General features: G+C 57.5%; 52 protein-coding genes and 1 pseudogene (2 of these 53 only partly in view). 31 read left to right on the top strand and 22 right to left on the bottom strand.

Annotation, left to right across the window (positions count from 1 at the left end; genetic code table 11):
* The 10 genes from murB to GOW92_RS05210 form a co-directional block, all read left to right on the top strand.
* On the top strand, positions 1-798 hold the 3' portion of the coding sequence (gene murB / locus GOW92_RS05255) for a UDP-N-acetylmuramate dehydrogenase (RefSeq protein WP_170558585.1). It extends 132 nt beyond the left edge of the window; only the last 798 of its 930 coding nucleotides appear in the window; its start codon lies beyond the left edge, outside the window; the stop codon is at positions 796-798.
* Positions 799-906: 108 nt separating this feature from the next.
* Positions 907-1,824, top strand: a complete 918-nt coding sequence (locus tag GOW92_RS05250; RefSeq protein ID WP_170558584.1) for a D-alanine--D-alanine ligase — start codon at positions 907-909, stop codon at positions 1,822-1,824.
* Positions 1,812-2,807, top strand: coding sequence for a cell division protein FtsQ/DivIB (locus GOW92_RS05245; protein ID WP_170558583.1), 996 nt, complete (start codon positions 1,812-1,814; stop codon positions 2,805-2,807). Before GOW92_RS05250 ends, GOW92_RS05245 begins: the two co-directional genes overlap by 13 nt.
* A gap of 7 nt (positions 2,808-2,814) precedes the next feature.
* Entirely contained in the window at positions 2,815-4,149 is a 1,335-nt protein-coding gene (gene ftsA / locus GOW92_RS05240; RefSeq protein WP_058279582.1) for a cell division protein FtsA, read from the top strand.
* Positions 4,136-4,561, top strand: coding sequence for a hypothetical protein (locus GOW92_RS05235; RefSeq protein WP_368040250.1), 426 nt, complete (start codon positions 4,136-4,138; stop codon positions 4,559-4,561). Before ftsA ends, GOW92_RS05235 begins: the two co-directional genes overlap by 14 nt.
* Before the next feature lie 348 nt (positions 4,562-4,909).
* Positions 4,910-6,529 (top strand): cell division protein FtsZ, encoded by a 1,620-nt coding sequence (gene ftsZ / locus GOW92_RS05230; protein WP_170558582.1) that lies wholly within the window; start codon positions 4,910-4,912, stop codon positions 6,527-6,529.
* 213 nt (positions 6,530-6,742) lie between these two features.
* Entirely contained in the window at positions 6,743-7,663 is a 921-nt protein-coding gene (lpxC, locus tag GOW92_RS05225) for a UDP-3-O-acyl-N-acetylglucosamine deacetylase (RefSeq protein ID WP_170558581.1), read from the top strand.
* Positions 7,664-7,790: 127 nt separating this feature from the next.
* On the top strand, positions 7,791-8,633 hold the full coding sequence (locus GOW92_RS05220) for an outer membrane protein assembly factor BamD (RefSeq protein WP_170558579.1): 843 nt from the start codon (positions 7,791-7,793) through the stop codon (positions 8,631-8,633).
* Positions 8,634-8,668: 35 nt separating this feature from the next.
* Positions 8,669-10,318, top strand: a complete 1,650-nt coding sequence (gene recN, locus GOW92_RS05215) for a DNA repair protein RecN (RefSeq protein ID WP_170558577.1) — start codon at positions 8,669-8,671, stop codon at positions 10,316-10,318.
* Between the two features lie 100 nt (positions 10,319-10,418).
* Entirely contained in the window at positions 10,419-12,104 is a 1,686-nt protein-coding gene (locus GOW92_RS05210; protein WP_170558575.1) for a chloride channel protein, read from the top strand.
* Here GOW92_RS05210 and GOW92_RS05205 read toward each other — a convergent pair.
* Positions 12,101-13,435 (bottom strand): DUF3179 domain-containing protein, encoded by a 1,335-nt coding sequence (locus tag GOW92_RS05205; protein WP_254452899.1) that lies wholly within the window; start codon positions 13,433-13,435, stop codon positions 12,101-12,103. The genes GOW92_RS05210 and GOW92_RS05205 overlap by 4 nt on opposite strands.
* A 785-nt stretch (positions 13,436-14,220) precedes the next feature.
* Between GOW92_RS05205 and GOW92_RS05200 the strand changes: the two genes are divergently transcribed.
* Positions 14,221-15,546, top strand: a complete 1,326-nt coding sequence (locus GOW92_RS05200; RefSeq protein WP_170558571.1) for a hypothetical protein — start codon at positions 14,221-14,223, stop codon at positions 15,544-15,546.
* A 5-nt stretch (positions 15,547-15,551) separates the two neighbouring features.
* Here the strand turns inward: GOW92_RS05200 and GOW92_RS05195 are convergent, their stop codons facing one another.
* The 4 genes from GOW92_RS05195 to cobS form a co-directional block, all read right to left on the bottom strand.
* Entirely contained in the window at positions 15,552-15,893 is a 342-nt protein-coding gene (locus GOW92_RS05195; protein WP_170558569.1) for a DUF427 domain-containing protein, read from the bottom strand.
* Between the two features lie 65 nt (positions 15,894-15,958).
* A complete protein-coding gene (locus tag GOW92_RS05190; protein WP_170558567.1) occupies positions 15,959-17,749 on the bottom strand; it encodes an aminopeptidase P family protein in 1,791 nt (596 codons plus the stop codon).
* A 75-nt stretch (positions 17,750-17,824) separates the two neighbouring features.
* Positions 17,825-19,702, bottom strand: a complete 1,878-nt coding sequence (gene cobT, locus GOW92_RS05185) for a cobaltochelatase subunit CobT (protein ID WP_170558565.1) — start codon at positions 19,700-19,702, stop codon at positions 17,825-17,827.
* A gap of 180 nt (positions 19,703-19,882) precedes the next feature.
* On the bottom strand, positions 19,883-20,869 hold the full coding sequence (gene cobS, locus GOW92_RS05180; protein WP_170409349.1) for a cobaltochelatase subunit CobS: 987 nt from the start codon (positions 20,867-20,869) through the stop codon (positions 19,883-19,885).
* A 319-nt stretch (positions 20,870-21,188) separates the two neighbouring features.
* Here cobS and GOW92_RS05175 point away from each other — a divergent pair, with 319 nt between their 5' ends.
* Positions 21,189-22,094: a Hint domain-containing protein gene (locus GOW92_RS05175; protein WP_170558562.1), complete on the top strand. Its 906-nt coding sequence runs from the start codon at positions 21,189-21,191 to the stop codon at positions 22,092-22,094.
* Between the two features lie 5 nt (positions 22,095-22,099).
* Here GOW92_RS05175 and GOW92_RS05170 read toward each other — a convergent pair.
* Positions 22,100-22,243, bottom strand: a pseudogene (locus GOW92_RS05170) (molecular chaperone DnaJ); the annotation flags it as partial.
* Between the two features lie 213 nt (positions 22,244-22,456).
* Here GOW92_RS05170 and GOW92_RS05165 point away from each other — a divergent pair.
* Entirely contained in the window at positions 22,457-23,110 is a 654-nt protein-coding gene (locus GOW92_RS05165) for a class I SAM-dependent methyltransferase (protein ID WP_170558560.1), read from the top strand.
* Entirely contained in the window at positions 23,107-24,024 is a 918-nt protein-coding gene (locus tag GOW92_RS05160) for a hypothetical protein (RefSeq protein WP_170558558.1), read from the top strand. Before GOW92_RS05165 ends, GOW92_RS05160 begins: the two co-directional genes overlap by 4 nt.
* Before the next feature lie 204 nt (positions 24,025-24,228).
* Here the strand turns inward: GOW92_RS05160 and GOW92_RS05155 are convergent, their stop codons facing one another.
* Entirely contained in the window at positions 24,229-24,855 is a 627-nt protein-coding gene (locus GOW92_RS05155) for a J domain-containing protein (RefSeq protein ID WP_170558556.1), read from the bottom strand.
* 108 nt (positions 24,856-24,963) lie between these two features.
* Here GOW92_RS05155 and GOW92_RS05150 point away from each other — a divergent pair, with 108 nt between their 5' ends.
* Entirely contained in the window at positions 24,964-25,218 is a 255-nt protein-coding gene (locus tag GOW92_RS05150) for a BolA family protein (protein WP_170558554.1), read from the top strand.
* Positions 25,219-25,240: 22 nt separating this feature from the next.
* Here GOW92_RS05150 and GOW92_RS05145 read toward each other — a convergent pair whose 3' ends face one another.
* Positions 25,241-25,777 carry a winged helix-turn-helix transcriptional regulator gene (locus tag GOW92_RS05145; protein ID WP_170558552.1) on the bottom strand — a complete coding sequence of 179 codons (537 nt, stop codon included), beginning with the start codon at positions 25,775-25,777 and terminating at the stop codon, positions 25,241-25,243.
* 40 nt (positions 25,778-25,817) lie between these two features.
* Here GOW92_RS05145 and GOW92_RS05140 point away from each other — a divergent pair, with 40 nt between their 5' ends.
* Entirely contained in the window at positions 25,818-26,207 is a 390-nt protein-coding gene (locus GOW92_RS05140; RefSeq protein ID WP_170558550.1) for a VOC family protein, read from the top strand.
* A gap of 38 nt (positions 26,208-26,245) precedes the next feature.
* On the opposite strand, the gene GOW92_RS05135 is transcribed toward GOW92_RS05140, so the two are convergent.
* From GOW92_RS05135 to pepN, 5 genes are all read right to left on the bottom strand, one after another.
* Positions 26,246-26,656 carry a DUF4177 domain-containing protein gene (locus tag GOW92_RS05135; RefSeq protein WP_170558548.1) on the bottom strand — a complete coding sequence of 137 codons (411 nt, stop codon included), beginning with the start codon at positions 26,654-26,656 and terminating at the stop codon, positions 26,246-26,248.
* Between the two features lie 173 nt (positions 26,657-26,829).
* Positions 26,830-28,341 (bottom strand): Asp-tRNA(Asn)/Glu-tRNA(Gln) amidotransferase subunit GatB, encoded by a 1,512-nt coding sequence (gene gatB / locus GOW92_RS05130; RefSeq protein WP_170558547.1) that lies wholly within the window; start codon positions 28,339-28,341, stop codon positions 26,830-26,832.
* A 70-nt stretch (positions 28,342-28,411) separates the two neighbouring features.
* Positions 28,412-29,674, bottom strand: a complete 1,263-nt coding sequence (locus tag GOW92_RS05125) for a hypothetical protein (RefSeq protein ID WP_170558546.1) — start codon at positions 29,672-29,674, stop codon at positions 28,412-28,414.
* 130 nt (positions 29,675-29,804) lie between these two features.
* On the bottom strand, positions 29,805-30,233 hold the full coding sequence (locus GOW92_RS05120) for a hypothetical protein (protein WP_170558545.1): 429 nt from the start codon (positions 30,231-30,233) through the stop codon (positions 29,805-29,807).
* A complete protein-coding gene (gene pepN / locus GOW92_RS05115; protein WP_170558544.1) occupies positions 30,230-32,782 on the bottom strand; it encodes an aminopeptidase N in 2,553 nt (850 codons plus the stop codon). Before pepN ends, GOW92_RS05120 begins: the two co-directional genes overlap by 4 nt.
* A 12-nt stretch (positions 32,783-32,794) precedes the next feature.
* Here pepN and GOW92_RS05110 point away from each other — a divergent pair, with 12 nt between their 5' ends.
* From GOW92_RS05110 to GOW92_RS05095, 4 genes are all read left to right on the top strand, one after another.
* A complete protein-coding gene (locus GOW92_RS05110) occupies positions 32,795-32,944 on the top strand; it encodes a hypothetical protein (protein WP_170558543.1) in 150 nt (49 codons plus the stop codon).
* Positions 32,945-32,987: 43 nt separating this feature from the next.
* Positions 32,988-35,120: a malate synthase G gene (locus tag GOW92_RS05105; RefSeq protein ID WP_170558542.1), complete on the top strand. Its 2,133-nt coding sequence runs from the start codon at positions 32,988-32,990 to the stop codon at positions 35,118-35,120.
* Between the two features lie 25 nt (positions 35,121-35,145).
* Positions 35,146-35,571 (top strand): GlcG/HbpS family heme-binding protein, encoded by a 426-nt coding sequence (locus GOW92_RS05100; RefSeq protein ID WP_170558541.1) that lies wholly within the window; start codon positions 35,146-35,148, stop codon positions 35,569-35,571.
* Positions 35,572-35,794: 223 nt separating this feature from the next.
* Entirely contained in the window at positions 35,795-36,574 is a 780-nt protein-coding gene (locus GOW92_RS05095; RefSeq protein WP_170558539.1) for a gamma-glutamyl-gamma-aminobutyrate hydrolase family protein, read from the top strand.
* A 46-nt stretch (positions 36,575-36,620) separates the two neighbouring features.
* Here the strand turns inward: GOW92_RS05095 and GOW92_RS05090 are convergent, their stop codons facing one another.
* A complete protein-coding gene (locus tag GOW92_RS05090; RefSeq protein WP_170558537.1) occupies positions 36,621-38,861 on the bottom strand; it encodes a xanthine dehydrogenase family protein molybdopterin-binding subunit in 2,241 nt (746 codons plus the stop codon).
* Positions 38,862-38,864: 3 nt separating this feature from the next.
* Positions 38,865-39,329 carry a (2Fe-2S)-binding protein gene (locus GOW92_RS05085; protein ID WP_170558535.1) on the bottom strand — a complete coding sequence of 155 codons (465 nt, stop codon included), beginning with the start codon at positions 39,327-39,329 and terminating at the stop codon, positions 38,865-38,867.
* A 99-nt stretch (positions 39,330-39,428) separates the two neighbouring features.
* Here GOW92_RS05085 and GOW92_RS05080 point away from each other — a divergent pair, with 99 nt between their 5' ends.
* Positions 39,429-40,007 carry a TetR/AcrR family transcriptional regulator gene (locus tag GOW92_RS05080; protein WP_170558533.1) on the top strand — a complete coding sequence of 193 codons (579 nt, stop codon included), beginning with the start codon at positions 39,429-39,431 and terminating at the stop codon, positions 40,005-40,007.
* On the opposite strand, the gene kynU is transcribed toward GOW92_RS05080, so the two are convergent.
* Positions 40,000-41,193, bottom strand: a complete 1,194-nt coding sequence (kynU, locus tag GOW92_RS05075; RefSeq protein WP_170558531.1) for a kynureninase — start codon at positions 41,191-41,193, stop codon at positions 40,000-40,002. The genes GOW92_RS05080 and kynU overlap by 8 nt on opposite strands.
* 218 nt (positions 41,194-41,411) lie before the next feature.
* Between kynU and GOW92_RS05070 the strand changes: the two genes are divergently transcribed.
* The 7 genes from GOW92_RS05070 to GOW92_RS05040 all read left to right on the top strand — a co-directional run bounded on the left by GOW92_RS05070 (position 41,412) and on the right by GOW92_RS05040 (position 49,350).
* Complete coding sequence (locus GOW92_RS05070) at positions 41,412-41,861, top strand: methyltransferase family protein (RefSeq protein ID WP_170558529.1); 450 nt, start codon at positions 41,412-41,414, stop codon at positions 41,859-41,861.
* A 127-nt stretch (positions 41,862-41,988) separates the two neighbouring features.
* The gene (locus tag GOW92_RS05065; RefSeq protein ID WP_170558528.1) at positions 41,989-43,560 is read left to right on the top strand and encodes a Re/Si-specific NAD(P)(+) transhydrogenase subunit alpha; all 1,572 of its coding nucleotides are present in this window, start codon (positions 41,989-41,991) and stop codon (positions 43,558-43,560) included.
* 13 nt (positions 43,561-43,573) lie between these two features.
* Positions 43,574-45,028 carry an NAD(P)(+) transhydrogenase (Re/Si-specific) subunit beta gene (locus GOW92_RS05060; protein ID WP_170558527.1) on the top strand — a complete coding sequence of 485 codons (1,455 nt, stop codon included), beginning with the start codon at positions 43,574-43,576 and terminating at the stop codon, positions 45,026-45,028.
* A gap of 155 nt (positions 45,029-45,183) precedes the next feature.
* Positions 45,184-45,540 (top strand): VOC family protein, encoded by a 357-nt coding sequence (locus GOW92_RS05055; RefSeq protein ID WP_170558526.1) that lies wholly within the window; start codon positions 45,184-45,186, stop codon positions 45,538-45,540.
* Positions 45,541-45,647: 107 nt separating this feature from the next.
* Positions 45,648-46,925 carry a DUF3422 family protein gene (locus GOW92_RS05050; protein ID WP_170558525.1) on the top strand — a complete coding sequence of 426 codons (1,278 nt, stop codon included), beginning with the start codon at positions 45,648-45,650 and terminating at the stop codon, positions 46,923-46,925.
* Between the two features lie 70 nt (positions 46,926-46,995).
* Complete coding sequence (locus GOW92_RS05045; RefSeq protein WP_368040249.1) at positions 46,996-48,138, top strand: MFS transporter; 1,143 nt, start codon at positions 46,996-46,998, stop codon at positions 48,136-48,138.
* Positions 48,139-48,186: 48 nt separating this feature from the next.
* Positions 48,187-49,350, top strand: a complete 1,164-nt coding sequence (locus GOW92_RS05040; protein ID WP_170558524.1) for a M20 aminoacylase family protein — start codon at positions 48,187-48,189, stop codon at positions 49,348-49,350.
* An 80-nt stretch (positions 49,351-49,430) separates the two neighbouring features.
* On the opposite strand, the gene GOW92_RS05035 is transcribed toward GOW92_RS05040, so the two are convergent.
* Together GOW92_RS05035 and moaA are read right to left on the bottom strand one after the other, a co-directional pair.
* Positions 49,431-50,729 carry a 3-deoxy-D-manno-octulosonic acid transferase gene (locus tag GOW92_RS05035; RefSeq protein WP_170558522.1) on the bottom strand — a complete coding sequence of 433 codons (1,299 nt, stop codon included), beginning with the start codon at positions 50,727-50,729 and terminating at the stop codon, positions 49,431-49,433.
* Position 50,730: 1 nt separating this feature from the next.
* Entirely contained in the window at positions 50,731-51,738 is a 1,008-nt protein-coding gene (gene moaA / locus GOW92_RS05030) for a GTP 3',8-cyclase MoaA (RefSeq protein WP_170558521.1), read from the bottom strand.
* Between the two features lie 90 nt (positions 51,739-51,828).
* Between moaA and GOW92_RS05025 the strand changes: the two genes are divergently transcribed.
* Positions 51,829-52,245, top strand: coding sequence for a hypothetical protein (locus GOW92_RS05025; protein WP_170558519.1), 417 nt, complete (start codon positions 51,829-51,831; stop codon positions 52,243-52,245).
* Here the strand turns inward: GOW92_RS05025 and GOW92_RS05020 are convergent.
* From GOW92_RS05020 to glmU, 4 genes are read right to left on the bottom strand one after another with little or no spacing between them, the layout of a single operon-like run.
* Positions 52,233-52,919, bottom strand: coding sequence for a DNA alkylation repair protein (locus GOW92_RS05020; protein WP_170558517.1), 687 nt, complete (start codon positions 52,917-52,919; stop codon positions 52,233-52,235). The two genes, GOW92_RS05025 and GOW92_RS05020, sit on opposite strands and share 13 nt — an antisense overlap.
* Before the next feature lie 7 nt (positions 52,920-52,926).
* Positions 52,927-53,469: a pyridoxamine 5'-phosphate oxidase family protein gene (locus GOW92_RS05015; RefSeq protein WP_170558515.1), complete on the bottom strand. Its 543-nt coding sequence runs from the start codon at positions 53,467-53,469 to the stop codon at positions 52,927-52,929.
* Positions 53,470-53,472: 3 nt separating this feature from the next.
* The gene (gene glmS, locus GOW92_RS05010) at positions 53,473-55,296 is read right to left on the bottom strand and encodes a glutamine--fructose-6-phosphate transaminase (isomerizing) (RefSeq protein WP_170558514.1); all 1,824 of its coding nucleotides are present in this window, start codon (positions 55,294-55,296) and stop codon (positions 53,473-53,475) included.
* Between the two features lie 3 nt (positions 55,297-55,299).
* Complete coding sequence (gene glmU, locus GOW92_RS05005) at positions 55,300-56,655, bottom strand: bifunctional UDP-N-acetylglucosamine diphosphorylase/glucosamine-1-phosphate N-acetyltransferase GlmU (RefSeq protein WP_170558512.1); 1,356 nt, start codon at positions 56,653-56,655, stop codon at positions 55,300-55,302.
* A gap of 133 nt (positions 56,656-56,788) precedes the next feature.
* On the opposite strand from glmU, the gene GOW92_RS05000 reads away from it, so the two are divergent.
* Entirely contained in the window at positions 56,789-57,460 is a 672-nt protein-coding gene (locus GOW92_RS05000) for an HAD-IA family hydrolase (protein WP_170558510.1), read from the top strand.
* A 39-nt stretch (positions 57,461-57,499) separates the two neighbouring features.
* Positions 57,500-57,671, top strand: the 5' end (the start) of a protein-coding gene (locus tag GOW92_RS04995; protein ID WP_170558508.1) for a DegT/DnrJ/EryC1/StrS family aminotransferase. It continues 1,019 nt past the right edge of the window; only the first 172 of its 1,191 coding nucleotides appear in the window; it begins with the start codon at positions 57,500-57,502; its stop codon lies beyond the right edge, outside the window.

Here is a 57,671-nt window from a genome sequence, read left to right as displayed (position 1 = left end):
TTTCTGCGCAATTTGCCGGCAGACCGACCCGTTTTCCCGATGGGTGTTGGTTCGAACCTGATCGTTCGTGATGGCGGTTTGCGCGCAGTGGTGATCCGGCTGGGACGTGGATTCAACAATATCTCAGTCGAAGGCAATACCGTCACCGCAGGTGCTGCGGCGCTGGATGCGCATGTGGCGCGAAAGGCCGCGGATGCGGGCGTGGATCTGACCTTTTTACGCACGATCCCAGGCTCAGTCGGAGGTGCCGTGCGGATGAATGCAGGGTGTTATGGCAGTTACACGGCGGATGTGCTGCGCAAGGCGACTATTGTCACTCGGGGTGGAGAGGTCGTGGACCTGACGCCCGAAGACCTGAATTTCCGTTATCGCCAGTCCGATCTGCCCGAAGGTGGGGTGCTGATCTCGGCAACGTTCGAAGGACCATCCGGCGATCCGGACGAGTTGCATGCCCGGATGTCGGCGCAATTGCAAAAACGCGATGAAACCCAGCCGACCAAAGATCGCAGCGCTGGGTCTACCTTCCGCAATCCGGCGGGGTTTTCTTCGACCGGGCGGGCGGATGACGTGCACGACCTCAAGGCGTGGAAGGTCATTGATGATGCGGGCATGCGCGGCGCAACCAAAGGCGGCGCGCAGATGAGTCCAAAGCACTCGAACTTTCTGATCAATACCGGTGATGCCTCTGCCGCGGACCTCGAAGGTCTGGGGGAAGAGGTGCGAAAAAAGGTTTACGAAACAAGCGGCATCACGCTAGAGTGGGAAATCATGCGGGTCGGTGATCCGTTGACAGAATAAAGCCCTAACCGTCAGACCATAACAGGCAAATTAAGGCGACGGATCAAAGGCATAAACGCAGTACGGACCACCACATAAGGTCCGGGGACATTGAGGCGCACGTTGGGTATGTCGAGCAGGACAAGCCCCAAAGTGGCGGTATTGATGGGTGGGCCCTCGAAGGAACGCGAGGTGTCTCTCAGCTCTGGGCGCGAATGCGCAGCCGCCCTTGTGGGAGAAGGCTTTGAAGTGGTTGAGCTGGACGCAGGTCCTGACCTCTATGCGCGCCTTTTGGACATCAAGCCAGACGTAGTGTTCAATGCCCTGCATGGCCGTTGGGGCGAGGATGGCTGCGTTCAGGGGTTACTTGAATGGATGCGCATTCCGTACACGCATTCCGGCGTTCTTGCCTCGGCTCTGGCGATGGACAAGCAACGCAGCAAAGAGGTCTATGAGGCTGTTGGCCTGCCCGTTGTTCCCAGCGTGATCGTCCCCAAGATCGAAGTGGTCGAGGTTCACGTGATGGAGCCGCCCTACGTGGCCAAGCCCAACAACGAAGGTTCCAGCGTCGGGATCTACATCGTACACGAGGGGTCCAACGGTCCTCCGCAACTGTCGGATGAGATGCCCGATCAGGTTATGGTCGAGAAGTACATTGCCGGGCGCGAGCTGACCGTAACGGTGATGAATGACAAGGCGTTGACCGTTACCGAGATCATGACCGATGGCGGTTGGTACGACTATGACGCCAAGTACAAGCCCGGCGGATCATGGCATGTTTTGCCCGCTGACGTTCCGGCCGAGATATTTGATCTTTGTATGGACTATGCGTTGCGCGCCCATACCGCATTGGGTTGCAAGGGCGTTAGTCGCACGGATTTTCGCTGGGATGACAGCATTGGCGTGGATGGGCTGTTCCTGTTGGAGACCAACACACAGCCCGGCATGACGCCAACATCGCTGGTGCCTGAACAAGCCGCGCATCTGGGGATGTCTTTTGGTCAGCTCTGCGCCTGGATGGTGGAGGACGCATCATGCGACCGCTAAGAGCCACCCGAGCACCTGTGGTTCACCGGCCCAAGCAATTGGCCGGCCCTGATGCCGATTTCGAATCCGGCGCGCGTACAGGAGCGGAACCCAAATTGCGGCTGCGCGGGATGTTTGGCCGCAAGGGTGATCGCCTCGACCCGGCCCCGTCGCGCCTCAACTACCGCCTGCAGCGCTGGATGCTGACGCGAGGCGTTCGGCGTAGCCTAAAGATTGGCCTGCCGGTGTTTGCCGTTTGCGCCGCAGTTGGCATCTATTTCGGCTCGCAAGAGCGTCGCGATGCGGTGGTGGCCTATGTCATCGACATCAAGACTTCAATCCAGCAACGGCCAGAGTTCATGGTCAATCTGATGGCCATTGACGGGGCAGGGACCAACCTGTCCGAGGATATTCGTGAGGTCGTGCCGCTGGATTTCCCTGTCAGCTCATGGGATCTGGATGTTGAGCAAATCCGCGATACGATTACCGGGCTGAATCCGGTCAAATCCGCCACGGTACGGGTGCGCCCGGGCGGCATTCTGCAGGTGGATGTAGTCGAGCGTCAGCCCGTCATCGTCTGGCGTACGCGGAACGGGATCGAGTTGCTGGACGAAACCGGTGCCCACGTGGAGCGCATCGCGTCGCGTAAGGATCACGCCAATTTACCTCTGATCGCAGGCAAGGGCGCTGATGCCCACGTGCGTGAGGCGCTTGAGTTGATGACAACCGCTCGCAGCCTTGGTGGCCGCGTGCGTGGGTTGGTCCGGATCGGTGAGCGCCGCTGGGATCTGGTTATGGACCGCGGTCAACGCATCATGTTGCCGACCGAGCGTCCCGTGCGCGCGTTGGAGCGCGTCCTGGCCGTCAATGAAGTGCAGGACCTTTTGGAACGCGACGTGGCGGTGGTCGACATGCGCCTTGGCCAACGTCCGACAATAAGAATGACCAAAGCTGCCAGCGAAGACTGGTGGAATACAAAAGTGACAGTGGGTAGCGAGCAGTAAGACAATGATGACCGATCTTTATCAGTCCCAGCGGGCCATGCGGCAGATGCGCAGACAGGCGATGCAACGCGGTGTTGTCGCCATTCTGGATGTTGGCAGTTCCAAGATTGCCTGTCTTGTGCTGCGCTTTGACGGAACGGGCCGCCTGAGCGAGGACAACACAATCGGATCGATGGCCGGTCAGACCGGCTTTCGTGTGATCGGTGCCGCGACCACACGGTCACGCGGTGTTCAGTTTGGCGAAGTCACCGCCATGCAGGAAACCGAACGGGCCATCCGAACCGCCTTGCAGGCGGCGCAGAAGATGGCTGACATTCGTGTTGATCATGTGATCGCCAGCTTCTCAGGGGCGAACCCACGTTCCTACGGTCTGGATGCGCAGGTTGACCTTGAAGGTCAGGTAGTGACCGAGGCCGAAGTGGGCCGTGTTCTGAATGCCTGCGACGTGCCGGATTACGGCGCAGGACGCGAGGTTCTGCACGCCCAACCGGTGAATTTCGCGCTGGACAACCGTTCGGGTCTGATCGACCCGCGAGGGCAAATGGGTCAGAGCCTTGCCGTCGACATGCACATGCTGACGGTTGACGCGACAGCGATCCAGAACATCGTGCGCTGCATCAAGCGCTGCGATCTGGAGTTGGCGGGAATTGCAAACTCGGCCTATGTGTCCGGTGTTTCCGCGCTGGTCGAGGATGAACAAGAGCTGGGTGCCGCCTGTATCGACATGGGCGGCGGCACGACAAGCGTGTCGATCTTCATGAAAAAGCACATGATCTATGCCGACTGCGTGCGCATGGGTGGTGATCACGTGACCTCTGACATCTCGATGGGGCTGGGCATCCCGGCCTCCGTGGCCGAGCGGATCAAAACCTTCAACGGCGGCGTCCATGCCACTGGCGCTGATGATCGCGACCTGATTGATATCGGCGGCGATACCGGCGACTGGGAACATGATCGCCGCACGGTCAGCCGTGCTGAACTGATCGGGATCATGCGTCCGCGTGTTGAGGAGATCCTTGAAGAGGTGCGTGTTCGTCTGGATGCCGCCGGGTTCGAGCACATGCCGAGCCAGCAGATCGTCCTGACCGGCGGCGGCAGCCAGATCATGGGGCTGGATGGTCTGGCCACCCGCATCCTCGGGCAGCGTGTTCGCCTGGGTCGGCCGCTGCGTGTGCATGGCCTACCGCAATCGGCAACGGGGCCGGGGTTCTCGTCGGCGGTGGGGCTCAGCCTGTTTGCTGCGCACCCGCAGGACGAATGGTGGGACTTTGAAATCCCGGTCGATACCTATGCCGCGCGCCCATTCAAGCGTGCCGTGCGTTGGTTCCGTGACAATTGGTAAACGCATTTCCGCGACGCTGATCGCTTGTCTGGGCGCAGCTGCGCCATTGGAGGCAGCAGCGCAGACGCGCATTTCACCCGAGGCGTTTCTGGCGGCGGTCATGGGGAAAACCGTTGATTTTCATGACTTCCACAGCGGTGAGATTGTTGGGACCGAAGAATTCCTCAGCTCGACGGTGTCGGTTTGGCGCCGTGAGGGCAGGGGGTGTGTTTACGGACAAATCACCACGCCGAACGGACAGATTTGTTTCCTTTACGATGATGAAATCGAAGGTCCGGCGGTTTGCTGGTGGCCGTTCGAGTATGAAGGCAGATTGATGGTCCGGCTGGCGACCCTTGCAAACTCGGAGATTCAAGAGGTTCGCCGCATCACAACTGAAGGTCTGAATTGTCCAAGTGCCCCGATTAGCTAAAGAAACGGGTTGCAGCAGACTCATTTATCCCGCAAGATATCCACAAGGCCCGACAGAGGCCCGCGGCAGGACTTGAGCAGTTTTCCGCAGTTTGACAGTTTATGAGTCCCTTTGGTGATGCGTCGGTTGAGTGCCGCGTGCAAATCGCCTGTTTTGTGCTACATTGAGTTCTTTACGCAACATCTGGCAGTTTATGCGAAATACTGCCGGTCAGCGCCTTATTTCCTCCATATTTTGTGGAATTGCGCGATTTTTGGCGTGACGTTTGCTGTTTCGAACGGTAGGATTGTTAGTGGATAGGTAAGAAAAACACCGCTTTGGCGGGAACAAAAAACAGGCGGACAGAGCATGACATTGAATCTTTCGATGCCCGGGCACGACGAACTGAAGCCTCGGATCACGGTATTTGGCGTTGGCGGTGCAGGCGGCAACGCTGTCAACAATATGATTGAGAAACAGCTGGATGGCGTCGATTTTGTGGTCGCCAACACCGATGCGCAGGCGCTGCAACAAAGCCAGTCCTCGGCGCGGGTGCAACTGGGTGTGAAAGTCACCGAAGGTTTGGGGGCAGGGGCACGTCCGACCGTGGGTGCCGCAGCAGCCGAAGAGAGTATTGAGCAGATCGTAGATCACCTTGCTGGTGCGCATATGTGCTTTATCACCGCCGGTATGGGCGGTGGCACTGGAACTGGTGCCGCTCCGATCATCGCGCAGGCCGCTCGGGAACTGGGTGTGCTGACCGTTGGTGTCGTGACCAAGCCTTTCCAGTTTGAAGGCGCCAAGCGGATGCGTCAGGCCGAAGACGGCGTTGAGATGCTGCAAAAGGTCGTCGACACTCTGATTATCATCCCTAACCAGAACCTGTTCCGCCTGGCCAACGAAAAGACCACGTTCACCGAGGCGTTCTCGATGGCCGACGATGTTCTGTATCAGGGTGTCAAAGGTGTCACCGACCTGATGGTCCGTCCGGGCTTGATCAACCTCGATTTTGCCGACGTTCGTGCCGTGATGGACGAGATGGGCAAGGCGATGATGGGTACCGGCGAGGCCACAGGCGAAGATCGCGCCGTTCAGGCCGCCGAGAAGGCAATTGCCAACCCGCTGCTGGACGAAATCAGCCTCAAGGGTGCAAAGGGCGTTCTGATCAACATCACCGGTTCGCACGACCTGACCCTGTTCGAACTGGACGAGGCTGCCAACCGCATCCGCGAAGAAGTGGACCCCGAGGCAAACATCATCGTTGGCTCGACACTGGATACCGTGATGGAAGGCGGCATGCGTGTATCGGTTGTTGCGACCGGTATCGATGCCAGTGAAAAGCAGGAAGATGTTCCCGTCGCGCGCCGTTCTATGTCGGCACCGCTGACTCGCACCGTTTCGGCTGAGGAGCCAGTGCAGGAAGAAGCACCTGTTGCTGCAGAAGTCGCTGAGCAAGCACCGCAGCAAGAGATGAATCGCGAACCCTCGCTGTTCGAAACACCTGAAGAGCCTGCACAGCCTCAATTTCAGTCTCGTGTCGAACAGGATGATGATGGTTTGCCACCGCCGGCCTATCAGCCGCGCGTTGCCGAATTCGAGCCGACCCCCGAACCGGTTGAGCCTGCGCCCGAGAGCTATGTCGCGCCGCAGCCTCAACCGGCAGCGGGAACACCGTCGCCCGAAGCACTGCAGCGCTTGCAGGCCGCCGTTCAGAACGTTCCGCCGTCCGAACGGAGCCCTTCGATGGTCCGTCCTGCGACCCCACAACCAGCCCCGGCTCCGCAGGATGAGTCCCATGACCGTCCCCGGTTTGGCTTTAACCGCCTGATCGACCGGATGACCGGTCACGCGGCAGATACTCCGGCGCAACCACCCCGCCAGCAGCCCGTAATGCGCCAATCTGACGCTACGGCACCCGCAAGGGATGAGGCGGACCCGGAGCAGGATCGGATCGAAATTCCCGCCTTTTTGCGGCGCCAGGCCAACTGATCGCGGTAACAAAATGATTACAAGGGGTCGCCGAATGGCGGCCCTTTTCTTTTGTTTTATAGGGTTTTAAGGGGGGGTAAGCAGGGATTTGCCGATCTGTTACATACATGTTTCATTCGGTTACAAAGAGTGAGTTGAGCCTTGACGCCGCCTTCCTTAACTGAGTGTCCAACACGGCCAACCGAGGCCGGACACCACTCTTCGAGGTTCACCTTGCAACATACGCTCAAATCTCCGGTCACGTTTAAAGGCGTCGGACTGCATAGCGGTAAGCCTGCGACGATGGTCCTGAAACCGGCAGCCGCCGGTCACGGCATCTGGTTCAAACGGACGGATATTGAGCTGGGCAATGCCCTCATCCCTGCGATCTATGACGTGGTCGAGCGTACCCCGCTGTGCACCCGCCTGATCAACGACGCGAGTGTCTCAGTGTCCACGGTAGAACATATCATGGCTGCGCTGGCCGGTTGCGGCATACATAACGCACTGATCGAGATTGATGGTCCCGAGGTTCCGATCATGGACGGGTCCTCGATTGATTTCGTTCGCGGTATCATGGCGAAAGGCGTGCGCCGTCAGGCCAGCCCGGTTCTTGCCTATGAGGTTCTTAAACCGGTGACCGCTGTGCGCGAGGGTGCAAGCGCATCGATTGCCCCCGCGGATGGTTTGATCATCGACTTCCACATTGATTTCGAAGACGGTGCAATCGGCAATCAGACCAAGACGCTGGATATGCGCAATGGTTCTTTCGCACGCGAGCTTTCCGACTGCCGGACGTTCTGTCGCCGCACTGATGTTGAGGCGATGCGTGAAAACGGCTTGGCATTGGGCGGTACATTGGAAAACGCAGTCGTCGTTCAGGGTGACGAAGTCCTTACACCGGGTGGCTTTCGCCACGCGGACGAGGCCGTGCGTCACAAGATGTTGGACGCCCTTGGAGACCTCTATTTGGCAGGTGGCCCGATCTTTGGTCACTTCACGGGTGACAAATCCGGCCATGCAATGACCAATACTCTGCTGCGCAAACTGTTCGAAACACCGGGTGCGGTCCGGCCGATCCTGTGCACCCCCGAACAAGCAGCCCGCCTTCCCGGGCAGGGCCTTGTCTGGAACGAAATCCCAGAAGTCGCGTGATTGGATCAAGTCTGACGACAATTCCGCGAACGGGCGCATAAGACGTTTTGCACCAGAATTATATGTGCTAGACCTTGGCCTAAATCGGGGCTTAACCCCGTCAAGTAATACGACAAGGATAGGCGGAATGGTTGGCACCAAAGCGGCAGTCAGGCTCGCAGGCGCGATTCTTCTGACAGCAGTTTTGACGGCGTGCGCTGGAAAAGGCGCAGACCGCAATCAGAACCTGGAAGGGTTCACTCCTGAACAGATTTTCACGCGCGGCGAATATGAGCTGTCGCAGAATCGTTCGGACGATGCAGCGTGGTATTTTTCAGAAGTAGAACGTCTGTATCCGTATTCCGATTGGGCCAAGCGCGCGCTGATCATGCAGGCGTTCTCGTACCACACGGACAAAAACTACGAAGAAAGCCGAGGTGCAGCGCAGCGGTACATTGATTTCTACCCGACAGACGAAGATGCAGCTTATGCCCAATATCTTCTGGCGCTCAGCTACTATGACCAGATTGACGAGGTCGGGCGCGATCAGGGCCTGACTTTTCAGGCGTTGCAATCACTGCGCACCGTGATCGAAGTTTATCCCGATAGTGAATACGCGACCTCGGCTGTTTTGAAATTCGATCTGGCCTTTGATCACCTGGCTGGCAAAGAGATGGAAATCGGGCGTTATTATTTGCGTCAGGACCACTATACCGCAGCCATCAACCGGTTCCGCGTCGTGGTCGAGGATTTCCAGACCACGTCCCACACTGCCGAAGCGCTCTATCGCTTGATCGAGGCCTATCTGGCACTGGGTCTTGTGGACGAGGCACAGTCGGCGGGGGCCATTCTGGGGTACAACTATCAGTCGTCCGAATGGTATGATGCTGGCTATAAATTGTTGACGTCGCGCGGGCTGGATCTCAAGAGCCGTGGAAACAACTGGCTCAGCACGATTTACCGTCAGACGGTCAAGGGTGAGTGGTTGTAATCGCTATGGCCAATGGGTTGGGACGCTAAGACCCGATGCTGCGCGCCCTCGATATCCGCGACATGCTGATCATCGACCGGCTGGAACTCACGTTTCAGCCGGGCCTGAACGCTTTGACTGGTGAAACTGGCGCGGGCAAATCGATCCTTCTGGATTCGCTGGGGTTTGTTCTGGGCTGGCGCGGCCGGGCTGAACTGGTGCGGCAGGGTGCCGCCCAAGGCGAAGTCGTGGCCGAGTTCGAGCTGACTGAGGATCACGCCGCACATGCGATTCTAGCCGAGGCGGGACTGCCCGGCGGAGAAGAGTTGATCCTGCGCCGTGTGAACACGGCCGAGGGCCGCAAGACCGCTTGGGTCAATGACCGCAGATGTTCGGGCGAGGTGCTGCGCGCTTTGTCCGAAACACTGATCGAGCTGCATGGTCAGCATGATGACCGCGGCCTGCTTAACCCGCGTGGCCACCGGGCAATGCTGGACGATTACGCCGGAGCAGAACCCTATCTGGCAAAGGTGCGGTCAGCTTGGTCCGAGATGTCCCGCGCACGCAAGGCACTGGCACAGACAGAGTCGGCCTTGGCCTCTATGCGGGCGGAAGAGGAGTTTCTGCGGCATTCGGTGTCCGAACTGGATCAACTGGACCCGCAACCGGGCGAGGACGCCGAACTCGACGCCCGTCGTCGTATGATGCAAGGGGCCGAACGTATCCGCGATGACGTTGCCCGCGCCTTCGCTCTGCTGGGTGGTGACGGGGCCGAGGGGGCGATGGCTGACGCTGTGCGCTGGCTCGAAGGGGTGTCGGATAGTGCGGGCGGCCAATTGGAAGAGCCAATCGCCGCACTGGGACGCGCCTTGATCGAGTTGGGCGAGGCGCAGGATGGTGTCGATGCATGCCTGCAAAAATTGGATTTCAATCCGGCGGAATTGGAGCAGGCCGAAGAACGCCTGTTTGCCATCCGCGCACTCGCGCGAAAGCATGACGTCGGGCCTGACGATCTGGGCACCTTCGCCGATACATTGCGCGACCGCCTGAACCGGCTTGACGCGGGCGACGCGGATCTGGCCGATCAGAGAGCGACGGTAGATGCAGCACAGGCCGCATATGACGCCGCAGCGGCAAATCTAAGCGCAGTGCGACAGAAGTCGGCCGGGCAACTGGATGCCGCAGTTGTGACCGAGCTCGCTCCGTTGAAAATGGAACGCGCTGTGTTCCAAACCGAAATCACGGTCGCAGACCCGGGCCCCGAGGGGATTGACGCCGTGGCGTTCACTGTTGCCACCAACCCCGGCGCGCCATCAGGTCCGCTGAACAAGATCGCCTCGGGTGGTGAACTCAGTCGTTTTCTTCTGGCGCTCAAGGTCTGTCTGGCCGGAGATGACAGCGCGCGCACGATGATTTTCGACGAAATCGACCGCGGCGTTGGCGGCGCGACCGCTGATGCTGTCGGGCGGCGCCTTGCATCGTTAGCGCATGGCGGACAGGTTCTGGTCGTGACGCACTCGCCGCAGGTGGCGGCCCGCGCGGCACATCACTGGCGCGTGCAGAAACAGGTCACCGACGGGCAGACACTGTCTACCGTTGTACCGCTGGCTGAGCCCGACCGCGTGGATGAAATCGCCCGTATGGTTGCAGGCGATACAATCACCGACGAGGCCCGTGCGGCCGCTCGCGCCCTTTTGGATGCCTGAGGCTTTTCTGACGCTTTCCTGTGTTCAATCCGTCGCGATCCCACTTTTATAAGGGCGCTCCGTGGCTTACTAAGGGGAAAGACGTGATCCCCGAGGGCCAATGACCCAATCAACCCGCACCGTTCTGCGCAACCAGCTCAATCAGGCTCTGGCCGCGATAAAGGATGCCTGGCGGGTGATGCTGCGTCGTGGGCCCAGCCAGATTCAATTCTGGTTCATCGCGCTGGCCATTGGGATTGCAGCCGGTTTCATGGCGTTGGGCTTCCGCAAGGCGATCCGCTGGCTTCAGGCTTATGTCTACGACACCGAAGACATTTTGCTGTTGCATAGCCACGCGGAAAAACTGCCTTGGATTGTCATCTTGATCACGCCGATCATAGGTGGCCTGATCGTGGGTGTAATCTTGCACAAGTTCACGGATGATGGGCGGGTACGATCCGTCGCTGACGTGATAGAAGGCGCTGCAGTGACCGATGGCCGGGTCGAGGGCAAGGCGGGTATTGCCTCGTTCTTTGCCTCGCTCATTACGCTCAGCACGGGTGGCTCTACGGGGCGGGAAGGGCCGGTCGTGCATATGGCTGGTGTAATCTCGACCTGGGTCAGCAACCGGATCCATGCCGACGGTATCACTGGGCGCGATCTGTTGGGGTGCGCTGTGGCCGCTGCTGTTTCGGCCAGCTTCAATTCCCCCATCGCTGGTGCACTCTTCGCGCTTGAGGTTGTGCTGCGCCACTTTGCGGTACATGCGTTCGCTCCTATCGTGATTGCCTCGGTTGCAGGTACGGTCATCAACCGGTTGGAATATGGCGATGTGACCGAGTTTGTTCTGGATACACCCGGTTCACTCCAATTTTACGTGGAATTGCCGGCCTTTCTGATCCTCGGCCTGATATGTGGCTTGGTCTCGTTGTTGCTGATGCGATCGATCTTCTTTGCCGAGGATATCGGCAACCATGTCCAGAACCGGCTTTCCCTGCCACGTTGGCTGCGACCGGCGGTTTCGGGGGCGATGCTGGGGCTTCTGGCGATCTGGTTTCCGCACATCATCGGCGTCGGGTATGAGACGACGATCCGCGCTCTGACAGGCGATCTGACCCTTGGCATTGCCATTCTGTTCGCCGTGATCAAGACCATAGCTGTTGCGATCACCATGGGTGGGCGAATGGGCGGCGGAGTGTTCTCGCCTTCGTTGATGATAGGAGCGCTGACCGGGTTGGCTTTTGGCTTGATCGCAACTGGGCTGTTACCGGATGTATCTGGCACACATACGCTTTATGCCTTTGCCGGAATGGGGGCCGTTGCCGCTGCCGTACTGGGCGCACCGATTTCGACCACGATGATCGTTTTTGAACTCACGGGAGATTGGCAGATCGGCTTGGCTGTGATGGTTTCGGTTTCGATGTCGACGGCGCTGGCTTCGCGCCTTGTGGACCGGTCTTTTTTCCTGACGCAGCTGGAACGCCGCAACGTGCATTTAGCCGCTGGGCCGCAAGCGTATTTGTTGGCTATGCTGCGGGCTGGGGCCGTCATGCGGCCCCTTGGCGACGCCCGCTCGATCACCAAGGAGCAAGCGGAAGAACTGATTGAACAGGGTTTATGTGTTCAGGCCAGCGCCACGCTGGAGGCCGCGATGCCCTATTTCGACCGGGATGACATCCCCTGCATTCCGGTTGTGGTTGTCGATGAAGACGGCAGCGAAAGCCCGGTTGGGGCGCTGTACCATATAGATGCGTTGAAGGCTTATAACCGCGCCTTAGCGGCTACAGCAGCCGAAGAACACTCTTAGCGTCGGTACACGGTCGCTGTATCACCCAGATAGTTGTCCCACGCGAACCAGTATGAGACATGACCAGCGACCCGGGGCAATTCGGCACCATCAGGCGCGATCAGCGCCTCTTCGGTCATTGTCCACTTCTGGCCCGTTTCATCCACCAGCCCGCCGCCCGACGCGGCAAACGTGTGAGATCCGCGCTCATATGCCCGCACAGCGCGTTTGTCTGAGTTACCGACCAAGACCAGCGGCCGGCCGGCGATCGCGTCATTGATCACCCGTGCCCGACTGAACGCATCCATCGGCCATGCTCGCGCCGCGCCGAACTGGCGGATGGTGAACACATAGTCCTTTTGCCGATGCTGTGACTGGTCAACGAGGGCAGGAAACATCAACTCAGATGACGCAAAGTAGTCACGGTAGACCACGCCGGAGCCATAGTTCCGACGGTAGCCGGTATTGCGCGACAGAACCTTGGTTTGCGGATGCGATGTTTTCCAACTTTGCCAGGTGGTGATGACCACCGGGCGCTGCTTGAGTTCGATGCCGCTGTCGACAAGCGGGCCGACGACCGGCCTGCCGGTGTATTGGTTCCACAAAGAATGCGTCTGGCGGTCGAACATCAGCTTATTGGATCGGTACAGAAATCCCGATGAACCGAAAATCAGCGGTTTGCCGCGGCCCGGAACCTGTGTTTCAAATAGAATTCCTGAGCCGCACAGGGTGCAATACGCCAAGGCCACCGGAACCCCGCCAATCACCTCGTTAAACATCTCGTGCCAGCCCATGATCCGCAAAGGGTAAGCGCGCACGTCGCCATTGATCGAAACGCCAAAGACCAGATCATCGTCCTTAAGGTAATCCGCACGAACTGCTGAAATCAGCGCCGGATTGTCCAGCGACGGGATGCCGTCCTTGTGCACGCCACCCCATGCGATCTCTTCAAACCGTATCTTCATCTTGTCACGTTGAAGGTACTTTGGTTTCAGGAAGACGTCGAAATTCGTATCAATACCCAGAAGTACCTCGCGCTTGAACGGGATAAGCGAGGGGTGCGGGACGATTTGTGGGTTCTTTTCTTGCCACAACATCCAGTCAAACCAGTCTTGGCCGTTCCTCTCACCTGTCAGGGTCTGCATGACCTGCGCGATCTCGCTGCTGCGACGTCTGGCGTATCGCATACCGGTCAGCAAAGCGGGCACCACATCCGGGTTGCCGCGTTGGGCAAGAAAGGCCATTCCCTCCTCAAATTCTGCGTTGCTTCCGAACAGGGTGGAACGCACGGCATCAAGCACCGGATCTTGTTGTGCGGAAAGCGTTCCGGGTGACAATAGCAGGGCCCCCATTGATCCTGCGAATCTGCGACGGTTAATTGGCATGGCATCCTCTGGGCGATGTTCAGGGACATTGTGCACTCTTGATGCCTCACATGCATGCAACAGCCCCGTGATTAGACCGTGAGCCTGATGTATCAGGGGGCTTGCTGGTATCACTCTGCCAACAAAGCCCAATTTGCTGCATGTCTTGGCGATATTTTGCTGGTCAGTTGCACCCGGGAATCAGCTAAGTATCTTTCAGTTTTCTCGGTTTTCTTGATCAAAAGGCCAAAAAATCGTTAGTATTGGTGACGATTGCAGCGTTATCCCTACGTGACCAAAGGAAATTTTATTCCCATAGCACGTGTCGGGAACCGAGTAATTTCAGAATCTTGAACGACCTAACTGTATTGAATTATTTTTGAACTGAAACTCGCGCGAACGGGAGTAATTTGAAAATGCTATTTCTGCATCCTGATTTGCACGCCTGGATTCTCGTTGCCTGCGCGCGTCATTCACGTCCACGACCCAGTCGCGAGAACAATTTTACAGATATCCGACCTGGAGATCTGATTTGAAGGTCTCCCAAGATGACAAGCGGATCAACGGGTCGTTATTTTCGGCACGATGCGGTCCGTGTTTCGTCACGTCAGCGGGTAGGTGCGTCGCTGGCTTTCATGCTTCTGGCGCAAAGGTTTCCCGAGACGTCAATTTTAGTAACAGTTGTTCTCAACCACTCCCACAGGTTTGTTTGAGCGATTTTATCGTGCCCGTCTGGGGGAAACCGTGGTGGGGGCCGGGCAAAGGTTCATATTATGCGAGTTTTTGATGTTGCGTTGATAGGTGCTGGCCCCGCTAGCTATGCTGCTCTAACCGCCATGCGGGCGGTTTCAGGCTCGGTGGTGGTGGTCACAGGAGAGGCTTCCGAGCCATTTGAAGGCGGTCCAGCCAAGATGGTTTCCGTTGCGTATGAGCGACAGCAACCTGCGTTTATGACAGAATGCACGGATGTATCCGGGGATGCGCCCCCATTGTTTGTTGCCGCCGAAATAGGAGGGCTTGCCAACTATTGGGGCAGACAATTGCAAGTCTACAATAGCGAAGATTCTTGGGGACGCGGGCGGTATCTTGAGACGTGGACAGATTACGCCACCGCTTGTGACACCGTGCAAAGTGACCTTCAGGTCATTGGCGGCGCCAGGCTTGGAAATCTGGGTGATGGCCTGGAAAAAAGCGCCCCGCGTCTTTTGGCGGGGACGAAGGACGCCCCGGATATCGGCTTGGGGGCCATGGCACGGGCCGTTGAAAATCGCCTGCGCGAAATGCCAAGTGTAGAAGTTCGTGCGGGACGTGTGCAACGGATCGAAAACGACCAGAATTGCGTGAACTTGCAAATGGCGGATGGGACACGCGTTCAGGCCCGCCAAGTGTTCGTGGCGGCCGGTGTGCTGGGCACTGCAACTCTGCTTGCGCGTAGCTTGCCGCAGATCACCGAGATAGGTTTCGTAGACCACGCGCCACATACAATTAACTGCCTAAGGCTGGGTCGGGCGTTGGGATCGCCGCGGCATTACAGGAACCGCGGAAACTTCCACGCGCTGACACTCAAGCTGAAAAGAGAGGGACGGTGTGATCTTTTTGCGTCCGTTTACGCTGTTTCGCAGGCGCCGGTCAGCCTTGTGACGACAACTTTGGGTCTGGGCCCGCGCCTGCGCGGTTGGCGCGTGGGGCGTTTTATTGATTTCGTGCAACCCGTTCGGATTTGGACGCCCAAGACATTTGTGCAGTTTCGTTTCCAACCTCAGCAGAGTCAGATCGAAGTGACGCATGTACCGGAACCGGAACAGGATGACGGTCTACAGCAGCTGCTGCAATGGTTGGCCTCGCATCGCGTGCGCCACAATCTGGGTAGAACTGCGCCGGGTCAAGGGTTTCACTATCACAACCTGACCTTTGGGCCGGGTCGCGAGCCTGTGGATCAGTTGGTTGATACAGCGTTTCAACAGCGGGTTCGCGTGATTGATGCTTCTTGCCTAACGGAAATTGGTTGCGCGCCGCACACCCTGACCTCAATGGCGCAAGCCTATGGGCGTGTGCGTCACGACCTGGCCTCAACCGAGCGGGTCAGAGAGGCAATCTGACAGGGTCAGATCTGTTCGACCTTAACGGAGTCGACGCGATAGAACGCGACATAACCCTTGATCTCGCCCATTGCGGCAACCGGATCTTCATAGCTCCACGCTGCGTTTTCGGTCACCGAGGATTTGTTGACGATTGAGAAATGCGTTGCATCGCCCTTGTGCGGGCAATTCGTGATCTTATCTGTACGATCCAAAAACGCCATTCCGATGTCGACGCGGGGGAAGTAGATCACTGGGTCCAGATCACCTTCCAGCAGTTCCAGTGCATTCACGCTTTCGCCCAGAACGGCGCCCCCGGAACGAACACTCCATTTACCGGCTGCTTTGCGGATCGTTATCTCTGTCATCTCTGCTTCTTCCCTCGTCTTTTGTACGGATCACTCCTCTGCCCGGTTTATGTGACAGTTCAGTGTCAGATCGGCGCAGTTGCGGCATCCAACCACAGTTGAGCGTCATCGCCCAGCCTTGGCCGGACTTTTTCCGCAACGTCGCGGTGATATGAGTTCAGCCACGCGCGCTCAACTACCGTAAGCATATCAACCACTATCAGCCGCCGGTCAATCGGTACGTATGTAAGTGTCCGCCAGTTCAGCATCGAACGCTCGGTATCCGCAGTGGGTAGGGACGGGGCATCCTGCACCACTACAAGGTTTTCGATACGAATGCCGAACGCGCCTTCGCGGTAATATCCCGGCTCGTTAGATAGGATCATCCCCGGCTCAAGCGGCACGTGGCTGACTTTGGACAGTCTCTGCGGTCCTTCGTGCACGCTTAGGTATGCGCCGACCCCGTGGCCGACGCCGTGATTGAAATCCTGACCCGCCGCCCACAGGGGCGCGCGCGCGATACACTCGATGTCACGCCCGGTCAGACCGGCAGGCCAGCGCAACAAGGACATGTCGATCATCCCTTTCAGCACGCGAGTGAAACAGGCCTTTTCTACGTCGCCCACTACTCCGATCGCTATCGTGCGGGTGATGTCGGTTGTGCCGTCCAGATACTGTCCGCCGCTATCGAGAACCAACAAGTGACCATTCTCCAGCCGGCTGTCGGTTTCTTCGGTCACCCGGTAATGCATGATTGCACCGTTAGGCCCGGTTCCCGAAATTGTATCGAACGAGATGTCCTGAAGCGTGTTGTCCCGGCGGCGGTTTTCCTCCAGCTGCGTGACCACCTGAGTCTCTGTCACCGTTCCCGGGGCCTGAGTGTCCAGCCAGCACAAAGTCTCAATAACAGCCACTGCATCGCGCAGATGCGCTTCGGCACTACCAGCAATTTCAGCCGCGTTCTTGCGGGCCTTGGGAAGGCCGCAAGGATCACCCGCATCCAACATTTTTTCCCCTAGCACATCGGCAACGGCCTGCGGCAGGGTTCCCAAATCGACTTGTACCGTGCCGCTCAGATCCGCTGCTGACTCAAGAAATAATAGAGGGTCGTGAACCTGCACCTGCCCACCAAGATGATCGTCCAAGCCCGCCAGTTTTTGTGCCGCCATGAACAGATCAACTCGACCGTTGGCGTGCAGAATGGCAAATCCATGGGCAACCGGGTTATACCCGATGTCCGATCCGCGAATGTTAAGCAGCCACATGATCGAATCCGGCAAGGAAATGATCGCCGCCTCACACCCGTTCTGCTTTAGATCATCCGCCAGTCGCGCGATTTTGCTTGCTGCGGTTTCCCCGGCAAACTCAATTGGATGTGCCTTGACCGGATTTAACGGGGCCTCAGGCTGATCCGGCCAAACCCGATCCACCAGATTGTCACACCGAACCAGCTCGATGCCGCTCGCGTTCAACTCTTTCTTCAGGCTGGAAATCTGCCCGGCTGCATGCAGCCAAGGATCAAAACCAACCTTTCCGCCATTCGGCAGTTGCTCCTTGAGCCACGCACTAAGGCTGGTTTCGGGCCAGGGTACAGGCGTGAATTCTTCCGCAACTTGCGCCTTGACCTGGGTGCGGTATCGGCCATCGATGAACACACCCGCAATATCGGACAACGCCGCACAGAATCCGGCCGAACCGGTAAAACCCGTCAGCCATGCCAGCCGTTCATCGCGCGGGGCCACATACTCGCCCTGATGCGCATCTGCGCGCGGGATCAGGAAACCGTCCAGCCCATCCTTTGCCATCTGGGATCGCAAAGCGGCTAGTCTTGGCGGTCCCTGTTCCGGACGTGCGGTGACGGCAAAGGACTGAATCATGTGACACCTCTTGCAAACGGGGGACGCCCCATTTCTATCTTTTGAAAAATTCTCCTGCCGGAGGCAAGGCCAGCGTCAGCTGGCCTTCTTCATCCCCATCACACGCGCACGTGCCCGAGGATCGCTGTCGAACAGAGCCGCCAGTTGCTCGGTCATAGCACCCGCCAACTGTTCGACATCTGTGATCGTCACCGCGCGATCATAATACCTGGTCACATCGTGGCCGATACCGATGGCCAAAAGCTCGACCATCTTGCGCTTTTCGACCATTCCGATCACGTCACGCAGGTGTTTCTCCAGGTAATTCGCGGGGTTAACGCTGAGCGTTGAATCATCAACCGGCGCACCGTCCGAGATTACCATCAGAATCTTGCGTTGCTCACGCCGCGCCAGCATCCGGCGGTGTGCCCATTCCAAAGCCTCACCATCGATGTTCTCTTTCAGCAGGCCTTCTTTCATCATCAAACCCAAGTTGGGTCGCGCGCGGCGCCACGGGGCATCTGCACCCTTGTAAATGATGTGCCGCAGATCATTCAGGCGCCCGGGTTGCTGGGGGCGACCATCATTCAGCCAAGCCTCACGTGCCTGACCGCCTTTCCACGCCCGAGTGGTAAAACCAAGGATTTCGACCTTCACATTACAGCGCTCCAGCGTACGGGCCAAAACGTCGGCACAAATGGCAGCGATCGAGATCGGACGACCCCGCATCGAGCCGGAGTTGTCCAGCAACAGCGTCACCACTGTATCCCGGAACTCAGTGTCTTTCTCGACCTTGAAGCTTAGCGGAGTGGTTGGGTTCGCAACTACGCGTGCGAGACGACCCGCATCCAGAATGCCTTCCTCGCGATCGAATTCCCAGCTGCGGTTCTGTTGCGCCTGCAACCGCCGCTGCAATTTATTCGCCAAACGGCTTACTGCGCCTTTCAGCGGCTCAAGCTGCTGATCCAGGTAGGCGCGCAACCGTTCCAATTCGGCAGGCTCTGCCAGGTCTTCGGCTGCGATCTCTTCGTCAAAGGTTCCAAGGTAAACCTTGTAATCCGGGTCGGCTTCGGATGCAGGCGGCGGGGCAGGGGGTTCCAGTGGCGCCTCGCCATCAGGCATCTCGGCCTCTTCACCCATCTCATCTTCGGCCATCTCGTCCATCGAGACCTGGGCCTGGGACTGATCCTGCTGCTCTTCCTGAGTTTGCTCAGGGGTCGCGTCGGCGTCCTGTTCGTCCTGATCATCCTGACCGGTGCTGTCGGGATCGGGCTGTTCTTCGGCGTCGTCCTCAGCCTGATCTTCCTGATCTTCGTCCAGCTCATCCGGGTCTTCGCCCAACTGATCACCGTACCCAAGATCCTTGATCATCTGACGGGCAAACTTGGCGAATTCGGCCTGATCCGAAAGGATGTCCTGCAATTTTTCCAGCGTGCCACCAGCCTGCTCTTCGATGAACCCACGCCAGAGGTTCATGATGTTCTCGGCCGCAGGCGGCAGGTCGCGTCCGGTTGCCAAGTGGCGGATCAGATAACCCGCGGCCACCGACAAAGGGGCATCTGCGGGTTGCTTGCACTGGTCGTAACCGCGGCGCAGTGCCTCGTGTCCGATCTTTACATCAATGTTCGAAGCGGTGCCGGGCATGTCCCGCGCGCCCATTGCCTCACACCGGGCGACCTCCATCGCTTCATACAAGTCGCGCGCCATATCGCCCGGTGGCGCATAGCGGTTGTGCGTTGCATCGTCATGGTACTTGCGCTGCAGTGCCAAGGCATCCGCCGTTCCGCGCGCCAGCAGCACTTCTTCTCGCGTCATTCGGCGCGAGACCTGCGGCAAACGCATCGACTCGCCCGACAGCCCCGAGGGGTCGACCGTATAGCTTACAGACAGCTCTGGATCGTCGGCCATAACCTTGGTGGCCTCGGCCAAGGCCTTCTTAAACGGATCGGCGGGGTTGTCGTTTGGTTTAGACAATGAACGTACTCCAGATCATTGCTGCTAGGAAAAGTATTGCGTACTCCCAACGCAGCCGTATCAGGTGAACATATTGCGACGCCGTCATGTCTGAAGGCGCCGACTTTTTCCAACCTACTTTGTCAAATAGCCAAAATGAATCAAAAACGACCCAGATCGATGCTATGACAAAAAAGGCTTTCACCCCAAGCTTACGCTCGCTGCACTTTCCGGCAGTTCCTCATCAAAACAACGTTGATAGAACTCGGCCACGGTCTGACGCTCAAGCTCATCGCACTTGTTCAGGAAGGACAAGCGGAAGGCATAGCCTACATCGCGGAAAATCTCGGCGTTCTGGGCCCAGTTGATAACGGTCCGAGGGCTCATAACTGTGGACAGGTCACCGTTCATGAAGGCGGTCCGGGTCAGATCGGCAACAGTGACCATCTGGCTGACGGTCTTGCGGCCCTTCTCGGTATTGTAGTGCGGCGCCTTGGACAGAACGATCATCGTTTCGGCATCATGGCTGAGGTAGTTCAGCGTTGAGACCAGCGACCAGCGGTCCATCTGAGCCTGGTTGATCTGCTGCGTACCGTGATAGAGGCCAGTTGTGTCGCCCAAACCCACAGTGTTGGCAGTGGCGAACAGGCGGAAATTCGGGTTTGGTGTGATGATCTCGTTCTGGTCCAGCAGGGTCAGCTTGCCGTCATGCTCAAGCACGCGCTGGATCACGAACATCACGTCAGCACGGCCCGCGTCGTATTCGTCGAACACGATGGCAACGGGGTTGCGCAGCGCCCAAGGCAGGATGCCTTCGTGGAACTCTGTAACCTGCTTGCCGTCACGCAGTTTGATGGCGTCTTTACCGATCAAGTCGATCCGGCTGATGTGGCTGTCCAGGTTCACACGCACCGCAGGCCAGTTCAGACGGGCGGCGACCTGTTCGATATGGGTCGATTTGCCCGTGCCGTGATAGCCTTGGATCATCACACGACGATTGTGCGAAAAGCCTGCAAGAATCGCCAGTGTTGTCTCTGGATCGAACTTGTAGGTCGGGTCAATCGCAGGCACTCGGTCGCTGCGATCCGCAAAGCCTTTGATCGCCATGTCGGTATCAATACCGAACACGTCACGGACCGAAATTTCTTCGGTGGGTTTTGCGTTTACGTCGATCGATCCGTCAGCCATTCGCCTTGTCCTTATCCTTTGGCCCGCATTGCCGGGTTTGAACCCGTGTGTGGTGCAACATATTGCGGGCAAGGGCAAGGGAAAGCCGTGCTCGTAAGGCCTTAGGCGGATGTTTCTTTGAAACTGGCCTTATCGATATTGCGTCGGATGTCTCGGGCTATTCTTTCAAAACTTTGATAGCACGAATTTTGGGTCCAGAACGCCGCCAAGCAGTCCTGTGAAGCATTAATATTGCAATAGCAAGATATGATAAGTTAAATATGCACATATGATTGTGCAAAAACGGTTCCCGATTTTGTTTTTAAGAGTGTAGGTACAAATGTCGTTAGTAATCTCAGGTCCGACTTCTATCTCGATCCCCAGTGGGTCGACCTCGGTTATGCAGCAGTATACCACGACCAAAGCTGTGACGTGGAGCGTGACCGTAACTGGCGATGGCGGATTGGACCCTTCCGACTACACTGTTTCAATTTCACCTAGCGGAGTTTTGACCGTTGAGCTTACTGAGGGGGCAGACATCCCTCCGAATACGCAACTCACGGTTAGAATAGGGGCGACGACTGGGCAGCCAGGAGCCGGAAACAATGCCATCCTGAATGTGACAGTCGACCTTCCTGCTGGAACAGTGCCGTGTTTTGTAAAAGGCACTTTGATAGAAACCGAAAAAGGCCCTCGCCCTGTCGAAGAGCTGTCGGTTGGGGACAGGGTTCGTGTTTCTAGCGGCGAGCTACTGCCTGTCAAGTGGATTGGCAAAAAGACTATGAGCGCGGAAGCGTTGCAGCGAAACCCGCGATTGCGCCCTGTTTGCATCCAGAAAGGGGCAATCGGGGACGGTTTGCCTGATCGTGATTTATACGTGTCCCCACAGCATAGGATTGTTCTCGAAGGGTGGCGCGCTGAATTGCTGTTTGGAGAGCCCAGAGTTTTTTCTGCGGCAGTTCATTTGGTCAATGACAAAACCATTCGACAAGTGCGGTCTGATGAGGCCGTGACGTATTTCCACATTGCCTGTGATCGCCATGCCATACTGATGTCGCACGGTTTGCCGACAGAAAGTTTGTTTCTGGGGGACATGGCGCTTTTGTCATTCGATCGCGAAGATATCAACGAGCTCCGTATGCTATTCCCGGATCGTTTCAGCCCTGAACCGACTTCGGAGCAAACTCGTGTACGGTGCCTAAAACGCCCCGAAGCAGAGGCGCTTTTGGGCATGTACCGTCGATAAGCCGATTACTTGAAGTTCCTGCTGTCCTCGATTTGTTTCCAGGCCCAGACGACCTCTTGCAACTGCTCTTCCTGCGAGCGGTCACCGCCGTTCATGTCTGGGTGCAGAATTTTGATCAGCCTTTTGCAGGCTTTGCGCACCTTCGCCTCCAGACCTGCGCTTATCAAATGGTCCTCATAGGATGGCTCGCAAGTAAACAAGTGGGGGGTGTTCACGCCGATATGCTAGTCCGTATGACAGCTTCGACGTCTCGTCACTAGACCGAAACCTCTTCTTGCGGCGTTAAATGAAGAGCCAGGCAAAACATATTGCACAATCAGGCGTCTCGTGGCTTTAGTCGACGGCAACGAAAGGCTGACTTAATGACACAATCCGGAACGCAGAACGAAACTTTCTGGCAAAATTTTTATGACGGTCAGCTGAAAGATAACACCCTTTCGCCACCATCGCAGTTTGCGGCATTCATCGCGCAAGAATTGTCGTCTCGCAGCAGTATTATCGACGTTGGCTGCGGAAACGGCAGGGACACGATCTTTTTCAGTTTGTTGAACTTTGACGTTACCGGACTGGATGCTTGCGAGAAAGGCATCGCAGTAGCGCGCGCAAACGCCAATTCCTTTGGTTTCAAGGAGACGCAGTTTCATTGCAGCCTGGCTGCGTCGGATCGCCTGACATCCGAAATCAAAAAGCGTGAAGGTCAAGATCTTTGCATTTACGGGCGTTTCTTCCTGCACGCGATCACACAGGAAGAGCAAGATGAACTTCTGGGGCTGCTTTCCGAAACGTTGTCACCCGGCCAAAAAGTGGCATTTGAATACAGAACTCTGGAGGACAAAAACCTGCTTAAGGTGGCCTCACCCCATTACCGGCGGTATCAGTCGATGCATGATCTTGACGAACAGCTGAACGGCTTGGGGTTTGACAAGCTATACGGGACGCAAGGGCAGGGTCTGGCAAAATTTATGGATGAAGATGCTCATGTTGCTCGTGGCATTTATGTAAAGGCAGATCGATGAGCAGCGAGAATGCCGACCGGGCAGCATTTGACGCGCTTCGCGACGACTTGCTGGCGGCAATTCGCTTGGGAAAGCGACTGCGCCCACGGGTAGTTTTCCCGAAACTGGAAGCGGTTTTCAGTTCGGAATGGGAGGAAGACTGGCTCAGGCTGTCAATCTATTTCAACTGTGCTGGCCGATCCCGCCCGGCGAAAACATATGCGCAACTCATCCGTTTGCGCGAGATGTACCAAGAGCAGGGGCGGGATGAACAATTCGAAACGTTTTTTGCCGAACTCAACGAACTGATGTTCCCTGAATCGCTGACGTTCCATGGCTACTGCAGTACCTTTGCAGTTCAGGACACCGATCAGATGTCCCAGACTGTCGGGACAGTTCTAAAGCCTTTAGAGGCATTCGATTGCCCCTTCTTTCTTTACGCAGGTGCGCTTTTGGGGTTGGTGCGGGATGGGCAGTACATTGCGCATGATGACGACATTGACCTGGCTGTTTATCTGGGCGAGTGCACGGACGAAGAAGCCGCCAAAAAATGGCAGAAATACAAAGAAGATCTCTGCGCTGCTGGATTGGTGGCCTATGGGCCAACGTCCAACAATCCGCCGGTTTTCAAGGTGCAGAATGATCAGAATGTAACCGTGGACCTGTTTCCGTCATGGACAACGAAAACCAGATTTTCTGTTTACCCTTATTCATATCATGCAATGGATTCTGCAGATATTCTGCCGCTGAAATCTGACCTCCAGAGAACCAGAAACATGTTTGGCGACTATGAAATTCTGTTGCCAAGCAAGCCTGAGAAACTGCTGATCAGCAGTTATGGTGCCAATTGGCCGGTCCCCGATCCATTATTCAGGTTCAATTGGCGGCGGGCTCAAAGACAATTCAACATACTTTTCAATCAATCGTATTGCTGAATTTCTGCCTGTCAGATCCAATTTCGGCCGGATTTGGCGGACCAATTCCAGCCTGTGAGTCCGAAGAATTTGCTTCGGAAACGGCGTCCGGTATCCACCGGTCTCGCAATGGTGCAAAAAATCATGATCCGTCTGGCACTGGTTGATTTGACAACCACATCAGATACCCGCCCATCCAGCAATGGCTGGCGGGGTTAATCCGGCTTATTTGAAGTTCCGGCTGTCCTTGATCTGATCCCAAGCCCAAACGACCTCTTGCAGCTGCTCTTCCTGGCTTCGGTCACCGCCGTTCATGTCCGGATGCAGAACCTTGATCAGCTTCTTGTAGGCTTTGCGCACTTCGGCCTTGGTCCAGCTATCATTGGCTTCCAGAATCTCGATCGCACGGCGTTCGGTGGGGGGCAGGCGACGGCCGCCGCCGCCCGTGGTGCGGCCTTTGTTTTGCGTGCTGTTCGCGCCAAGCACCTGATGCGGGTCTTCAATGCCTAGACGCGCCCATGCGCGTGCTTCGGGATCACCCATCGGCTTGGTCTCACGCTCCCACACTTTGTCCTTGGACCGCTGCGCGTTTAGTTCGGCTTCCGTGGTGCCGTCGAAGAAGTTCCACTTATTGTTGTATTCGCGGACGTGCTGCTGGCAGAACCAGAAAAAGTCGTCCAGTACATCAGGCGCCTTGGGTGCACGGAACTTGCCGGGTTCGTTACATCCCTCGTGATCGCAGATACGTGTCGAGGTTTCAGACGCGCCGGACATACCCCGACGCCCGCGCGGGTTTTTTTTCTTGGCGCTGGAAACGGACATATCGAATCCGAAGGGGTCTGATTTCGTCATGCTCTGATCCTTACGAACACATCTTTTCGACTCGGAGGCAGCAGTTTAGTCTAAGCAGCCGAAAGTAGAAGAGGGGATGCGGTAAAATTTTCGCCGCTGAGCAAAAAAATGACTGTGACCGACGAGATCCGTACCCGCCTGCAGGCTGCATTTGACCCGCGTGAGCTGGAGGTCGTGGATGACAGCGAAAGCCACCGCGGACACGCGGGGTTTCAGGAAGGCGGTGAAAGCCATTTTAATGTCCGCATCCGTTCCAGTGCCTTTCAGGGGCAATCCCGCGTCGCCCGCCACCGCGCCGTGCATAAGGCGCTTGGCGACATTGTACCCCGCATTCATGCGCTGGCGTTGGACATTGATGACTGAACGGACCTATTTTTGCCGATGGTCAGGCGACCAGAGAAATGGCTCTGTTAACCGTGATCCCCTGGTTCACCGCGCGATAGGTGGGAAAAGGAAGTCGGTGCGTCGCATCAATTTCCCGCTGTATCCACTCCTGCTCCTCGAGTCGATGAAGAGACGTCGACAAGGCGCGATCTGAGATCGAGATCAGACCGGACTTGAGCGTCGAGAAACGTTGGGGCTTATCGGTCAGCGCCAGAATTGGGGCTGTCCAGCTGCGTCTGAGCAACGCGAAATCATTGTCCTCCGGCACGGCGTTTACGATCCGGCTGGCAGTTTCGGCCACTGAGGCGCCGATATGGGTCAGTCGAAATTCCGGGCGCAACGGATGGCCGTGGCCGGGATTTCGTTCCAGAAAACCCAGTTGAATCAAATGATCAAGGCTTTGGGCAAAAGCCGTTCTGCTGGCGCTTGTCGCCGCCAGTAGGGGGGCCTGTCGCCCCGGGGTTCCCGCGTGCATCAACGCCATAATGTTCAGAGACCAGGCGCGGGACGTAAGCTTGACAAGAATCGCTATGTCCATAAAGTATAGTTACTTTAATTTTTGCCAAAAGGATAGTTCAATGCCACTTGTTTCATTGGAAAACACAATCACGTTGGCCATGTCCGTGCGAGACAGACATGTCAGTGCCGACTGGTATCAAGCCAAGTTGGGGTTCGAACTGATCCACCATATTGACGAGGCCGGTTGGAGTGAGATGAAGACCAAAACCGAAGGTGTGACCTTGGGCCTGGGTGAGCAGGCCGAGCCTGCGCCGGGCAATACTGTGCCGGTGTTCGGGGTGTCGGATATTGCGACGGCGCGTCAGGCCCTCGAATCCTCGGGCGTCAGGTTCGATGGCGCGACAGAAACGATCGAGGGCATGGTCAGCACCGCAACGTTCTACGACCCGGACGGAAATGCACTGATGCTGGCGCAGGATCTGAGCCAAGCAGCAAGCGCTGCCGAGTAAAATTCAGCTGCAGGCTATGAAAACGCGGAGCAGACCGCTTAGGTCTGCTCTTTGTCCTTTTCGGACAGGTCTGTTGGCTTCAGGGTCAATGGCGGATCTTTGACCTCTTCTGAAATCGGTGCAGGCGCCTGCACTTCTTCTGGTCCGGGCACCGGCTGAGCCACGGCGGCATCATCGCTGTCTTCAACCGGCTCGCGCTCCGCAGAAAACTCAGCTGCAATCTCACGCCGAAACACCAGGACATTGCGCCAGTTCACGTTGGAACTGGTCAGCCCTGAGCGTTCCTCGCTTGGCAGAAGTTCCGCCCTTTGGTATTCCCAGCCATCCTGCCCCATCTGGTTCAGAATCTGTTCGATCGACACAGCAAACCGCCCTTCGGCAGTTTTGACGCCCTTGGCTTTTGTGCCTTTTTGCGGAGCGGGGACAACTTTGTATTCGTAGCGCTGCATCAGATTTTCCTGGTTGCCGATCCCACGCAATCTAACATGTTGTCGGGTTTCGAAAAGTCATCATCGCCCGGTGGGCAAATTCTGTGTCGTCTGTTGCGCTGAATGCGCGGGAACCGGAAAGGCCCGCGCTGCACGCGCGGACCAAGCCGCAGAAGTTTCTCGAACCGAAAAGACTACGAGCCCAGCTTCTTGCTGACCAATTCGTTTACGGCCTTGGGGTTCGCTTTGCCGCCGGTCGCTTTCATGACCTGGCCGACAAACCAGCCGGCCAGTTTCGGGTTCACCTTGGCCTTTTCGACCTGCGCCGGGTTGGCGGCGATGATCTCATCCAGCGCGGTTTCAATCGCACCCGTATCGGTCACCTGCTTCATGCCGCGTTCTTCGACAATTTGCGCCGGGTCCCCGCCTTCGGTGTAGACGATCTCGAACAAGTCCTTAGCAATCTTGCCGGAAATCGCATCCGAAGAAATCAGGTCGATGATCCCACCCAACTGCGCGGGGGATACCGGCGAGTCGGTGATGTCGTGATCTTCTTTCTTCAAGCGACCGAATAACTCGTTGATCACCCAGTTCGCAGCGAGTTTGCCGTTGCGGCCCTTGGCGACCTCTTCGAAATAGGCAGCCGATTCAACCTCAGCCGTCAGGACGGATGCGTCATAATCTGTCAGACTGAACGCGCTGATAAACCGAGCCTTTTTGTCGTCGGGCAGTTCGGGCAATTTGGCAGCGATGTCGTCGACCCAAGCCTGCTCAATCTCCAACGGCAGCAGATCAGGGTCGGGGAAATAGCGGTAGTCATGCGCCTCTTCTTTGGACCGCATTGACCGTGTTTCACCCTTGTCCGGGTCATACAGGCGGGTTTCCTGATCAACCTTGCCGCCGCCTTCGACGATGGCAATCTGACGGCGGGCTTCAACTTCAATCGCCTGCTGGATAAAGCGCATCGAGTTCATGTTCTTGATCTCGCAACGGGTGCCCAAATGCGAGAAGTCCTGCGTTTCCTGGTATTTCTCATACGCGCCCGGCAAACAGATCGAGACGTTCACGTCCGCCCGCAGGTTGCCGTTCTGCATGTTGCCATCACAGGTGCCCAAATAACGCATGATCTGGCGCAGCTTGGCGATATAGGCGGCGGCCTCTTCGGGGCCACGGATGTCGGGGCGGCTGACGATCTCCATCAGGCAGACGCCCGTCCGGTTCAAGTCAACAAAGGACATATGCGGGTCCATGTCGTGGATCGATTTGCCCGCATCCTGCTCCATGTGGATGCGTTCGATGCGGACCATGCGCGCGGTGCCGTCACCCATTTCGACCAGCACTTCGCCTTCGCCCACGATGGGGTGGTAGAGCTGGGAAATCTGGTAGCCCTGCGGCAGGTCGGGGTAGAAATAGTTCTTGCGGTCAAAGGCGGACTTCAGGTTGATATCCGCCTTCAGGCCCAGCCCGGTGCGCACCGCCTGTTCCACGCAGTATTCGTTGATCACCGGCAGCATCCCCGGCATCGCCGCGTCCACAAAGGCCACGTTCGAGTTCGGCTCGGCCCCGAATTGGGTCGATGCACCCGAGAACAGCTTGGCATTGGATGAGACCTGAGCGTGCACCTCCATCCCGATTACCAGTTCCCAGTCGTGCTTGGCCCCGGCAATGGTTTTGATTTTGGGCATTTCGTATGTCAGGTCGAGCATGGCGCGCCTCATTTCCGCAGAAGTCTAAGCCTGCGTATTAGGCCCGGCAGGGGCTAGGGGCAAGGGGGAATCAGTGCCCGGACAGCTGCAAACCCGTCGGAGTAAAGGTCACATCCAATCCGCTGCGCAGCTCATCCCGGAACAGATCGCCAATCGCGCGCAGGGCATCCCGCTGCCCACGAGCCGCGAACCGTTCGGGCGAATTGATCCTAACACTGTTGTTGAACCCATTCGCCGCATGCGCCCAGATCAATGGGTGCAGTTCGGTCAGGTGATCGCGGATCAACCAGTTTGCGGCCTCATTTATCTGGCTACGGACCAGATCGGCCTTGTCGTTTTCGCCGGCGCCGTTCTGAATCGTTATGGCACAGTAAGCCGACAGCATATTGACGGTTTGCTGGTCGGGACGCTGGCGCAAAATATCATGCATGCCTTCAAGGAAGAATTCGACATCCAGCCGCGCGCAGGCTTCTTCGTCCAGGGCGATCGCGTCGAACTGAACCCACGTGTAACCCCCAGCCCCCCAGATATCCTGCGTCTGGGCCGCCATGCGCAGCGCCTGGACCTCAAGCTCGCCGTAGCTGCCAAACCAGCGCGGCAGCAGGTGCGTGCCCATCGCACGCAAGTGCCGATGGTTCATCGGGTCGAGTTTGATCAAACGCTCGTATTCATCCGCCACCCGCGTGCCGGGCCTGCGCTGACCCGCCAAAATTGCGCAGCCGGTCGAGGCGACAATAGGACTGTCTGATGCGGCCTTTTGGCATTTGGGCAGGATTGCAGCTGCCCGGTCGAAATGGGCGGCGCAACGGGATTGGTGCAGAGAGGGCAGGGTTGCCTCGTTCGTGGTGCCACGCCAGGCCCATGCCAAATCAATATGCGCCAGTGCGACGACCAATGCGATCATCGGATCGCCCGAATGCGCGCGCATTTCGTCTTCCAACTCGGAAATGCCACTCAGGACATCAAATTCTGAAAGTGCTTTGGCATCGGACAGGGCGTGTTCCGCCGCCAGAACCACATCGGCCCGTGCGCCAAATGCGAGCAGCTCGGCGACAGGCATCCCGTCGGGGGCAGCCTTTCGAGCCGCGTCCGCCTTGTGCATCAGGTCGGACAATTCTGCCCAACGATCCTGTCTGGCCAGGAAACGCCCCTTTTCAATCGAGCTTCGCCCGATCTCATCCTGAGCCTGGACATCTGCTAACGGGATATTGAGTTGCCCGTGATCGGGCAAAACAGAAGAAACAGCCGGATTGGCAAAATGCGCGCCGGATGCGTCGGGACGAACAATAGAAGATTGGAAACGGGACAAACGGTCCCTAAAAAACCGGAACATGGTGGCACTCGAAACAAACAAAACAGGTACTTCGACTTGAAAGTTTTGCCGCAATCGGTCTCAAATACAAGCTCTTTGGAATTAATTGGTTATTTTCTGTGTCTAATTTTTCTGAAATTTTCCCATTGTTTCAAAATGTAACAAAGTGATGACGTTCAACTCGAAAACCAGCCTGTTGCAGGACCTGTTCGAATTCTCTGTGGTGCGGAGACGACTCATCCGGCAGCCGAATTCGCTTACCAGAGTTCAAGACCAATGAAACGCGCACCGAAAAGTCCCAACGCGTGTCGAAACGGACATAGTCGATGTTTGAACAATCCACTTCACCTTCGCGGGTGCCTGTAAACCAGCGCAGTTTGTTTCGATCCAGACGCAACCCTGCGCTGGTGTTCTGAGCGACGTCCCAAAGGGCAGGTAGAGTTGGCAGCGCCAAAAGCGCCATCAGCCACCATGCTGCGTCATAAAGGATCACAAGGGCAAGAAGTGCTGCATATATACAGATCAGGACGCCGACGGTGCGCGGCGCCCTGTTGTTTCGCGTGAAAGTGAACTCTGTCATGCGTTTAAGATGCGAGATACCATCTCCGTCGTGTCCCGCGAGAGGTCGGGCGTTTCGGCGATGCGGGTTAGCTGTGCGCGTATCAGGTCCTGGCGAACCGCGTCATACCGCTTCCAGGTCTGAAAGGCGGAACACATCCGCGCAGTGGTCTGCGGGTTGACCGGGTCCAGTTTGATCAGCCAGTCGGCCAACAGCGCGTAGCCCGCTCCATCTTCGCGGTGGAAACCTGCGTGATTCATTGCCAGCGCCCCCATCACGGCCCGGAATCGGTTGGGATTCTTCCAGTTGAAGTCCGGATGCTCGGTCAGGGCGCGGGCGATGTCCGCCGTATCCTCTGGCGAGGCCATTCCGACCTGCAGGCCGAACCACTTGTCCATCACCAGCCGGTCGTGCTGCCATTGATCATAGAAAGCAGCCAGTTCAACCTCGCCTTTGCCTGCGCGCAGCAGACAGGACAGCGCACTTAGTTGCTGCGTCATGTTGCCAGCGGCAGCGTATTGTTCGGCCGCCATTGCGCCACTGTCTAGCCGCGAGGTCAGGGCCAGAGCGGCGTTGCCAAGCGAGCGTTTTCCAGCTTGGTCGGCATCGGGAGAGTACGGCGCCTCGATCAGAGTTTCGCTGTGCAGACGTGGCAAAAGATCCTGAACGTGCTGCGCTGTTGCCTGCCGTAGTGTTTCGACCGCTGTCCAGATCGCCACCGGGTCGGGTGTTTCAGCTAGGTCGAACAACGCGGCGGCCAGTTCGGATTGCGTTGGCAGGCCCAGCATCAGGGCGCGATAAGCCGGGTCCAGATCACCGTCGCGCAGAACAGCCAACACCCCGTCCAGATAATCCGCACTCGGGGCGGCGTCCTCAAGGATCATGCGCAGCAAAGTGTCCTGCGCAAGTGATCGTCCGGCCTGCCAGCGATTGAACGGATCGGTGTCGTGCGCCAGCAAAAAGGCCCGCTCGGCATCGGTGTGATCATGTTCAAGGATTACGGGGGCCGAGAAATCGCGTAGGATCGAGGCGACAGGCTTGGCCGCCAAACCGGTGAACTGAAAGCTTTGTTCAGCTTCGGTCAGCTCAAGAACTTCGGTTGCGCGCACTTCGTCTCCATTAGGACCAAGCAGGCCGACGGCCACAGGGATCACTTGCGGCAGTTTTTCGGATTGGCCGGGCGTTTCTTCTGTACGTTGGGCAAGGGTCAGCGTGTAGGTGCCGTCATTCCAATCTTCGGTCACTGTCACACGCGGCGTACCGGACTGACTATACCAGCGTTTGAACTGGCCCAGGTCGCGACCAGTGGTGTCCTCGAACACTTTGATCCAGTCCTCGATGGTGCAGGCCTGACCGTCATGACGATCGAAATACAGATCAAGTGCCTTGGCATAAGCTTCGTCGCCAACTAGACTTTTCAGCATGCCGATAACCTCGGCACCTTTCTCGTAGACGGTCGCGGTGTAGAAATTGTTGATTTCCTGAAAGCTCTCGGGCCTTACGGGATGCGACAGGGGCCCGTTATCCTCGGGGAATTGACGCGCACGCAGATCGATGGCGTCTTCAATCCGTTTAACCGGGGCCGAGCGCATGTCTGAAGTAAACTGCGCATCCCGAAAAACGGTCAGGCCTTCTTTCAGGCACAGCTGGAACCAGTCGCGGCAGGTGATGCGGTTGCCGGTCCAGTTGTGAAAATACTCATGCGCGATGATCGCCTCGATCCGCTCGAAATTGGCATCGGTCGAGGTTTCGGGGCTGGCCAAAACGGCCGAAGAGTTGAAGATATTCAACCCCTTGTTCTCCATCGCGCCCATGTTGAAATCGTCCACGGCCACGATATTGAAAACGTCTAGATCGTATTCGCGGCCATAGACGTCCTCGTCCCATTTCATGGACTTCTTCAGTGCTTCCATACCGAAATCGCATTTGCCTTCGTCACCGAGACGGACCCAGAGGTTCAGCTCCACATCGCGACCCGACATGGTGGTGAACTGGCCGGGATGGGCGATCAGTTCGCCCGCGACCAGCGCGAACAGGTAAGCGGGTTTGGGCCACGGATCGGTCCATTCTGCCCAGCCTTCACCATTGCCCGAAGGGTTGCCGTTGGACAGCAGCACAGGAAGGTCGCCGTTGATGCGCACGGTAAAGGTGGACATTACATCGGGGCGGTCGGGGTAGAAGGTGATCTTGCGGAACCCTTCCGCCTCGCACTGGGTGCAGTACATGCCGTTCGACATATAAAGCCCTTCGAGGGCGGTGTTGTTGCCGGGATCGATCTCGACCTCGGCCTCCCAGACAAATGGCGCGCCGGGCACGGCAGCTGTCAGGCCCTTGTCGGTGACCTCGGGAGTGATGTCCTTGCCGTCGACCGATGCTCGGATCAGCGTCAGGTCTTCACCATGCAGGAAGAATGTCTTGTCGCTCGCATCCGGGTTTGGGCGGAACGCTATGCGCGATGTGACGCGGGTTGCGTGTGCGGCAAGATCGAACGTCAGGTGCACACTGTCCACCAGATAACCAAAGGGCGTGTAGTCTTTCAGATAGATCGTCGTGGGGGCAGCGTCGCGCATCAGGGGCCTCGCATGATTTCGTGTTTGCGCGAACGTATGGGCTGTGGCGGTTGGCTGCAAGCGGTGCCGGGTGCGCTTGAACATACCCTGATCCTGTTTTTGGTAAGTCTTTTTGACCGCGACGCTGCGACGCAAGTTGCCTATCGGAAACTTTCGCCCTAAATGCTGGCGGCATACAGTCGTGCACATTCCCGGGAGAGAAAAAATGAGCAGCAGACAGGCGCGCAGCGGATTGCAGGTGGACACGGTATTGGCTGAGTTTATCGAAGGCCAAGCCCTGCCGGGTACAGGTGTTACAGCGGATGTTTTCTGGGATGGTATGGCGCGCATCGTCGCCGAACTTGGTCCCAAGAACCGCGCGTTTCTGTCCAAGCGGCAGGACATTCAAGGCAAGGTTGATGCATGGCATCTTGAGCGCCAGGGGCAAGAACATGACGCCGAGGCCTATCAGGCGTTCCTGCGCGAGATCGGCTATCTGGTCGAAGAAGGTGCGGATTTCCAGATTGAAACCGCCAATGTCGACCCCGAGATCGCGTCGACCCCCGGTCCGCAGCTTGTGGTTCCGATCACCAATGCCCGCTTTGCTCTAAACGCAGCAAATGCACGTTGGGGCAGTCTGTATGACGCGCTCTATGGAACGGACGCGATGGGTGATTTGCCCGCTGCTGGTGGTTACGATGACGCGCGCGGCGCACGTGTGATCGCATGGGCAAAGGGGTTTTTGGACGACGCTGCCCCTTTGGCAAGCGGTTCGTGGGCGGACGTGTCGGAACTGCGCGTTGAAAACGGCGCGCAGGTGCCTGCGCTGGCGGATGCATCGCACTTTGTCGGCTATGGCGGTTCAGCCGAGAAACCTGATTTCGTGCTGCTGAAAAACAACGGCCTGCATATTCGTATCGTGATCGATCCATCCAGCAACATTGGTGCAACCGATCCGACAGGAATTTCCGACGTCTATCTGGAGTCTGCGCTTTCAACTATTATGGACTGCGAAGACTCCGTCGCCTGTGTTGATGCCGAAGACAAGGTTGTCGCCTACGGCAATTGGCTGGGTCTGATGAAAGGCGACCTGACCGAAGAGGTGACGAAGGGTGGCAAGACCTTTGTCCGTAAACTGGCTGACGATCTGGTATATACAGCCGCAGATGGCACGACGGGCTCGTTGAAAGGTCGATCACTTATGTTGGTCCGGAATGTGGGCCACCTGATGACCAACCCAGCTGTTCTGGACGGGGACGGCAATGAAATCGGCGAAGGGTTGATGGATGCGCTCTGCACAACGCTGATCGCCATGCACGACCTGCAGCGCGAGGGTGGCAACTCGGTCAAGGGCTCAGTCTATGTGGTGAAGCCCAAGATGCATGGGCCTGCTGAAGTCGCTTTCTCGGTCGAGATTTTCGACATGGTCGAAGACATCCTTGGGCTGCCGCGCAATACCGTAAAGCTGGGCATCATGGATGAGGAACGCCGCACGTCGGCCAACCTTAAGGAATGTATCCGTGCTGCAAAATCGCGTGTGGCCTTCATCAATACCGGCTTCCTTGATCGGACCGGTGATGAAATTCACACCTCGATGGAAGCTGGCCCGATGCTGCCCAAAGGCGACATCAAGAATACGCCTTGGATCGCATCCTACGAGGATCGGAATGTCGATATCGGTTTGGCCTGCGGCCTGAAGGGCAAGGCGCAGATCGGCAAAGGCATGTGGGCGATGCCCGACAGAATGGGCGACATGCTGGAACAGAAAATCAGCCACCCGAAATCAGGTGCGACGTGCGCCTGGGTGCCGTCGCCGACAGCCGCAACACTGCACGCAACGCACTATCATAAGGTCGATGTACTGGCGCGACAGGATGAACTGGCCGCTGGTGGTGCTCGTGGAACTCTGAACGACTTGCTGACCATCCCGTTGCTGGGCGGTCGTAACCTCAGCGAAGACGAGATCGCGCGTGAGATCGAAAACAACGCGCAGGGCATTCTGGGATACGTGGTGCGCTGGGTCGATCAGGGTGTTGGCTGTTCGAAAGTGCCGGACATCAACGATATCGGCCTGATGGAAGATCGCGCGACCTGCCGGATTTCGTCTCAGGCTCTGGCCAACTGGTTGCACCATGACACTGTCTCGGAAGAGCAGGTTATGGCCGCCATGCAAAAAATGGCCGCTGTGGTGGATCGTCAGAACGAAAATGACGCAGACTATCGCCCGTTGGCCCCCGGTTTCGATGGAATTGCTTTCCAAGCTGCCTGTGATCTGGTCTTCAAGGGGCGCGTGCAACCCTCGGGCTATACCGAGCCGGTTCTGCATGCCCGCCGTCTGGAACTGAAAGCCAGCCTTTAAACCATAAGGAACGATAGGACACGAAATGGCAGTTTCCCTCCGCAAAGCCCGCACCATCATCCGCAAGACCCTTGAGAAGGGGCGCGAGATGGAGTTGAAACCCCTTTCCGTCGTCGTTCTGGATGCAGGCGGTCATGTTATTGCGTTCGAACGCGAAGACGCCGCCGCACCTGGTCGGTTTGCGATCGCGCATGGCAAGGCCTATGGCGCGGTGATGCTTGGTATGGCGGGCACGGCACAGATGCAACGGGCAGAGGCACAGGCCTATTTCATGGCGGCCGTGAATGGCGTTTACGGCGGCCAGGTTGTCCCGGTTCCGGGCGGTGTGTTGCTGCGCGACAAAAAGGGCGCAGTGATCGGCGCGGTCGGCGTGACCGGCGATACATCCGACAATGACGCTGCCGCCGCATTGGCTGGGATCGAAATCGCTGGCTTGATTGGCGAGATCTGAACCACGTGATTACTGGAGAGCCCGTTCGGCTCTCCAGCCCTTGCTGGCGTTCGTGTAAGTCCTGAAAACGTGCAATGGCCAAAGTGCCAGACACAGCGCTTTCGAATTCTAACTTGTGCACGGCTGAACAAGAACTTGCGCTGACACGCAGAGCCTGTGCTATTGCGCGCTGTTCTCACTGCCGATAGTTTTTGAAAGTAAACAAGAAACGCAGGAACGCAGTATGTCTCGACCCGTCGTCGGTATCATCGGCAATTCGTATTTGATGAATGATCAATATCCGACCCATGCCGGTGGGACGATGAACTCGGACGCGGTTGCGAATGTGTCGGACTGTCTGCCGCTGTTGATCCCGGCTGATCCGCGCTATGTCTCGGTTGATGAGCTGCTCGAGGTCTGTGACGGATTTCTGCTGACGGGTGGGCGCCCGAATGTCCACCCTGAAGAATACGGCGAGCCCGCAACCGAGGCCCATGGTGAATTTGACCGGGCGCGCGACGCGATCACATTGCCGCTGGTGCGGGCTTGTGTGGAACGCGGCCAGCCCTTTTTTGGCATCTGCCGAGGGTTCCAGGAAGTCAACGTGGCGATGGGCGGCACCCTGTATCCTGAGATCCGCGAACTGCCGGGACGGATGAACCACCGGATGCCGCCCGACGGCACGTTGGAAGAGAAATTCGCTTTGCGTCATGTTGTTGCGCTGAATGAGGGGGGGATATTCCACCGCCTGATGGGCGCCACCGAAGTGATGACGAACACCTTGCACGGGCAGGGCATCAAGACAGTTGGGCACCGGGTCGTGATTGATGGTCACGCTCCTGACGGAACGCCCGAGGCGATCTACATCAAGGACGCTCCCGGATTTACGTTGTCCGTTCAATGGCACCCGGAATGGGACGCGGAAAATGACCCTGTGTCACGCCCTTTGTTCCAGGCGTTCGGTGCTGCTGTGCATGCTTGGGCAACCGGATCGGATAAGGCGTTGTTTCAACAATCCGCGTAACTCCTGCGCCGATCCGGGAGAGAGGGTCCGGACCGACGCAGCGCGATCAAACCAGCAGATTGAACTGATTGATCAAAGGCAGGGTGCGCGCGCGCTCACCCGTCAGGTCAAACAGGGCATTGCCAAGCGCGGGCATGGACGGAGGCGTCCCCGGTTCGCCCACGCCACCCAAATGGTGGTTGGTTTCCAGTATCTTTACCTCTGTCACAGGAGCGGTGTGCATCCGCAGGGCGTCGTAATCGGGGAAATTGTACTGTTCGACTTCACCGTCCGAAAATGTGATCTCACCCATAACCGCCGCCGACAGGCCATAGATCATGCCGCCGAACATCTGCGCCTCGACCGTGCCGGGGTCCAGGGCCAGCCCGACGTCACAGGCGATCCAGGCCTTGGCGATGCGGATGGTGCCATCCTCGTCGACGACCTCAATCACCTGTGCAACAGGGGTGCCAAAGCTGTAGGTCATCGCCACACCGCGCCCGACACCATCAGGGGTTTCTCCGGTCCAACCTGACATCTCTTTCACAGCTTGCAGGCAACCTGCAGATGGCGCGTGTTCGGCTTTGGCCAGCTCCAAGCGGAACTCCAGCGGATCTCGTCCTGCGGCATGGGCCATCTCATCCATGAAGGTCTCGTGGAAGAAGCCATTGTGGCTGTTCCCGACCGAGCGCCAGAAACCGACCGGAATATCCAGATCTGCGATGTGCCCGCTCATGCGGTAGTTTGGCACCGCGTAAGGTTGGTTAAAGAACCCTTCGACCAAAACCTTGTCGGGGCCTCCGCCCGGTATGCCCGTATAGCGCTGGACTGCCTGTTGTGTGCAGGATTGAGCGGCGACCTTGCCGTCAATCAGAACGGCCTGACCGTCTTTCACCGCGCCGCGCATGCGGGCCATCGCGCCAGGGCGATAATAGTCGTGGCGCATATCCTCTTCACGGCTCCAGGTGGTCTGGACGGGGACGCCGGGTATGGCCATTGCGACTTTTGTCGCGATCTCGCCAAAATCTAGCTCGCCCCGGCGACCAAAACCTCCACCCAGATAAGTGGTGTGGACCTCAACGGCCTCTTTATCCAGATTGGCGGTATTGGCCGCGCGTATCTGAATAAGTGTCGGTGCCTGGTTGCCGCACCACAACTCCAGCGCCGAGCCAGTAAAAAGCGCGGTGGCGTTCATCGGCTCCATTGTTGCGTGGGCCAGATAGGGCACCGTGTATTCAGCCGTGACCTCGGTGGCACCGTCGGGCAGGGTGTCCACATCCCCATCATCACGCATTGTCGAATTGGGTGACGCGTCGAAAGCCTTTGCGATTTCTGCAAATACAGCGTCGGTTTCCGGTGGGTAGGGCGCATCGCCCCAGTCCACGTCAATTGCCTCGACCGCCTGGATGGCCAGCCACGTGTTGCTGGCAACCACAGCCACGCCATTGCCCAAATCAACCACCTTTTCCACGCCCGACATCTGCTCGGCTGCGCTGGCATCAAAGCCCTTCATCTCGCCGCCCAGTTTGGGATTGATGCGGACCGAGGCAAATTTCAGACCCTCGGGGCGCACATCAATACCGAATTCGGCTGTTCCGGTTGATTTGCCGACCACATCGACGCGCGGCAGGTTCTGCCCGAGCAAACGCCAGTTGGACGGATCACGCAGCTCGACCTGCGGAGGTTCGATCTGACCCGCGGCTTCCGCCAGTTCGGTGTACGGAATGCGAGTTCCATCAGGCGCAATCACCGCGCCGTTTTGAGTTTTCAGTTCTGAACGATCCACGCCCAGCCGATCGGCTGCTGCCTGCTTCAACGTTTCGCGTGCGGTTGCTCCCGCCTCGCGCATACGTTCGAACCCGTCCTTCATCGAAGTCGACCCGCCAGTGACCTGCAAGCTCAGCGTTCGGCCAAGAACGCCCAGAGCCTCACCGAGATTGTGCTGGAAGTCAGAGATGTCATAGCCCTTGTTCGGCAACCCCTCACCAACAAGTGCCGAGTTATAGTAGGCCGCAGCGGCTGGCCCATGCAGAACACGGATCTGGTCCAACTCCACGTCCAGCTCTTCGGCGATCAATGCCGCCCATGTGGTCATCACGCCCTGTCCCATCTCGGCTCGCGGTGCGAATAGAGTGACGCCTTGCTGGTCGATTAGAACAAAGGGGCTGAGTGCGGTTTCGCCCTCTGCTGGTTTCAGCGGATTGGCGGCCGGACGGCTGACGTAGTAAGCGCCAAAGGCCACGCCCCCGACAATCGCTGCTGAGCCGATCAAGAAAGTACGACGGAGGATTTTTCCAACGGATGCCATCGTTTATGCCTCCTTCAGCTTGGATGCAGCGTCGTGGATAGCTGCGCGGATGCGGGGGTAGGTGCCACAGCGACACAGGTTGCCTTGCATGGCATCATCGATTTCCGTGTCTGAAGGTGCAGGGTTTTCTGCCAACAGAGCGGCAGCCTGCATGATCTGGCCTGACTGGCAGTAACCACATTGCGCTACCTGATGATCCACCCAGGCCTGTTGAATTGCAGTCATCGCGTCCGGCGTGCCGATCCCTTCAATCGTGGTAACATCCCCCCAGACATCTGACAGCGCCACCTGGCATGACCGAACAGCTTCGCCATCAATGTGCACTGTGCATGCCCCGCAGGCAGCAACGCCGCAGCCGAATTTGGTGCCCGTCAGTCCGACTTCATCACGCAGAACCCAAAGAAGGGGTACGTCATCGGGAAGGTCGATTTGGTGTTGGTTTCCGTTGATCTTCAAGTCGGTCGCCATGGCGCACCTCTCGTAGCTGTGGCTGGTTTCTGACATAATTGGTGAAAAATGTCAGTATGTCAATTGACAAAATGAACAGAAAATGTCACGAGTTTAAGAATGGCAGATACAGCAGAAGATTCACGGCAGCAGGCGATCCTGAACTCAGCCTTTCAGGCCTTCGCCACCTATGGATTCCGAAAGACCTCAATGGATGACATAGCGCGGGGCGCGAGAATGTCCCGACCGGCCGTTTATCTGCATTTTAAGAACAAAGAAGCGATCGTCACCAGGCTGACCGAGCATTACTATGCCGAGAAGATCGCCGCCGTCGCTGCGGCTCTGACTGTGTCGGGTTCGGTTTCGGACGTGTTGAAGGATGCCGTTCAAGCCCAAACCGAGGGTATGGCAATGATCCTTGCATCGCCCCACGGACTTGAAATGCTGGATGCGACCAAGTCCATGTCGTCAGACATCATTTCGCAAGGCGAGGCTGAACTGGCCCGCCTGTATTCCGAGTGGTTGACACGCGAACATAAAGCCGGGCGCGTCAGATTACTGGCGGATGCCGACGAGACGGGCAAAACAATAACGGCTACTCTTAAGGGGCTGAAGGCAAGCGCCATTGGCGCAGAGGAATACGAAACCCGTGTTGCCCAGTTTGCCGCGCTGATAGGAGCTGGATTAGAGGTCAGGTAACATGCTGGCGCACCTTGTATTCTGGCGCGTCCCATAGCCGGTTCTGCATGATATCTGTCAGGATCTCGGCCGCGTTTTCCACATCCTGTTCATCTATGTAAAGCGGCGTAAAGCCAAACCGCATGATGTCAGGCGCCCGGAAGTCCCCGATCACGCTGCGCGCAATCAGGGCCTGCATAGCGGCATAGCCATCGGCAAATCGGAAAGACACCTGACTGCCGCGCTCGGCGGGATTGCGCGGGCTTGCCAGTTGCAGGTCGGGGCAGGCGGCTTCGACCCGTTTGATGAACAGCTCTGTCAGCTCAGTTGACTTGGCTCGGACGTCCCGTATGTCGGCCATATCCCAAATGTCCATCGCAGCCGACAAGGCAGTCATCTGAAGGATAGGAGGGGTTCCGACGCGCATTCTCTCGATGCCATTACCGGCGCGGTAGTCCAGATCAAAGGCAAAAGGCGCTTCGTGGCCCAACCACCCAGACAATGCGGGGCGTACCTGGTCCGTCAGACGTGGGGAGACATAGATGAATGCGGGTGCTCCTGGCCCGCCATTCAGGTATTTGTAGGTACAGCCAACCGCGAAATCTGCATTACACCCCGCCAGATCGACGGGAATTGCACCAGCTGAATGGGCCAGGTCCCAAACCGTAACTGTGCCGTTTGCATGGGCCAGTTCCGTAAGTGCCTTCATGTCATGCATCCGGCCCGAGCGATAATCTACCTCGGTCAGCATCAGAACGGCGACATCTTCGGTCACATTGGCCGCGACATCCTCTGGCGCTACAACGCGCAATTCATATTCCGGCCCGAGCGAGCGCAGCAGGCCATCCACCATATATAGATCGGACGGGAAATTACCGCTGTCTGACAGAACGACCTTGCGATCCGGGCACAGTTCCAGCGCCGAGGCGACGGCCTGATAGACTTTGATCGACAGAGTGTCGCCGGTAACGACACTGCCGGGTTCAGCGCCAATCAGCCGCCCGACACGATCACCTAAGCCGGTCGGCAATGCCATCCACCCGGCCTTGTTCCAGCCGGTGATCAGCATCTGCCCCCATTCCTGAACCATCATGTCATTAACCCGATCTCCGGCCGCTCGGGGCAGCGGCCCAAGCGAGTTGCCGTCCAGATAAACGACACCTTGAGGAAGATTGAACATGGCTTTGGTCGCGGCAAAGTCGGTCATCGTGATCCTGTGAATATGTTGTGCAAGTGCAGATGCAAAATGGCTATCTGATCCAAATGCAGCTGTCCATCGTCGAAGAGCTTCACCGCAACCGAGTCTATCCGCGCGCAGATTGCTCGGCTGCGACCAACTGTGATTTTGCTATTCCCGGCAAAAAGCGGTAGGTCATCGGGCAAAAGCGACATTTTTTCCTGCCCGGATACGAAAGACTGCCTGACATGCAAAAAATCGACATCCCACCGGTGTGGCTGCTGGGCTTTGCTGTGGTTGCATGGCTGCAGGCGCGGCATATGCCGATGGGGTTGTCTCTCGATAATGGGTTTGTTGATTTGCTCAGCGGTGTGCTGATCGGTGGCGGTGTCATTATGATCGTTCTGGCGGCCGCCGAATTTCGCCGTCATCGCACCACAATCATCCCGCATGAAACGCCTACATCGCTGGTGCAGTCAGGGATCTTCAAACGTAGCCGAAACCCCATATACGTGGGCGATGTGCTCATCCTGTCCGGCCTGATCCTACGATTTGATGCCATAGCGTCATTGGTTCTGATTCCAATATTCGTATGGCTTTTGGAGCGTCGTTTCATCGTGCCTGAAGAGGACAGAATGCGCAGAACTTTTCGCGCTGACTTTGCCCGATATGAGCGCCAAACCCGCCGATGGATGTGAGGTGATGTGGTAATGACACAACGTAATAATGCTGCGCTTGCGAAATAATGTTGCGCAGGATACACCTTTGCTTAACAAACAATACCGACCACCCGCTCGGTCAGAGTGAAAATTAGGGGGACTGCCAGTGAAGATAGGCACACCGAAAGAGACTTATGACGGTGAGAACCGTGTTGGGATGACGCCTGAGTCGGCGTTGCAGCTTCAGAAATTGGGCTATGAATGTCTGATTGAGAAGGGTGCGGGCGCTGCGGCCGGGTTTTCTGATGCGTCGTATGAGGCAGCGGGGGTTGAGGTCGTCAAAACGGCTGCATCGCTGTGGAAACAGGCCGACATTGTTGCGAAGGTACGTCAACCCAACGAGGCCGAGCTTAAGCGTTTGACCAAGGGCAAGACGTTGATTTCCTTCTTCAACCCTGCGGGTAATGAACAGGGGATGGAAGCCGCCAAATCCAAGGGCGCCAATGTCATCGCCATGGAAATGGTGCCGCGGATTTCGCGCGCGCAGAAGATGGACGCGCTGTCGTCGATGGCTAATATCGCGGGCTACCGCGCAGTGATCGAGGCGGGTAACAACTTTGGCCGTTTTTTCACCGGTCAGGTGACAGCGGCTGGTAAAGTTCCGCCTGCGAAGGTGCTGATCGTTGGTGCCGGTGTGGCCGGTTTGGCAGCCATCGGGACCTCGACCTCGCTGGGTGCGATCACCTACGCGTTCGACGTGCGCCCCGAAGTGGCCGAACAGGTAGAATCGATGGGGGCCGAGTTCGTCTATCTGGACTTTGAAGACGACCAGCAGGACGGCGCGGCCACCGGTGGATATGCCAGCGTGCAGTCGGACGAGTTCCGCGAGGCGCAGTTGGCCAAGTTCCGCGAGCTTGCTCCGGAAATGGACATTGTGATCACCACGGCGCTGATCCCGAACCGCGAAGCGCCCGAGCTTTGGACCAAGGACATGGTCGAGGCGATGAAACCGGGCTCGGTCATTGTTGACCTAGCGGCGGAAAAAGGCGGCAACTGCAAGCTGACCGTCGCGGATGAGAAGATTGTGACCGACAATGGTGTGACCATCATCGGCTATACCGATTTCCCCAGCCGGATGGCGGCGCAATCATCGTCGCTGTACGCGACCAACATCCGTCACATGATGACCGACCTGACGCCTGAAAAGGACGGCCAGATCGATCACGACATGGATGATGACGTGATCCGCGGTGCGACCGTGACATTTGAAGGCGACATCACCTTCCCGCCACCACCGCCCAAGGTGCAGGCGATTGCGGCGCAGAAGAAACCGGAAGTCAAAGAACTGACCCCGGAAGAGAAAAAGGCGCAGGAGATCGCGGCCTTCAAGGCGCAGACCAAGCAGCAGTTCACCCTGCTGGGTGTTGGCGGCGCGCTGATGCTGCTGGTGGGGCTGATCGCTCCGGCCAGCTTTATGCAGCACTTCATCGTCTTTGTGCTGGCCATCTTCGTGGGCTTCCAGGTGATCTGGGGCGTCGCGCACAGCCTGCACACACCGCTGATGGCGATCACCAACGCGATCTCGTCGATCATCATTGTTGGAGCCTTGATGCAGATTGGATCGGGGTCGTTCCTGGTTATTCTGCTGGCGGCGCTGTCTGTCTTCATGGCCGGGATCAACATCTTCGGCGGCTTCCTCGTAACCCGGCGCATGCTCGCCATGTTCCAGAAATCTTAAGGAGGCCGGGCACATGGATTATGGCTTCACTACTGCCGCCTACGTTGTTGCGGCTGTTCTGTTCATTCTTTCGCTCGGTGGTTTGTCGAACCAGGAAAGCGCCAAGCGCGCGGTCTGGTATGGCATCGTCGGTATGGCGCTGGCGGTTTTTGCCACGCTGGTTGGTCCCGGTTCGGGTCTGTGGCTGCTGTCGCTGTTGCTAATTGCGGGCGGTGGCCTAATCGGTCAGTACGTCGCACAACGCGTGCAGATGACCGAGATGCCGCAGTTGGTAGCTGCGATGCACTCGCTGGTTGGTCTGGCGGCTGTGTTCGTCGGCTTCAACGCGCATTTTGAGATTGGCAACGTGGCCCAGGTCATGGCCATTGCCGACAGCGCAAAAGAAGCGGACCTTTCCGATCTGGGTGCATTCGCCAAGCTGATTGCCAAGAAAACCTCGGCTGAGCTGGCAATCCTGCACGTGGAACTGTTCTTGGGCATCTTCATCGGTGCGATCACGTTTACCGGGTCAGTCGTGGCCTATGGCAAGCTGGCCGGCAAGGTCACATCGGCAGCGACCAAGTTGCCGGGCGGTCATGCGCTAAATGCGGCGGCTGCAGGTCTCTCGCTGATCTGCCTGGTCTGGTACACCTCGACCGGCGGCTTCTTCCCGCTGTTCCTGATGACGCTGGCGGCGCTGTTCATTGGCTATCACCTGATTATGGGCATCGGCGGTGCCGACATGCCGGTGGTTGTGTCGATGCTGAACTCGTACTCGGGTTGGGCCGCGGCGGCGATCGGCTTCTCACTAGGCAATGACCTGCTGATCGTGGTTGGTGCGCTGGTGGGCTCGTCCGGTGCGATCCTGTCCTACATCATGTGTAAAGCGATGAACCGTCACTTTGTCAGCGTAATCCTGGGCGGCTTTGGTGGCCCGCAGGGCGAGCAGATGGCCGTTGAAGGCGAGCAGATCGCTATCGAGGCCGACGGCGTGGCCGCAGCCCTGAACGATGCAGACAGTGTCATCATCATCCCGGGTTACGGCATGGCCGTCGCACAAGCACAGCAGTCTGTATCGGAACTGGTTCGCAAGCTGCGTGCCAAGGGCAAGAATGTGCGCTTTGCAATCCACCCCGTTGCAGGTCGTCTGCCGGGCCACATGAACGTCCTGCTGGCTGAAGCGAAGGTGCCGTATGACATCGTGCTGGAGATGGACGAGATCAACGATGACTTCCCGGAAACGGATGTTGCCATCGTGATTGGCTCGAACGACATCGTGAACCCTGCGGCGCAGGAAGATCCCAACAGCCCTATCGCTGGCATGCCGGTGCTGGAATGCTGGAAGGCCAAGCAGGTCTTCGTGTCCAAACGCGGTCAGGGAACCGGGTATTCGGGCATCGAAAACCCGCTGTTCTTCAAAGAGAACACGCGCATGTTCTACGGCGATGCCAAGGCGAGCCTCGACAAACTACTGCCGATGATCGACTGATCTGGAGCTTTAAGCAAATTGCAAAGGGCGCCGGCAGGCGCCCTTTTCTTTTTCATTGAACAAGAAGCATTGCCCGCAACCAGGGTAGTTTGCCCAGATGACGCAGGCGGAGTGTGATAAACTGAGCCGAGTTGTGCTGTGGCAGGAGGTTGGTGATGCAAAAAGTGAACGGCATAGGAGGCGTGTTTTTTCGGGCCAAAGACCCCGAAGCGCTGAGTGCGTGGTATGAAAAGCATCTGGGTGTAAATCACTACGTCCCGGAACCATGGAAACAGCGCGAAGGCTATACGGTCTTTGCCCCGTTTGCGCAGGACACAGAGTACTTTGGGCGGGCCGAACAACAATGGATGATCAATTTTCGTGTCGATGATCTGGCTGCTATGACCGCGCAGCTTGAGGCCGCCGGGATCAAGGTTGAAACCAACGCTGACTGGGACAGCGAGGTCGGCAAGTTCGCCCGCATTCACGACCCCGAGGGCAATCCGATCGAGCTGTGGCAACCAAATCAATGAGATAGCAGGTTTGTATACCGTAGTATCCTTGTAAGTACATGAAATAAAAAGAGAATTGATGTAATTTGACGGTGTCGTATAGTGCCTCGGAGGAAACGGAGCCCGAAATGACGCCGATTGATGATCATCCGCTGCGCTATGCGCTGGCCAATGAGCTGCACGCCCGGCCGTTTCCGGTGGCGGCGATGCCTTGCACAGTGGTCTTTTTGGCGATCAAGAAACCGGTTGCGGCTGTCGCTCGGGATCGGCGTGAGGATCTGGAGCACCTGATCGACCTTCTCGACCGCCACGGTGCTCAGCACCCGCAGCCGGACGCCACACACTATGCGGGACAGATCGGCCGCCACTGGTTGAAGTGGGAGCAACATACCGAGTTCGTGACCTATACGGCCATCGCTCAGAACGTGAGCGACCGTGCGTTCAACCCAGCTGATTTCGAAGTTTTTCCACCCGATTGGTTAATGGCCAGCCCCGGCCAGAGGGTTACATCGGCCATGGTGCGTGTTGTCGAACGTGAAGGCGATGAAGTCATCAAAACCAAGCTGCTGGATTGGTTCGAACCGGAAAGCCTGGCTGTCGCTCGGGTGCTGGATGATGCAGCTGTTTGTGCCAGCGATTTTCGTATCGATCCGGCGGGGCATATGCGGTTTGCGCTGTTCGTTGCAAAAGGCACCGGACGGCGCCGGACTGGACGGATTGTCCAGCGGCTTTGCGAGATTGAAACCTACAAGGCGATGTCCATGCTGGGTTTCGCACGTGTCAAACAGCTGATGCCGCGCATCGGGAAACTGGATGAAAAACTAACACAGCTGATGGGGCAGATGACCGGCAATTCAGCCCAGCCGGATGAGCTGCTACAGGATTTGCTGTCTACCTCTATCGAGCTGGAGACTCTAGCCGCGCAGTGTTCCTTCCGATTTGGAGCCACCGGCGCCTATGAGGCCATCGTAAACCAGCGGATTGAGGTTCTGCGCGAAGAGCGTTTCGAAGGCGGACAGAACTTTGCGGACTTTATGATGCGCCGATATGATCCGGCGATCCGGACCGTCAAATCCACCGAGCGCCGTTTGCAAGCCCTGTCGGATCGGGCCATTCGCGCGGGGGAATTGCTGCGAACGCGTGTGGATGTCGAACGCAGCGCCCAGAATCAGGCATTGCTGGAAAGCATGGACCGCCGCTCCGATCTGGCCTTGCGCTTGCAGCACACGGTCGAGGGTCTCTCTGTAGTTGCGATCAGCTACTACGCTGTGTCCCTGGTCAGTTACTTGCTTTATCCGCTGACGAGTGCCGGGATCAGTAAGGGGATGCTGACGGCTGCAGTAACGATTCCGGTTGTTCTGGCTGTTTGGTTTGCCGTTCGCAGGATTCGGAAACGGCTGGCGTAAATCCGTGTTTTCCTGAAGGGCCGTGCACTGTACAACAAACGCGTTTGGCACTTGGGTCGAGGAATCCTTCGTGATTGGAATCGTGGCTGCGTGGCGGGCTGTAGCCGCCATGTTCATATTGAATGGCGCATTGTTCGGCATCTGGGCGTCGCGAATTCCGGCGATCCGGGACAAGTTGGAGCTGACGCATGAGGCGTTAGGATACGGCTTGTTGTTCATGGCTGCCGGCGCAGTGTGTTCTTTTCCGATCACGGGCCGGCTAACCGACCGGTTTGGAGCGGTGGCCCTGACGCGGTACATAGCTGTTCTATATACGTTTTCTCTTATACTTCTGGCCCTCGCGGGCAGCTTCTGGTCGCTTGCAGCTTTTTTGTTCATATTCGGCGCTTTCCACGGCTCGATGGATGTGGCGATGAACGCCTGGGCAGCGGAAGTGGAGCAGGCTTACAAGAAACCCGTTATGTCGTCCTTCCACGCGATGTGGAGCCTTGGGGCAGGGCTGGGGGCGCTCAGCGGGTTTGCAGCGGTGCAGATGGGGCTGACGGTCATCCAGCATTTTCTGCTGGCTGGCGGGCTTGTTGTCGTGCTGGCATTGGCGTTGTCGTGGGTCCGCTGGACCTCGCGTCGCTCAGCCGTGTCCGAGGGCAAGGTTTTTGCTTTGCCCTCAGGCGCTTTGGTCCTTGTTGGCTTCACCGCTCTGTGCGGTGCGTTGGGGGAAGGAGCAGTCGCGGATTGGAGTGCGATTTTCCTGCGAGACGTCACAGACGCCGCCGAAAGCGTTGCGGCCCTTGGTTACGCAGTGTTTTCTGTCGCGATGGTGGCGTTCCGGTTGGCAGGCGGTTTTGTCATCGCCCGTTTCGGGCCAGTCGCTACCGCGCGCTTTGGCGGGGCTTGCGCTGCGTTGGGCGTGTTCTGCGTTGTTTCAGCCGCCGAGGCGGGTCTGGCTTTGGGAGGCTTCGCTATGATGGGGATCGGGTATGCTGTCATTATGCCGCTGGCCTTCAGCCGGGCGGCCAGTGATCCCAACGTGCCACCGGGGCAGGCGATCGCAAGCGTCGCGACGCTGGGATACGGAGGCTTATTGATTGGCCCGCCGCTTATTGGGTTTCTCGCAGAGATGCTTACATTACGCCTAGCATTCACGGCGCTGCTGCCACTGGCCGTTTTTATTGTCTTGTTGGCGGGCGCGCTGCGACCTGTTGAAACAGAATGAAGCCAAAACAGAACAGCAGGCCGGAAAACCAACAGATAGGAGAACAACATGCCGATCAAAAACCGGTTCGCCGAGTTGCAGGGTGAAATCACCGAATGGCGGCGCGATATTCATGAGAACCCCGAAATACTTTTCGACACCCATCGCACCAGTGCGTTGGTCGCCGATAGGCTGCGGGAATTCGGCTGTGACGAGGTTGTGACAGGCATCGGCCGCACCGGTGTTGTAGGGGTGATCAAGGGCAAGGCGGATACAGGCGGCAAAGTGATCGGGTTGCGGGCGGACATGGATGCGCTGCCGATCCATGAGGCGACGGGCTTGGATTACGCGTCAAAAACCGATGGCGCGATGCATGCCTGCGGCCATGACGGGCATACGGCGATGCTGCTTGGGGCCGCGAAATACCTGTCAGAGACGCGGAACTTTGATGGCACCGTAGTCGTGATCTTCCAACCTGCCGAGGAAGGCGGCGGCGGTGGGCGCGAGATGTGTGAAGACGGGATGATGGACCGCTGGGGCATCCAGGAAGTCTATGGCATGCACAATTGGCCGGGTCGCCCGGTGGGCAGTTTTGCCATTCGACCCGGCGCCTTTTTTGCGGCGACGGACCAGTTTGATATCACCTTTGAAGGCAGGGGGGGGCACGCCGCCAAACCACATGAAACGGTCGATACTACGGTGATGGCCGCTCAGGCCGTTTTGGCGCTGCAGACCATTGCTTCACGGAACGCCGATCCGATTGACCGTATCGTTGTTTCGGTCACGTCTTTTGAGACGTCTTCAAACGCATTTAACGTGATCCCTCAGACGGTGAAGATCAAAGGGACAGTGCGTACAATGAGTAAGGAAATGCGCGACCTGGCCGAAAAGCGCATTCAAGAGATCTGTGGCGGCGTTGCAGCGACTTTTGGAGGTGAAGCGGATGTGACCTACTACCGGGGCTATCCGGTGATGGTGAACAGTGATGAGCAGACGGATTTTGCTGCAGATGTTGCGCGGTCAGTGTCCGGAAACTGTGACGAAGCGCCTCTGATCATGGGCGGTGAGGATTTTGCCTTTATGCTGGAAGAACGGCCCGGAGCGTACATCCTGGTTGGGAATGGCGACACTGCAGCTGTGCATCATCCTGAATACAATTTTAACGACGAGGCTATTCCGGCTGGATGCAGCTGGTGGGCGGAGATCGTGGAACAACGTATGCCCGCGGCCTGACGGCGGCGTAGAGAAGCGAGGGGCCAGCCCCTCGCGTTTCCCGGGGAATTTTTACCAGATGAATTTGCGCCCGCGTGACGTCAGGTGAGGTCCAACGTTTCGCACAAGGTGTCGATCACACCGTCCAATGCGGACTTCTGGGTGTTTACGCAGGATTTTGCGCCAGCTCGGGCTTCGTTCAGCGCTTCGTCATCTGACACCCAATTCGCAACGATCTCTGTGAGTTGCGAGGCAGAATTGACCTCAGTCGCGCCACCGCTTTCGATCAGTGGCGCATAGGTTTCCGCGAAGTTGTAGTAACCGGGGCCAGTAATCACGGCGGCACCGGCCTGAGCAGGCTCGAACGGATTGTGGCCGCCGATTTCCTTGAGCGAGCCACCCAGAAACACGATAGGACATAACGCGTACCAGGTGCCGGTTTCGCCCAGAGTGTCGGCGACGTAAACTTGAGTCTGCGTTGCGATCTGGTCACCTTTGGTGCGGAAAGCAGCAGACTGCCCTGCCTTTTCTAGCAGACCTGCAACCTCTGACCGTCGCTCGGGGTGACGTGGGATCAACAAAAGCAGCAGATCGGGCCAGCGTTGCATCAGTTGGGCATGGGCTGCCAGAACCGTTTCCTCCTCGCCCGCATGGGTCGAGCTGGCAATCCAGACTGGGCGCTCGCCGATTTGGGTGCGGATGTCGTCCAGCGCGGCCTGATCCACTGGCAGCGGGTCTGACATGGCTTTGAGGTTGGTGCCTAGTTGCACACGGTCGGGCCGTGCGCCCATGTCGATAAGATTCGTCGCAGTTTTATCATTCTGGGTCAGGAACAGCGTGAAATGGTCCAGAATGAACCGCGCGGTTTGTCGCCGCTTTTTCCATCCCTCGACCGAGCGATCCGACAGGCGCGCATTGAGTAGCGCCAGCGGAACGTTCCGCCGGGATGCTTCGACGATCAGGCGTGGCCAAATCTCGCTTTCGACAAAGACACCGGCGTCCGGCTGCCAATGGTCCAGAAAACGCCGTACAGCTCCGGCGGTGTCCAATGGCGGGTATTGATGGCGCGCGCGCGGCGGCATCCGCTTTTCGATCAGCGCGGCTGAGGTTGGCGTTCCGGAGGTGATCAGAAACTCTGCATTTGGCAGGCGCTCACCCAAACGTTTGATTAGGCTGATGACCGACAGAGTCTCGCCCACACTGGCCGCATGAAACCATATCAGCTGCCCTTTCGGGCGGGCTTGCGTCGCGTGACCAAGGCGTTCCTGCTGACGCACTTTAGGGACGCCTGCCGCCTGCAGCTTGTTGCGCACCGTGCGCCATGCCAAGGGGGCCGCAACAGAAGTCAGGCCGCAATACAAGTGGTACAGCAGCGTGGGCCGGTCAGAGATGTCTGGCATTTTAGCCGCCTGTGTGGCTCATGTGGCGGCTCATCTGGCCGTCGACGGCCTGACGCGAATAGTCGAAATCATGCCCTTTGGGTTTAAGGTTGATTGCTGATCTGATCGCTTCTTCCAGCTGTTCGTCGCTGTCAGGATAGTCGCGCAGCGGTGCGCGCAGATCGGCCATATCTTCCTGCCCTAGGCACATGTAAAGCTCACCAGTGCAAGTCAGGCGCACGCGGTTGCAGCTTTCGCAGAAATTATGTGAGAGCGGAGTGATAAATCCGATTTTCTGGCCGGTATCCTCAAGCCGCACATAGCGCGCTGGTCCGCCGGTCCGTTCTGCCAGATCGGTTACGGAATAGTGTTTCTCGTACTCCTTGCGCACATCCTTGAGAGACCAGTACTGATCCAAGCGGTCTTCGTTGCCGATATCGCCCATCGGCATGACCTCGATCCAGGTCAGGTCCATGTCACGCTCGGCGCACCATTCAGTGATCTTGGGCAGTTCAGGTTCGTTGAACCCTTTCAGCGCGACTGCGTTGATCTTGATCCGCAGGCCCGCCTTCTGCGCGGCGTCGATCCCGTTCAACACCTGTTTCAGACGACCCCAGCGGGTGACTTTGGCGAACTTGTCTTCGTCCAGCGTGTCTAGCGACACGTTCACCCGGCGCACGCCGGCAGCATAGAGATCATCGGCAAAGCGATGCAACTGCGAGCCGTTGGTCGTCAGCGTCAGCTCTTTAAGCGCGCCGCTTTCCAGATGACGGGTCATCGAATTGAAGAATGTCATGATGTTGCGGCGTACCAGCGGCTCACCGCCAGTGATGCGCAGCTTTTCCACGCCCATGTTCACAAAGGTCGAGCACATGCGGTCCAGCTCTTCCAACGTCAACAGGTCTTTCTTTGGCAGAAACGTCATGTCCTCGGACATGCAATAGACACAGCGGAAATCGCAGCGATCCGTGACGGAGACGCGGAGATAGGTGATGGCGCGGGCAAACGGGTCGATAAGCGGAGCTGTCATGCGACATAGGTAAAGCTGCAACCGCCCTCCGACAAGGGCGAACTGCGCTTTGCGCTGGAACAGATGCGTGCAGGGCGATAGATTTGCTGTATGAGATATACGCTTTTGGCTATTTGTGTTCTGGTGGCGGGATGTGACACCGTGCGGTCCACCACTGATCGTGTCTTTGGCGGCAACAAGCCCCCAGAAGAAGCAAAACCCGCCGTTGTAGAAGAGGTGGTCGAGCCGCAGCCTGTCGCGGTTGCCGCCGCGGGTTGGGTCGGTCCGAAAACCACAATTGCTGGTTTGGGAGACCCCACAACACCCGGTCGTTGGCTCGAAACTTCGTTGGTTGAGACCGAGTTTACAGGACGCGTAGTTGTGCCGCGAACGGGTGCACAGGCCTATATCACGCTGATTCCGGCATCTGGGCCAGCCGGAGGCGGCAGCCGTCTATCGCTGGATGCGATGCGGGCACTGCTGTTGCCATTTGATGAATTGGTAGAATTGGAAGTTTATTCCAACTGACCTTTCAGATACTTGCCAGCCTCTTTTCGTGCGAACGGTTTCATCGCATCGCCATGTGCGTTCAGAAAGGCAATAACGCGGCCCGGGTCGTGCTTGGACAGCTCGCGCAGCCACCACGCAACAGACTTTTGAATGAACCAGTCGCGATCGGGTACGTATCCTGCAGCCCAACTCAGAATGCGGTCTCTGCGTTGCAGGTCGTCCGGTTTGGGGTGGTTTTGTTTGGTCCAGGGCAGGGTGGCCACCAGCGCCGCGCGCCGCGTCCACATGTGGTCTGAAGTTGTCCAGCTTTCTACCTGATCCAGTCGCTTTGGGTCGGCAGACAAGCGCTTTTGCATGGCCATGCAGGCGTGGTCTGCTACAGCCCAGGCATCAAAATCTGGCAGCCAGCTTTGCAGTAGGTCCCAAACGGCATCATCTGGTCGGATGCGCGCTTGCGTCAGCAGTTTGGCTGCGGCAAGACGTCCTTCGTGAATATTGGTTTGCCACAGCGCATCTGCCAGTTCCACGCGCTCTGCCACGTCCAACCCTTGTCGCCAGGTTTTGGTCAGGTCATTCAGGATCGGGTTCGCCACGCCCAAATGGGGGCGATCGACTTTATGATAAGCCGCCATCTGTTCGGCGCGCTTAGGGTCCGCGTGGGCCTTGATTTGGTCAAGGTAGTTTTCAAGCATAACTTTGTCAGTTCCGCGGTCGGGTGGGCTTTCCGTCAATGGTCTGATGGTTCTTTTCCACCCAGTAGGACTGGATCTGTTCGTCAGATTTGCCATCGACCCATTTCTGCATCGTGTCACGTTCGGACTGGTATTCCATAAACGGCACCGCGTAGCCGCACGAAGTCTGAACCACTTCGATATCCAGATCATAGATCTGACGCGCGCTGCGGTGATCGGGGAACAAGTCAGCAAGTTCGTTCCAACCCGCATCGCCCACGTGCAGCGTGCGCGCAGTTCCATAGGTTCGCAGGATCAGCGGCCGTGTCGTGAACGAACACCACATCAGCGTCATGCGGTTGGCTTCCAGCAGATGACCGGCCGTTTCGTTGCCGCTGCCGGTCAGGTTCATCCAGGCAATCCGGTTCGGACCAAGAACGCGCAGCGAATCCATTCCCTTGGGCGAGATATTGACCCGCCCATCAGGTGCCGCGGTGCCAACGAAGAACATATGCTGTTCTTCGATGAATTTACGTTGCGCGTCGTCTAGTTCCGGAAATTGCTTGGCCATGTCTCACTCCACCGTAACCGATTTTGCCAGATTGCGCGGCTGGTCCACATCTGTGCCTTTGGCCACAGCCGTATGATACGCCAACAGTTGCGCGGGTACTGAGTACAGGATTGGGGCCAGGCTAGGGTGGACATACGGCATCCTGATGATGCTCCAGACGCCATCTTCGGCCTCGGCAATACCATCGTCGTCCGAAACAAGAATGACCTTACCCTTGCGCGCCATCACCTCTTGCATGTTCGATACGGTCTTGTCGAATATCGTGTCCCGAGGCGCCATGACCACCACAGGCATATTCTTATCGATCAAGGCGATTGGTCCGTGCTTCAGTTCGCCCGACGCATAACCTTCGGCGTGGATATAGCTGATTTCCTTGAGCTTCAGCGCGCCTTCCATGGCCAGTGGATACATCAGGCCGCGACCCAGAAACAGAACATCGCGCGCTTCGGACAGGCGCTGGGCGGATGTCTTGATGGCGGGGTTCTGGTCCAGCGCCGCATTCAACACCGTCGGCAGTCCGCGGAGAGCGGCATAATGGTCGGCCAGTTCTTCGTCTGTCAGTGTGCCGCGATCCGCAGCCGCCTTGAGCGCCAACATCAGCAACACGCTAAGTTGGCAGGTAAACGCTTTGGTCGAGGCGACGCCGATCTCAACGCCTGCGTGGATGGGTAGGGCGATATCGCTTTCACGCGCGATCGAACTTTCGGGGACGTTAACGACCGAGACGATCTTGTCCGCCTTGCCTTCGCAGTACCGCAACGCGGCCAGAGTGTCGGCGGTCTCACCTGACTGACTGACGAATAACGCGGCTGTGCGGTCACTGATCGGAGGTTCGCGATAGCGGAACTCGCTGGCAATATCGACCTCGACCGGCATTTGGGCCAGCTGCTCGAACCAGTATTTTGCGGTCAGGCAGGCATAAAACGCCGTGCCACAGGCCACCATGGTCAATCGATTCAACTTGGTGAAATCCAGATCGGCATCAGGAAGGACAACCTGATCTCCGCCGCTGGGCAGATAGGCCCGGATCGCGTCGGCAATCACCACGGGCTGTTCGGCAATTTCCTTAGCCATGAAGTGTTTGTGGCCGTTCTTTTCGGTTTGGGTGTGGTCCAGATTGATCTGGCGGGTTTCACGGTTGGCCAGTTCACCGGCTTCATTGCGGATTTCCAGAGAGGTTCGGGTCAGAACCGCGCGGTCACCTTCTTCAAGATAGGTGATGCGATTGGTCAGCGGGGCCAGAGCGATGGCGTCGGACCCAACGTACATCTCACCATCGCCGTGACCGATTGCCAATGGGGATCCCTTACGGGCCGCGACAATCAGGTCGTCCTGACCATCGAACAGAAAAGCCAACGCAAACGCGCCGACAAGGCGGTCGATGGTTTTGAAGGCGGCCTCGACCGGTGACAGACCAGTCTCAAGGTAATGCGCCGTCAATAGCGCCACTGTTTCTGTGTCAGTCTCGGTTGTGAAATCGATGCCATGCTCGGCCAGTTCTGATCGTAGCTCGCGATAGTTTTCGATGATGCCGTTATGCACCACGGCTACGGGGCCAGCCTGGTGTGGGTGTGCGTTGGCCACCGACGGCGCGCCATGGGTAGCCCAGCGGGTATGACCAATGCCGGACTTTCCGGGTAAGGGGTTGTGCACCAGCAAGTCGCTCAGGTTGACCAGCTTGCCGACTGCCCGACGCCGCCCAAGCGTGCCACTGTTTACGGTCGCAATCCCGGCGCTGTCATAGCCACGATACTCAAGGCGTTTTAGCGCCTCGACCAAAGTTGGCGCGGCCTCATGCTCACCCAGTACACCCACAATTCCACACATAAATCAGGCTCCCTTGTTGCGGCGAGCCTTCTTCGCCTTCAACATCTCAAACAATTTGCGCGCATACCCGGGCTTGTTGTCCTGCTTGGCGCGTGCCACTGCCAGCGCGTCGGGTTCTACATCCCGCGTGACGACTGTACCTGTTGCGGTCATCGCTCCGTCACCGACAGAAACGGGGGCAACCAGCATGGTGTTGGAACCGATAAAGACGTTCTCTCCGATGGTCGTCTGGTGCTTCATCACGCCGTCATAGTTACAGGTGATCGTCCCCGCACCGATATTGGTAGACGCTCCAACCGAGGCGTCGCCGACATAGCTGAGGTGGTTGACCTTAGCGCCTTCAGCGATTTGGGCATTCTTGGTCTCAACGAAATTGCCGATACGGGTGTTTTCAGCCAGTTCTGTACCGGGGCGCAGGCGGGCATAGGGGCCAACGATGGCACCGCGGCTAACATGGCAGCCTTCCAGATGTGAGAACGCGCGGATCGTCGCGCCGCTTTCGACGGTTACGCCGGGGCCGAAGACGACGTTTGGTTCAATCACAGTATCCCGGCCAATTATTGTATCGGCGGACAGGTAAACCGTATCAGGGGCCATCAACGTCACGCCCAATGCCAGCAATTCATCACGTGCACGAACCTGAAATTCGGCATCCGCCGCAGCCAGATCGGCGCGAGAGTCCACGCCCAGCGTTTCCGCCTCATCGCATTTTATCGCTGTTGCCGATAGACCGCGTGCGTTCGCCAGTGCCGCGATTTCAGTCAGGTAGTACTCGCCCGACGCATTTTCATTGCTAACCTCGTCAATCAATTCGAACAGCAGTTTTGCGTTGCAGGCCACCAAACCGCTATTGGTAAAGCGAATGGCGCGCTGTTCTTCGGTTGCGTCCTTGTATTCGACAATTTCGACCAGCTTGTCGCCATCCATTATCAACCGGCCATAGCGGGGCTGAACTTCGGCAATATCAAAACCCAGCATGACCAGATCAAAAGAGGCGCGGGCTTCGATCATACGTTCTAGCGTTCTGGGGTCGATAAAGGGTGTGTCGCCGTAAAGGACGATTACATCACCGTCGAAATCGGCTAGCGCATCCCGCGCCTGCGCGACAGCATGTGCCGTTCCCAACTGTTCTTCCTGAACAACGATCTGTGCGGTTTCATCCTCGGTGGTGGCGGCTTTGGCAACAGCCTCGGAACCGTGACCAGTGACGATGACAGTGCGTTCGGGTGCCAGTACTGCGCCAGCGCGCATAGCGTGAACCAACATCGGTGTCTGGGCAATCGGGTGCAGTACTTTTGGGGTATCCGAATTCATCCTGGTGCCTTTTCCGGCGGCAAGGATAACAAGGGCGGTGGCCATAAAATCGATTTCTCTTTGTGTTTTGTTGCGGCCCGTTTTATCCGCTGAGTTCAAAGGCGCAAGCGGTTCGGGGATCAAACAAGATTGCCGTTTGCAACACTTATGGCGAAGACTCGCCGAATTGGGAGGCAAAATGCGCACGGTAATCTTCGATCTGGACGGGACTTTGGCCGATACTTCGGGCGACTTGCTGGCCGCAGCCAACCACTGTTTTCGGCACATGGGACATGGCGATGTATTGGTTCACGGGGAAGATGCAGGTGTCGCCCTGCGCGGTGGCCGGATGATGCTGACCCACGGATTGAAACGTGTGGGCGCTTTTGACGAAAAAACAGTTCAGGCGTACTACCCGATGCTGCTTGAAGCGTATGCCGAGGATATTGACACGCACACGCAGTTCTATCCCGGTGCGTTGGAAGCGGTTGAGGGGCTAAGGTCGGCTGGCTATGGCGTCGGAATTTGTACCAACAAGCCCGAAGCCCTGGCACATCAGTTGCTGACACAGCTGGGTGTGCGTGAACAGTTCGCCTCACTGGTCGGCGCGGATACCTTGCCGGTGCGCAAGCCTGATCCGGAACCTTTACGTGAAGCGGTCCGTCGGGCGGGGGGCGATCCTGACCTGTGCGTCCTTATCGGCGACTCAGATACCGACCGGAATACGGCCCGGGCTGCAGGTGTGCCTTCGGTTTTGGTTACGTTCGGTCCTTCCGGAGATGACATGGCTGCGCTTGAGCCTGAAGCTTTGCTGCATCACTTCGACGATCTGACGGGCCTGGTGCCTCGGTTGATCGGCGTCGCAGCTTAATCCCTTGACCCGGGCCAATTGCAGGATCAGAACAACCTTATGATCGAAACATTCACCGGCAGCTTCACACAGCAGGAACCCATTCCCGAAGAGGCGGTCGAGGCCGCCCTGGCCGTATTGCGCCACGGACGCCTGCATCGTTACAACGTCGTACCTGGCGAATTGGGCGAAACCGCCCTTTTGGAGCAAGAATTTGCTGCCCAAACTGGGG

The sequence above is a fragment of the Ruegeria atlantica genome, assembly GCF_013032505.1.
In the GTDB taxonomy this organism is placed as follows: domain Bacteria; phylum Pseudomonadota; class Alphaproteobacteria; order Rhodobacterales; family Rhodobacteraceae; genus Ruegeria; species Ruegeria atlantica_F.
Note: the sequence above shows the minus strand (reverse complement) of the source record. Positions and strands in the feature narration are given on the sequence as shown.

What these genes read in the sequence shown, in the direction of transcription:
- GOW92_RS05250 (WP_170558584.1), top strand. Translation starts at nt 907, where the DNA reads ATGTCGAGCAGGACAAGCCCCAAAGTGGCGGTATTGATGGGTGGGCCC.
- GOW92_RS05245 (WP_170558583.1), top strand. Translation starts at nt 1,812, where the DNA reads ATGCGACCGCTAAGAGCCACCCGAGCACCTGTGGTTCACCGGCCCAAG.
- ftsA (WP_058279582.1), top strand. Translation starts at nt 2,815, where the DNA reads ATGACCGATCTTTATCAGTCCCAGCGGGCCATGCGGCAGATGCGCAGA.
- ftsZ (WP_170558582.1), top strand. Translation starts at nt 4,910, where the DNA reads ATGACATTGAATCTTTCGATGCCCGGGCACGACGAACTGAAGCCTCGG.
- GOW92_RS05220 (WP_170558579.1), top strand. Translation starts at nt 7,791, where the DNA reads ATGGTTGGCACCAAAGCGGCAGTCAGGCTCGCAGGCGCGATTCTTCTG.
- recN (WP_170558577.1), top strand. Translation starts at nt 8,669, where the DNA reads ATGCTGCGCGCCCTCGATATCCGCGACATGCTGATCATCGACCGGCTG.
- GOW92_RS05210 (WP_170558575.1), top strand. Translation starts at nt 10,419, where the DNA reads ATGACCCAATCAACCCGCACCGTTCTGCGCAACCAGCTCAATCAGGCT.
- GOW92_RS05205 (WP_254452899.1), bottom strand. Translation starts at nt 13,435, where the DNA reads ATGGGGGCCCTGCTATTGTCACCCGGAACGCTTTCCGCACAACAAGAT.
- GOW92_RS05200 (WP_170558571.1), top strand. Translation starts at nt 14,221, where the DNA reads ATGCGAGTTTTTGATGTTGCGTTGATAGGTGCTGGCCCCGCTAGCTAT.
- GOW92_RS05195 (WP_170558569.1), bottom strand. Translation starts at nt 15,893, where the DNA reads ATGACAGAGATAACGATCCGCAAAGCAGCCGGTAAATGGAGTGTTCGT.
- GOW92_RS05190 (WP_170558567.1), bottom strand. Translation starts at nt 17,749, where the DNA reads ATGATTCAGTCCTTTGCCGTCACCGCACGTCCGGAACAGGGACCGCCA.
- cobS (WP_170409349.1), bottom strand. Translation starts at nt 20,869, where the DNA reads ATGGCTGACGGATCGATCGACGTAAACGCAAAACCCACCGAAGAAATT.
- GOW92_RS05175 (WP_170558562.1), top strand. Translation starts at nt 21,189, where the DNA reads ATGTCGTTAGTAATCTCAGGTCCGACTTCTATCTCGATCCCCAGTGGG.
- GOW92_RS05165 (WP_170558560.1), top strand. Translation starts at nt 22,457, where the DNA reads ATGACACAATCCGGAACGCAGAACGAAACTTTCTGGCAAAATTTTTAT.
- GOW92_RS05160 (WP_170558558.1), top strand. Translation starts at nt 23,107, where the DNA reads ATGAGCAGCGAGAATGCCGACCGGGCAGCATTTGACGCGCTTCGCGAC.
- GOW92_RS05155 (WP_170558556.1), bottom strand. Translation starts at nt 24,855, where the DNA reads ATGACGAAATCAGACCCCTTCGGATTCGATATGTCCGTTTCCAGCGCC.
- GOW92_RS05150 (WP_170558554.1), top strand. Translation starts at nt 24,964, where the DNA reads ATGACTGTGACCGACGAGATCCGTACCCGCCTGCAGGCTGCATTTGAC.
- GOW92_RS05145 (WP_170558552.1), bottom strand. Translation starts at nt 25,777, where the DNA reads ATGGACATAGCGATTCTTGTCAAGCTTACGTCCCGCGCCTGGTCTCTG.
- GOW92_RS05140 (WP_170558550.1), top strand. Translation starts at nt 25,818, where the DNA reads ATGCCACTTGTTTCATTGGAAAACACAATCACGTTGGCCATGTCCGTG.
- GOW92_RS05135 (WP_170558548.1), bottom strand. Translation starts at nt 26,656, where the DNA reads ATGCAGCGCTACGAATACAAAGTTGTCCCCGCTCCGCAAAAAGGCACA.
- gatB (WP_170558547.1), bottom strand. Translation starts at nt 28,341, where the DNA reads ATGCTCGACCTGACATACGAAATGCCCAAAATCAAAACCATTGCCGGG.
- GOW92_RS05125 (WP_170558546.1), bottom strand. Translation starts at nt 29,674, where the DNA reads ATGTTCCGGTTTTTTAGGGACCGTTTGTCCCGTTTCCAATCTTCTATT.
- GOW92_RS05120 (WP_170558545.1), bottom strand. Translation starts at nt 30,233, where the DNA reads ATGACAGAGTTCACTTTCACGCGAAACAACAGGGCGCCGCGCACCGTC.
- pepN (WP_170558544.1), bottom strand. Translation starts at nt 32,782, where the DNA reads ATGCGCGACGCTGCCCCCACGACGATCTATCTGAAAGACTACACGCCC.
- GOW92_RS05110 (WP_170558543.1), top strand. Translation starts at nt 32,795, where the DNA reads ATGATTTCGTGTTTGCGCGAACGTATGGGCTGTGGCGGTTGGCTGCAA.
- GOW92_RS05105 (WP_170558542.1), top strand. Translation starts at nt 32,988, where the DNA reads ATGAGCAGCAGACAGGCGCGCAGCGGATTGCAGGTGGACACGGTATTG.
- GOW92_RS05100 (WP_170558541.1), top strand. Translation starts at nt 35,146, where the DNA reads ATGGCAGTTTCCCTCCGCAAAGCCCGCACCATCATCCGCAAGACCCTT.
- GOW92_RS05095 (WP_170558539.1), top strand. Translation starts at nt 35,795, where the DNA reads ATGTCTCGACCCGTCGTCGGTATCATCGGCAATTCGTATTTGATGAAT.
- GOW92_RS05090 (WP_170558537.1), bottom strand. Translation starts at nt 38,861, where the DNA reads ATGGCATCCGTTGGAAAAATCCTCCGTCGTACTTTCTTGATCGGCTCA.
- GOW92_RS05085 (WP_170558535.1), bottom strand. Translation starts at nt 39,329, where the DNA reads ATGGCGACCGACTTGAAGATCAACGGAAACCAACACCAAATCGACCTT.
- GOW92_RS05080 (WP_170558533.1), top strand. Translation starts at nt 39,429, where the DNA reads ATGGCAGATACAGCAGAAGATTCACGGCAGCAGGCGATCCTGAACTCA.
- kynU (WP_170558531.1), bottom strand. Translation starts at nt 41,193, where the DNA reads ATGACCGACTTTGCCGCGACCAAAGCCATGTTCAATCTTCCTCAAGGT.
- GOW92_RS05070 (WP_170558529.1), top strand. Translation starts at nt 41,412, where the DNA reads ATGCAAAAAATCGACATCCCACCGGTGTGGCTGCTGGGCTTTGCTGTG.
- GOW92_RS05060 (WP_170558527.1), top strand. Translation starts at nt 43,574, where the DNA reads ATGGATTATGGCTTCACTACTGCCGCCTACGTTGTTGCGGCTGTTCTG.
- GOW92_RS05055 (WP_170558526.1), top strand. Translation starts at nt 45,184, where the DNA reads ATGCAAAAAGTGAACGGCATAGGAGGCGTGTTTTTTCGGGCCAAAGAC.
- GOW92_RS05050 (WP_170558525.1), top strand. Translation starts at nt 45,648, where the DNA reads ATGACGCCGATTGATGATCATCCGCTGCGCTATGCGCTGGCCAATGAG.
- GOW92_RS05040 (WP_170558524.1), top strand. Translation starts at nt 48,187, where the DNA reads ATGCCGATCAAAAACCGGTTCGCCGAGTTGCAGGGTGAAATCACCGAA.
- GOW92_RS05035 (WP_170558522.1), bottom strand. Translation starts at nt 50,729, where the DNA reads ATGCCAGACATCTCTGACCGGCCCACGCTGCTGTACCACTTGTATTGC.
- moaA (WP_170558521.1), bottom strand. Translation starts at nt 51,738, where the DNA reads ATGACAGCTCCGCTTATCGACCCGTTTGCCCGCGCCATCACCTATCTC.
- GOW92_RS05025 (WP_170558519.1), top strand. Translation starts at nt 51,829, where the DNA reads ATGAGATATACGCTTTTGGCTATTTGTGTTCTGGTGGCGGGATGTGAC.
- GOW92_RS05020 (WP_170558517.1), bottom strand. Translation starts at nt 52,919, where the DNA reads ATGCTTGAAAACTACCTTGACCAAATCAAGGCCCACGCGGACCCTAAG.
- GOW92_RS05015 (WP_170558515.1), bottom strand. Translation starts at nt 53,469, where the DNA reads ATGGCCAAGCAATTTCCGGAACTAGACGACGCGCAACGTAAATTCATC.
- glmS (WP_170558514.1), bottom strand. Translation starts at nt 55,296, where the DNA reads ATGTGTGGAATTGTGGGTGTACTGGGTGAGCATGAGGCCGCGCCAACT.
- glmU (WP_170558512.1), bottom strand. Translation starts at nt 56,655, where the DNA reads ATGGCCACCGCCCTTGTTATCCTTGCCGCCGGAAAAGGCACCAGGATG.
- GOW92_RS05000 (WP_170558510.1), top strand. Translation starts at nt 56,789, where the DNA reads ATGCGCACGGTAATCTTCGATCTGGACGGGACTTTGGCCGATACTTCG.